This window comes from Microcoleus sp. Pol1C5, from assembly GCF_036701115.1.
In the GTDB taxonomy this organism is placed as follows: domain Bacteria; phylum Cyanobacteriota; class Cyanobacteriia; order Cyanobacteriales; family Microcoleaceae; genus Microcoleus.
This window is the reverse complement of the sequence record NZ_JAUBQE010000029.1, coordinates 1-57,671: the sequence shown is the minus strand read 5'-3', so window position 1 is coordinate 57,671 and position 57,671 is coordinate 1. Positions and strand designations below refer to the sequence as shown.

Genomic DNA, 57,671 nt, shown 5'->3' with positions numbered 1-57,671 from the left:
GATAGCACCGCGACCAGGCAAGGAGACGCGGCAGATATTGAAAAAATCGGCAGATGCTTTGCCGGAGTTGGCGGAAGATTTATCGACTAGCGTGCAGTTGCAGGCCGATCGACTTTCTGAAACTGCCATCCGGAATTGGGACGAAACTTTGATTAGACTCAAAGAGGCGATCGCGGCAGGTTTGGAAGCGACTCAGCGGGAACGCCAAACCCTGTCGGAAGCTGAAGCTGAAGTGAGTCCCCCGTCGCGCCCTCCCATCCGCTAAATGGCATGAAATTCTCAACCCCCAATCCCAGATTCCAGTGAGCGATCCCATATTTTGGCTAGGACTTTCGATTTTGCTAGTGGCAGTTAGCCTGACTGCTGTTTTAGTGACTTTAATACCTGCGGTGCAAGCGCTGGCACGGGCGGCCCGCAGCGTGGAAAAGCTCGCTGACACGCTTTCTCGCGAATTTCCGCCCACTTTGGAGGCGATTCGGTTGACGGGGCTGGAAATTAGCGAGTTGACGGATGATGTCAGCGAGGGAGTACAAAGTGCGGGCGAGGTTGTCAAACAGGTCGATCGAAGTATTGGTACCGCCAAAAAGCAGGCGCAAAACGTGCAGGTAACTACTCGCAGCGTGGTGACTGGGATTAAGGCTGCTTGGAAAACTTTAACTCGGAAGCCGCCGATTTCTGGGACAAATCGCCGGTCAACAGATAGATTGTCGCCGAGTCAAAGAAGTGCGATTTCGCTGAGGGATTCGAGTTTGGAGGAGAGGTATTCTGGGGTTTACGGTGCGGGTGCGAGTAATGGGGAATCGTCCCGGTTGAGGAGTAGCGAGGGTTCGGGTTTGCCGGGGGATGCTGAAGAGTTTGAGGAAGTGTCGAACGATTCTTGATTGCATCCAATTGCTCATCCTTCCTCAACAGCACAGCCATCCCACCAGCAAGGATTCTTATCAATAAAATCCATCAAAGCATCATACTTAGGCGAACCCTTTTGTTCCACATATTCCAAAGCCCCCCAACTTCCCCACTTACTAAATGAACTCACATCCACAAAGTGCATAAAAAGACTGCCTCCAGCTTGTTTCCAACTATTTAGTAATTGGGTGTAGATATCATACATTTCTGGGCGCCTATTTAATTCCATAAAAAACTTGGTCAGTTTTTCGTTATTCTCAACTCCTTCAATACCTACAATATGTTGACCCCCCTCGTAAACAAATAACTTGAGACCTTTTTTTTGAGCCACCTCTAAGAAATACTTAAAATCATTATCCACATCAGACAAACTATCTTTGAACCCCGGCAGTAACCCGCCCTCTTTTAATTGCTTAAAAGCTTTGCCAAACCCGCCATCGGCGTCATTCAACCAAGATTCTACTTTGCTGACACCTTCTTTCCCGCCCAAGTTGCCACTAAAATATCCCCCTATAGCATAGGCATCTATGCCGTGTTGATAACAAGGTTTATTGCCCTCAGCTACCCAATATGGACAATCTAAAGCATAATTTCCTAACTCTCTCCAAGCTCTTTGAGTTCCTAACACGCAGACAACTCGGTTCTTTTGCTCCCCAAAGACGCCTTTCCAGATATCGCACATTTGAGCACTACGCATTCCGTGCCATTGCATAAAAGCATCGCCTTTATCTCCCCACCTCGCTTTACCTTGTTTCAAAGCATAATTCGATTGTGGAAATGACCAATTCCAAACCTCATTAGAATACTCTACATTAACTTTCAGCTTGGGATCTAAACTATTTTTGACCATTTTAGCAAAGTTGGTTATATATTCATCCGTAGCCTGATGTGGCATATTAAACCAGGGTTCTGCTTTGACTTTGTTAGCTAACTTCACCATAACTTCTATGGGAACATTTCCTCTGTAAGCATAGGATATACTTTCAGGTTTAGGTCGGTTAGACCAGTTTTTTTGTCCCGAACCATTTGTCCCCATCCAGTCCATAAAACGCAAGACTCTAAACTTTTTAATCTTGTCTATAAACAGCGGATTAAATATTTCACCCCTTTGATAAAGCTGTTCATCTTGAGACTGAACAACTTTAATATTGCGGATATAGTTCCCCGTTTTCTTTGGATCGGTAGCAGTAATTATAATCATTATGCCTCCACCTTGTGTGGCATCGACATTAATGATATCCCTCCCAGGTTTCGACGCAGCCTCATCTTTTTTGGCATCCAAGCTATATTCGATCGCACCTTCACCTTCATAAGTAACAATATATTGCCCTGAAGGATAGCGATTGGGGATTTCCCTAAGTAATAGGGTACTTACCCTAGTATATTTAGGAGCATCTTCGGGGGATGGAAGAGACTTTACCCACCCATTTTCATCAAGATTTAAAAGATTATACTCATCAGTATCCCATTCACCTTTACAGTTTGGTTGTCCGCTGACGCATTGAGTTATCCATTGTCTAGAAGATTTGAAAGCATCTAAAAAGGGTAATTGTGTTGAGTAGTCAGCAATACCATTAAGCCCAACTCCTAAAGAAGAGCGAGAATTTGATGTATTTTGTACATCTGCACGCACAGCTACTTTGTTATCTACTTGCCGTGCTGCTGTGGGAGAAATATTAGTTGTTAAAGCCCAACATCCGGGAATAAAAATGACAAAAATTAATAAACCCAGGACAAAGCCTAGAGCTTTGTTGTTTGATCTGATACTTAATCGAAACATAAATTTGACTAAAACTTGATTGTTTTAGGTAAAATCGAAGCGGGTGAGGCAGCTTTAATTTTTATATGTTATCAAAAAGCTCCTTCTCAAACTATCAGCTATAAGATTATTAACATTTTTCTCTCTCAGTGGAGGCGCGATCGCCCTTTCTGTCCCCAAGTGCGATCGCCAATCTAATCCTCTTTATCCAAATCTTCTTTTTTCGGAGTTTCTGAAATTGAGGGGAATTCTAGTCGAAGGTTAATATCAATTGATACTGTACCAGGGTAAGAGCATCTCAATTAGGGTGGACATAAGGAATCAGAGGAATCTAATGTAGAGTCTATGAAAAAAGATGTGAGAACTTAAATCATATAATCGTTGTTTATAGATGTCCGTTTCATTTTTTGTCAGAGACTACGTTTATAAGCCTGTTAGCGATTGAGAGCGTTGAGTCCAATACGTTGTAGAATAGTAAAATTGCGCTGACTGTGGAAAGAGCGAATCCGGCAAGCATCTTCAGCAAAAATACAATCGAGAGTCCAATGGGCTTCGTTTTCAATCCCTCAATTTTTACGGATATCTTGACCAATAAGTTGAGGATTACTATCTAAAGAAGTTAAATAAAACTGAACTTCACGAGTAGTTTGGTTCCAAAGATGACGTACACGTACAACCATTACCAGGCTTTGCAATCCTGCCTAGATTTTAGGTTAACAAAGTTGAGGAATAGCACTAACGGGTACAGTTCAAACTTCCCGAATTTCCCTGCGGTAATGTCCTGTTTCAATACGTTTGACATAGCTAACATCAACCAAATGAAAATTCTGCGCTTGCGCGGTTTAAAACCATTGCTGAACTTGATTATATAAAGTTTGGTGATTGGCTTTAAGTGCTAGGACATAATCACCTTTATCCTGGATAATCTTATTGGCAATCTCTGTTTGTGTCCCCATAGCATCAATGGTGATAATCGAGTCTGTGATATTCAGCAACTCTAATAATGCGGGAATGGCTGTAATCTCATTAGATTTATCTTCTACTTTCATCTGTGCTAATACCAGACGTTGCGTACTCGGCTAGGCACTAATTAGATGAAGGGCTGCAAAGCCTTGATTTCGGTCCTATGAACCCCTAATTGTCTTGCCATCTCTAGGTATAATCTCTCCTGCCATATTCGCGACCAAGGTTTCTACCCAATTGAGAAAACACTGATTTAAGGCTTCTGAATCTATGCACTCAAAGACCGACGAAACGTATCATCTGAAGGAATACCGTCTGGTAATGCCAAAAAATATTTTAACCAGGTTTGTTTATTGATGCCGTAGTTCTCGATGTCTTCCTATCCCGCTCGCGCCGCCAATTATGGCTAATCTTGCAATTACTAAAATGTCGGTGAGTTGATGTTTCTTAGTTCGCTCTACTCTGGGGTCTTTTAATCCTCCAAATTGTTTGACTAAACTATTTTGAATAACTCCCATTTCTACCACAGCTTTGGGATTTTTTACAGGGCAAGAACTTTTTTTTGGCATCAACAGATTTAATTTTAAAGCCTTGAGACACAATGATGTTTCTTAGAGATTGTGTTTTTAGAGAGATTTCTCTCCTTTACCATGCTCGGTTCTTGTCTGTCAAGTACAATTCCTACCAAATTTGATGAGCTTACCCTAGCCACGTAAAGTGCGATCACTTATTCAGCAAGCCCTACTTAATATGCTAATTTTTATCAAAAGATGCCCCAAATTCTTGCGGGGCAAGAATTTTTAGCAATATTTAACTTAAATTCATGCGTTTTTTCAGTTAATTAAGACGTAGTTTAGTTTGTGGCTACTTAAACTAATATTTAATCACACTAAGTACGCAAGAGCCTATTTTTTGATTGTTTATCGACACGCAACACTTTGGTGTAAAATATCATCACTTCAAACCCAATAATAAGGCGATTCCGCCGATCGCACCAACTACCCCCAAAACAGCCCGACTGCTCACTTTTTCGCCCGCCAGCACCGCTAAAGGCAGTATAAATAGGGGACTGGTAGAACTGAGTGTTTGAGCGATTGCTGCGGGTGCATATTTCAGCGAAGTCTGTTGCAAAAAAATTCCGAGATAGGTTCCTAAAAAAGCTGCCAGAATTATGGCACCTAATATTTTTGAGGATTTTAATAGGTTGAAACTATCAAGGTTTCTTGGCTTAAAAAAGCACAGCATGACTGCCATACCACCGCTCAAACGCAAGGCCGCCGTCCACAGAGGATCGATATCTATTTGAGTGAAGGCTGCGCGGGATAAAATTGCTCCAGCGGCGTGGCTTGTTTGTCCTAATAAACTAATACCTAATCCCTGCCAAAGATGTTTTGATGATAAGGTTGTTTCGGCTGTTCGTTCGGCAATTACCCAAGCTACGCCGCAGATTGTTAAAAGAATGCCAGTACAAGCAACGGGCGATAACTTTTCTTGCAAAAATATTAAGCCTAATAAAGCCGTTAAAGGAGGAGATAGGGTTTCTAAAAGCAGCGTTCGCCTCGCGCCTAAATATTTTAATACGATAAAGAAAGCGGTGTCTCCGATGCCAATTCCTAGGCCGCCGCTAATCAGCAGCATTGCTAAAATATTAGGGTTGATTGCGGGTAAGGGTTTGCCTAAAATTAGTACAGTGGCAAGGAGCATGAAAAGGGCGATCGCGCCTTTGAGCAAGTTTAGCACCACTGCAGGGATTTGCTGTCCTACTCGCTGCCAGATGGTGGAAGATAGAGCCCAGACAAATGCAGCGCCTAAAGCGGCGATTTCACCCATAAAATTTGTTGACTGTTGACTGTTGACTGTTGTCATTAGTTACCAATTCGCAATTTCCGATGCCCGATTCCCGATGCCATATAAATTAGGGTTCCCGGTGGCCTACCTGGAACCCTATATTTATTAAGCTTTTTTAGCAGTGGGCGGTGAACATAAATCAATACCATTATGTCCGAATAGAGGAACGAAGCAATTCGCTTGCGGTTTGGGATGGCTTCGTTCCTTTCTTCGGACACCCAAGATATGTCTACCTACTGATTAACGTGGTGGTAATTGCGGAGATTGGCTAGGTTGAAATTGTGACCGCATATCTGTTCTTACCCAAGAACCAAAACGATCGGGACGAACGCATTCAGCATTATCTAATTCGTCTTTGAGTTTAGTGGCGAAAGATTCAAACATATCGACTAACGCCTGACGATCTGTTAAGCAACCTTGGAGAGCAATAAGTTGTTCCAGCGTCCAGTTATACAGTTGAGTGTCCCCTTGTTCAATGCGTAAGTAGAACTGATTCTCAAACTGTGCCAGATTAGAGTAGAAGTTCTCAACTTCTGCCTTGATCAAGTTTATATCCAGGTAGAATTGTTGCTGTTTCAATTCTGCAAAAATCGTATTTTTGAGGTTCTGCGTGAAGTTTTGGTTCAGCTCAGTTTGGACGATAGTAGAGACATCATTACGGAAGTTGAGAATCTTGTTATCCAAGCTAACATTAATGCGATTGTCAAGATCGTTGACAATATTATTAGTCACTAACTGCACGTTGCTAGTGCTAGATTGATTAACAACCGTATTGATGCGAGCATCAATGTTAGATTCAATCTGCTGAATGACCAGATTTTTAATGTTTTGGCTTTGGTCAGCAATTTTGAGATTAACTACCGCATTAATCCGCTGATCGATGTCGTGTTGAATTTGCTGAACAATTTGAGTGTTAATATCGTGAGATAGATTAGACACTTTCAGATTCACGACATTATCGATGCGTTGATCGATGTAAGTTTGCATTTGCTGAATCACCAGATTCTTCACATTCTGGGTTTGATCGGAAATCTTGATGCTCACCACATTCTCAACACGCTCATCAATAGTATGTTGAACTTGCTGAATTACCTGATTAGTGATCTCTTGAGATTGATTGGCGATTTGGACATTAACGGAGTTACTAATGCGCTCATCAATATCAGTCGATATTTGATTAATTACCTGGGTATTAATCTCTGTAGACTGATTGGCAATTTTGATGTTAACTACATTCTCAATCCGTTGCTCAAGTTCAGTTTGCATTTGCTGAACTACGAGGTTCTTAACTTCTTGAGTCTGATTAGCCACTTTAAGATTAACGACTGCCTCAACACGCTCATTGAGTTCGGTTTGCATTTGTTGCAGCACTAAGCTTTTAATCTCTTGGGTTTGTTCAGAGATTCTTAAATTCACCTGCTCACTAACAATGCGGGGGATTCGGGAAATAAATAAGTCGTTGAGATTTTTGTTGAAGTATCCCGACCAATTGTGGAAATTCTGATTAAAACTAACTTCCATTTGTTGGGTAAGAGTTTTAAGCATAAACTCCAGCCGTGCTACCTTCATCGCTAAGTCTTTAGCTTGAGTTTGATAGCCTTTAAGCAGCCATTTTTCCAAATTGTCCCAATAAGCTTCTTTTTTCTCGTTCGGGTCACCTGTTACTGTGATGGAAGTATTGATTTGGGCTGCCATTTGCTGCCACATTTGTTCCATCTGATCTTGGTCAAAAGTGAAGTTAAATCCACTGCTACTAATATTGATATTTTCAGTACCAGAGCTAGTTGTACCATCAGTGGTAACTGCTGTATTACTAGAGCTAGTTGTACCAGCAGTGGTAACTGCTGTACTACTAGAGCTAGTTGTGCGACCACCACCCACTACACTAACAGTGCTTTCGCTGCTGCCCCTATTAACAGTGCTTTCGCTGCTGCCCCTATTAACAGTGCTTTCGCTGCTGCCCGTACCAGGTTGTAATGATGACTGTGCCTTTTCTCGGTCTACTTCTTCATCACTGATGTTGTTGATTTCTAAAACAACTTGCCCTTCGTTATCTTCTATGTATGTATCAAAAAAGAAGCCGGAGATGGTGGTTTTTTGTTTGACTTCAAAAATAACGTCATCTTTGAAGCCATTTAAGGAACACCAACTTTCGCTAACTTCATTTCCTGTCAACTTGGAGATAAATTTTCCCCCTTGAATCAAGAGTAACGCCCAAGGTTCTAATTGGAAATTTTTTGCTTCTGCTCCATAAGTGGCATTGCTTTCCCGAATCTTGACGCGATAGTTCCCAGGGGCTAACTCGATAGAATTAGCATTGGCTTTTTTAAGAGTTGAGAGATAATTGCCATCAAGCGGATAGCAGTTTGTCTTGCTATCAACGGTTAAAGTTTGGGAATTCTGTTGATTGCCAGTGATTGAAACAGTTACTTGTCCTTGATTGTCAGCACTATAGGTATCAAAGAATAAAGCACAGACTACAGCTTTTTCTTTGATCTCAAACTGCAATTTGTCGTTATAGCCGTTTAAAGTTGCCCAAGTTCCACCTGTCTCAACACCTGTTTTTGTGTTGATAAAGGTACTGCCCTCAAGTCCATAAATCCAGAGAAAAACAAAAGGCTCACCAACGGTATTGTCGGCACTATAACTGTAGCTACCACTGGTAATTTGGATGTCAAAAGTTCCTTTGTCTAATGTCAGAGACTTAGCAACATTTTGTTGCAAGTTATTCATCTGATCGGTATTGATAACGTAACAGTTTGCTTTGGTATCAATTGTTAACAGTTTCATAGTTGCCTCCCTAGTTGTAGTAGTTGTTTGTACACCTTGTGTAGTTTCAGTCTTAACTTTTGGAGTGATGGTTGCGATCGCTTCTGCTGCTGGTTGATAAACCGCTATTCCTGCCCAACGACCGCTAGGCTTGGTTTGAGCCACTAATGTGCCTTTACCTGTCTGGGTATTAATGCGGATTAATTGACCGTCTTTTCCCAAATTAAAAAATCTGCCGGTAACGCCATAAAGGACATTGCCAACAAATTCCATACTGCCAATACCAGGAAATCCGGTATCACCAATAGTTTTAACTTCGCTAGTATCGAGATTGCATCTAGCAAGTAATTTCTTCTTTTCGTAACCAATTAATGTGATATATGCTATGCCATTGCTATCAAAGGCAATTTCGCCACAGTTGTAGTCTTTATTAGCTACTGTAGCTACTGGTGTACCTTTTCCTGTTTTGATATCAAGGGCAATCAGTTGTTTAGCTGTGGTGGCATAAAGGGTTTGACGTTGGGCATTATAAGCCAAGCCGGCTGTAGCAAAGCCCGTATCCCCAATCACAATCGTATCGCCCGTTTTGATGTCAATTTTTACGAGCTGCGTTGTGCCGCCTTCTTGCTCAATGCCATAGAGTTTTGAATCAACAAAGGCAATATCATAGACTTCTGTAATGAGCTCACCGATGTATGTTGCTTTACCTGTGGCTAAATCAAGAGTATACAGTTTACTTAACTGATTTGAGACACAATCTTGGATATACACTGTCCCTGGAACCATAGCTAAATCCAAAGAAGATATATTGCTTGCCTGATTACTCATCTTTTTCTGTTTTTATTACATAAAAAAGCAGATGAAAGTAATAGTGCGGTTGGTCATCAGTTATTTGAACTGAATTTGGGAAAATACTCGGCTAGCAACGACAGCCACCAGCGAGTGCGAGATAAAGCGAGCAGAAATGCAGTTGGAGCTGCTTGGCTATTGAGCACAGAGCGCTTTATTAAGACATCACTAGCTTTCCTCGCAGTGGGCGGGGAGAGAATCGAACTCTCATACCTTTCGGTGTCAGATTTTGAGTCTGATGCGTCTACCAATTTCGCCACCCGCCCTTTTGGGTTTCACCATCATAACACACCGATCGATTTTGCACAAGAGATTCATAATCTTTTGAACTTGCCCAGCGATCGATCTCTCTGGCGCGCAATACTGGTACAGGATGGGACAACTGCGCCGTCTGAGCTTGTTTGAGCAGTTCTCCCAGTTGAGTGCTGCTGAGGTCGTCGTAGGATCGCGCCTGCGCCAAAAACGCATCGACATTCAGTTTGGGAGCTAAAGTCGGCGAACCTCCGGCCAGTTTCATCAACAGTGATGCTACCACTTTTGGGTTTTGAGTGGCGAGTAAGGCGGCGCGATCGCACGTAAATTCCGCACACCGCAACCATTCCAACATTTGCGCCTGTAAACCCTGCGCCAGCACGGTTCCCACAGGCGAAATTTGGCCGGCGGCCAACACAATTAAATTAGCCAGAGTCAGGTAAACTCCGTGCTCGCACTTCAAATGCCCCAACTCGTGAGCAATTACTGCCTTAACTTCCTCGTCTGTGAGCAAATCAATCAGAGAAGTGTGCATCACCACAAAAGGCTGTTTTCCCCGCATCGCAAAGGTGTAAGCATTCGGCATCGGATGCTGGCGGACATAAAGCTGCGGCACCTCCAAATCCAGAGTTTTGCAGGCATCCACTAGCAATTGATGCAGGTGCGGCAATTGATTTTCGCCGACTTGGACGCTGGAAGCCAGATTTTCCAGCATAAAAAACTGTTCGCCAAGTTGTCCCAGCAACTGCCGCACGATCAAATCCAGGCCGGGCAGTTGTTTGAGAGTGCTGGTAGCTTCCAAGTCTAGCGGGTGGCGAAACTGGTCTGCTTTTAAACCGATGAGGGGTATGTTCGACATTTTAGTCAGTTGGGAATGGGGAATTGGGAATGGGGAATTGGGCATGGGGCATGGGGAATTGGGCATGGGGAATTCTTTTGCTTCTTCCTTCTTCCTTCTTCCTTCTTCCTTCTTCCTTCTGACTACTTTAAACCCGATCGCACGGGATTGACAGGAGCCTCAGCAGTTGCCGGGTCTGTACCCTCTTTGACTCGCCGCAACTTAGCTCCCAATTTTTGCAGTTTCACCTCTAACTGCTCATAGCCGCGGTCTAAGTGCTGCAAGCTGCTGATGGTGGTGACACCATCGGCTGCAAGTCCCGCTAACACTAACGCCGCCGAAGCCCGCAAATCTGTTGCCACGACAGGCGCGCCCGACAGCCGCGACACTCCGCGCACAATCGCTACATTGCCTTTAAGGCGAATGTCTGCGCCCATGCGGTTGAGTTCTGCTACGTGGCGCAAGCGATTCTCAAACACGGTTTCTTTGATCAAGCTGTCGCCTTCGCTCAGCGTCAGCAAAGCCATAAACTGAGCTTGCATATCTGTGGGGAAACCGGGATAAGGCAGAGTTTCGATGTCTGTAGCCGAGTGAGTTTGGCCGGGAACTATCCGCAAAATGTCCGGGGATTCTGCAATAATTTTTGCCCCAATTGTCTTCAATTTGGCGATGACTGCGGTCAGGTGGTCGGGAATGACCGGCGACAAACTGATTTCGGAGTGAGTGATGGCTCCTGCTACTAAAAATGTTCCGGCTTCAATGCGATCGGGAATAATTGAATAGTCTACCGCGTGCAGCTTGGGAACTCCCGAAATGACGATCGTATTCGTGCCAGCGCCTTGAATTTTTGCTCCCATAGCGCGGCAGAAATTGGCCAAATCAGCGACTTCCGGCTCTTGAGCCGCATTTTCAATCACGGTTTCTCCTTCAGCCAGAGTCGCCGCCATCATCAAAGTTTCAGTTGCGCCGACGCTGGGGTAGTCCAAATAAATTTTGGCTCCTTTCAGGCGGCGGTTCGGCCCTTTGACGTAAGCGTGAACCGTGCCGTGGTCGATGTGGACTTCGGCACCGAGGGCTTGCAGACCGCGAACGTGGAGTTCCACGGGTCGGGCGCCGATGGCGCACCCACCGGGCAAGGGCACTTTGGCAAATCCCAAACGCGCTAGCAGCGGGCCGATGATGAAGAAGCTCGCTCGCAGTTGGCTGACTAATTCGTAGGGGGCTTGAGCGTCTATGAGGTTGCTGGCGTTGATGTCTAAAACGTCGCCGTGCGGCTGTAATTTGACTCCTACAGCCGAGAGAATTTGCCCCATGCGGGCGACATCGACTAGACCGGGAACGTTGCGGAGACGGCAATCCTCTGGGCATAGCAGGGCTCCTGCCATGACGACTAAGGCCGAGTTTTTGGCGCCGCTGATTTTAACGTGTCCTTTAAGGGGTTCGCGACCCCAAATTTGTAATACTTGTTGTTCGTCGCTTTCAGGTGAAGCTGGCAGGTTAGATGAGTTCTGAGCTGGTGTAATGGGTTTGCCCTCCATAATGCGCTTCGTTACTTTATACATTATTAATTTTGGTTCGATTTTACCGGAAAGTTTTTATATGTCTAGGGGTAACATTAGGAATTGCGGGAATTATATTTCCTGGAATCCTTTCTGGGCATGGCTTTCATGTTTAATCCCACAAATAATGCCGATCGAGTTTCATGGAGTTATCTGTATCAAAATTTACGTTAATTTGTAGCGCTCGCTCGGATCGGAGATATTGTACTTTTGTCAACGAGCTTTTGAAGTAAAATGCGACTCGGTTGTTGACAAAGGTGTAAGATATCGGTTCGATCGACTATGCCAGAAAGTTTACACATTGTCGATCGCCCCATTGCCTGTGCTACCCTGTGACAACAACCTAGAGCCAAAGCTACTCCTAGCATATGGTTCACATTAAACGGATCGAACTGACTAACTTTAAATCTTTTGGCGGCACGACGGCCATTCCCGTGCTGCCCGGTTTTACTGTGGTTTCCGGGCCCAACGGTTCTGGAAAGTCCAACATCCTCGACGCTTTGCTGTTTTGTCTCGGACTTTCGAGTTCTAAGGGAATGCGGGCTGAACGTTTACCCGATTTGGTGAACAGCGCCCAAAACAAACGCGGTACGATCGAAGCTAGCGTGACTGCGACGTTTGCGCTGGAAGATGTGGGGGAGGAATGGTTCGCCCAGGATGAAGATGAGGATGAAAATGCAGCAGATGAGTTATCTGTTGAAGCAGAGGAAGTTGAAGGGATAGAAACTGCCGAAACTCTAGACAACAACGGCCAATCACTTCCTGTCAATCGAAAATCGCCTCTATCTGTTGAACAAGTCGAAGGGATAGAAACTGCCGAAACTCTAGACAACAACGGCCAATCACTTCCTGTCAATCGAAAATCTAAAATCCAAAATCCAAAATCGGATGAGTTATCTGTTGAAGACGTAGAAGAGATTGAAATCGCAGCGACTCAAGACAACAACGGGCAACTACTCGCTACTAATAAAAAATCCAAAATCCAAAATCCAAAATCGGATGAGTGGAGTGTGACGCGGAAACTTCGGGTAACTCGCCAAGGTACTTACACTTCAACTTATTACATTAACGGCCAACCTTGCACCCTGACTCAACTTCACGAACAACTCAACCGCTTGCGAATTTATCCCGAAGGCTATAACGTCGTGCTGCAAGGAGATGTTACGAGCATTATTTCGATGAATTCTAAGGAACGCAGAGAAATCATTGACGAATTAGCTGGTGTGGCTCAGTTCGATCGCAAAATCTCTTTAGCTAGGCAGAAGTTGGATGAAGTTAAGGAGGTGGAAGAACGCAGCAGGATTGTGGAAAAAGAGCTGATTTCTCAGCGCGATAGGCTGGCTTCCGATCGCACAAAAGCGGAAAAATATCAAAAATTGCGGGCGGAATTTCAAGAAAAGTCGCAGTGGGAAATTGTGCTAAAATTCCGCCAATTGCAGCAGCAAGAATGGAAGCTGCGAGAACAAATCGAAACGGGCGATCGCACTTCGGCATCTCTCACGGAACAACTGCAAGCAATTAGTACCCAAATTCAAGAAGCAACTGCCGAACTTGATGCGCTGAATGCCCGCGTTAAAGCTTTGGGAGAGTCGGAATTGTTGGCTTTGCAAGCGACGATTGCCACTCAGGAAGCGGAACGGCGGCAACTGCAAAACCGCAAACAGGATTTGGAAAAAACTGCTGGGCAAATGGCGGCTAATATAGCACAAACCGAGGAAGAAGTTCGGCAATTCCGGCAAAGTTTGGAGCAAATTGAGATTGAAATATCTTATGTTAAGTCTCAAATAGGAACTTTGCAGGAACAGCGGGATGCAGCCCAGCAAAGTTTAGATGAAAGTCGGGAAGTTGCAAATGCGATCGCCTCGACGGCCGAAGTTTGGGTGCAGCAGCAAACGGAATTGCACCGCCAAATCGAAACAATTCAACAAACTTTGGAACCGCAGCGTACAGAACAAGCTACCATTGGCGAAAGAGCCGATCGCCTGCAAAGTCAAATTCAAGAACAAAACCAATCGCTGCAAGTATTGGAACAGGAAATTGCAGCGAAAAAAGAGCAGCAATCTCGCCTTGGGGAAACCAAAGGCATGGCATCTTTGCAAGTAGAATCGCTGAATCAGATTTTAGTCGAAGCCGAACAAGAATTGCAACTGCAACAGGAAACTCAAACTCGTTTGTTGGAAGAACAGCGCGAAAGACAGCGCAAATTAGACAAACTAGAAGTGCAGTTTCAAGCACTGCAAGAAGCGACGGGAACGTTTACTGCAAAAATTGTCGCGCAAAGCGGAATTGGCGGAGTTTGCGGCTTGGTGGCTCAACTCGGCAGAGTGGAACCGCGCTATCAGTTGGCGCTGGAAATTGCCGCAGGCGGGCGCATGGGAAATATGGTGGTGGAAGATGACAGCGTGGCTGCTGCTGCGATCGAATTGTTGAAACAAAAACGGGCGGGAAGGATGACGTTTTTGCCTTTGAATAAGATTAGAGGCGGCAGGTATTCGGTGAATGAAAATTTGCGGCGCGCCGCTGGATTTGTGGATGCGGCTGTGAATTTGATTGACTGCGATTCCCGGTATCAGGAAATTTTTGCTTACGTTTTTGGCAGTACGGTTGTGTTTAGCAACCTCAGCGACGCCCGCCGCTATTTGGGACAGTACCGGATTGTCACTTTGGACGGGGAAATTTTGGAAACTAGCGGGGCGATGACTGGGGGAAGTTCTACTAATAGATCTACCTTGCATTTTGGCACGGTTGAGGCTAGTGAGGCTGCTAGTGAAGCGCGGACGATCGCATCTCTACAAGAAAGGTTGGAGGAAATTGAGCGGATTTTGGAACGGTGCAAAATTGCGATCGATCGCGCTTCTGTTGCAGTCAAAACTCGCAGCCAAGAATTGATGGAAGCAAAACAGAATTTGCGCGAAAATCAGTTGCGCTTGGAACAGTTGGATTCAGAAATTAAGAATTTGCAAGCGCAACAGGAACAAGTGCGATCGCAAATTGCGAAAAATACACAGGAATTAACTAATTCGCGATCGAGATTGCAGTTGCTGGAGAGAGAATTGCCTGCACAGGAAACTCAATTGCAGCAATACCGCCAAACTTTGGCGCAGTTGGAAGAGTCCAACAGTCACAGCGAATGGCAGCAAATGCAATCGAGTTTGCGCGCTCTGGAAGCGCAACTGCAAGAGCGAGAATTGGCTCTGAGAAACGTCCAGCAGCGCCTTGTAGACTTGGAAAATCAATTCGGGCGTTTGGAAGACAAAATTAAGGAAAGCAGCGAGAAATTGCAGGAATGGCAAGTGCAGCAAAACGCGGGGGCGGATGCACTCGATCGCATTGTTTCGCAGCAGTTAGAACTCGATCGGCAAATTGCGGAAGCTAAGGCGGCTTTGGGGGAAATTGAGGAAAAATTGGGCGTGCAGAAGGGAGAGCGCGATCGGGCGGAATCTCAACTGCGAGAACAGCATTTAGCCAAACAACAGTTACAATGGCAGTTGCAAAAACTCCACGAAACCCAGCAAGAACGCCGGGAACAATTGAGCGCAATCCGCACTCTATTGGAAGCGCAGCGGGCGGAAATGCCAGACCCCGTGCCGTCGATTCCTGAAAATGTCGAGAAAGCCAATTTAACGGAATTGCAGCAGGAAGTAAAGGCGATCGCCAAACGCATTCAAGCTTTAGAACCAGTCAATATGCTAGCCTTGGAAGAGTACAACCGCACTCAAGAACGCCTTCAAGAATTGAGTCAAAAATTGACGACATTGGAAGGAGAACGCACTGAACTGCTGTTGAGAATCGAAAATTTTACCACACTCAGGCGGCGCGCTTTTAAGGAAGCTTTCGACGCGGTTAACGAGAACTTCCAGACTATCTTTGCGGAACTTTCCGAAGGCGACGGCTATCTCCAGCTAGATGACCAGGAAGACCCCTTCAGCAGCGGCTTGAATTTGGTGGCTCACCCGAAGGGCAAACCCGTACAGCGGCTGGCTTCCATGTCTGGAGGCGAAAAGTCCTTGACGGCGCTGAGTTTTATTTTTGCGCTGCAACGCTACCGCCCGTCTACGTTTTACGCTTTTGATGAAGTGGATATGTTTCTGGATGGGGCAAATGTGGAGCGATTGGCTAGAATGATAAAACGACAGTCGGAACAAGCCCAGTTTATTGTTGTGAGTTTGCGGCGACCTATGATTCAATCGGCTGAGCGTACAATTGGTGTTACTCAAGCACGGGGAGCTTATACTCAAGTCATAGGACTGAAGTTGTAGTCCCGGAGTTTATGTTAACGCTCGTGTTGAGTGATATATGTACTTAATAAATCAGGATTAAAGTTAGAATGACATCCGAACAAATCTGCCAACGCTCAGACATTCTAGGCACTCAGGTCATCACCCGCGACAGAGGTAAACGCTTGGGGGTGGTTAGTCAATTGTGGGTGGACATTGACAGACGGGAAGTTGTGGCGATCGGTCTGCGTGATAATATATTTGCGGTCGCTGGAATGCCGAAGTTTATGTTCCTCAGCAATGTCAGCGAAATCGGCGACGTGCTGTTGGTGGAAGATGAGAGCGCGATCGAAGACGATGTTGATGTTGAAGTCTACAGCATTTTGATTAACAGCGAAGTTATTACCGAAACTGGCGAACTTTTAGGTAGGGTGCGAGGCTTTAGGTTCGATCCCGAAGACGGTAAGTTAGTTTCTATAATTATCGCTTCTCTGGGAATCCCCCAAATCCCTGACCAAGTTCTCAGCACTTACGAGTTGGGGATTGAAGAAATTGTCAGCAGTGGCCCGAATCGCTTGATTGTGTTTGAAGGTTCCGAGGAAAGGCTCAGGCAGCTTAGTGTGGGTTTGCTGGAGCGCGTCGGTTTGGGCCAAGCACCTTGGGAACGAGAAGAGGACGAGGCAGGTTATTATCCGAAACCCGTGGCTACGGGAAATCAATTGGGTCCGGGCGTGCGGATACCTGCACCGGAAATGCGGAGCCGCGTAGCTGCGCCTGCGGTGGAGGAAGTTCCTTGGGATGAGGATTTAGAGTGGAATCGGCCTGCGGTTCGCCAGCCGCCGATGCGCGCGGTGCAGGCACAGCAGCAGCCAATCGAGGAGGATTACGAAGATTACGAACAGGATAATTGGGGCGGCGAGGAGGACGATTACGAAGAGGAGGAGTACGAGGAGAAACCCCAATACACTCGCGCTGAGATTTCTCGCCCGAAGCAGCCTGTGGTGGAGTACGAGTACGAGGATGATGTGGAGGCTGATGCTTGGGCTGACGATGAGGCACCGAAGCCTTACCAGGCTCCTCGGGTGAATATCCCTGAGAAAACTAAGACTCCTGAGTATGAGGAGGAGCCTGGTTATTAGAAATTAATCAATTAGGTCAAACCAATATTTTGCACTCTTCTTAAGAACGGGCAAGATGCCCGTTCCACAATCAAGTTTATTTTTTGTGGAACGGGCTTCTAGCCCGTTGCTGATATTGGCGCAATATCTCAGTTTAAACCAATATTTTGTAGGCACGGGTTTTACGAATAATATTTAATTCGGGCAAACAATCCAGTGTGGTAGGTTGGGGGAGGCATTGAAGGCACTCAATCTAATTAAATTAGATCCATGGAGTAGATAATACTGGCATGGCAGTTTACTATACTTTTCCTGACGTTTCATATTATGTTAATGAGCAAAAAAGATTTTGCTAAAAATGTTGCTTTCAGATTAATAACATATCTAATTTTTCCAATCTTTTTATCCACAACCACGGCTGAAATTATCTTGCGAGTTGCGGGATACAAACCCTGGCAAATAGAAAATGTTGATGTTGCGGTCCAACCAAAAGGTAACTTTTTCACCAAAGACTCGGAACTCGGATACAAGCATTTGCCGGGTAAATTCAAGGTGACACTTAACGGCAATTACTCATTTAAGGCCACTCATCTCAATAATAGTTTAAGAATAACTCATCCCCTCAATACTTACAATTTATCGTCAAAAAAGCCAGAAGTTTGGATATTTGGCTGTTCTTTTACCTACGGTTGGTCATTGAATGATAGCGAAACTTATTCTTGGTTGCTGCAAGAGAAATTACCCAAGTATGAAATAGTAAATTTTGGCGTTAACGGTTACGGCACGCTGCACTCGTTGATTCAATTCAAAGAAGCACTCAAACAAGGAAATAAACCAAAAATTGCGGTGATTGCTTATGCGGGATTTCACGACCGTCGCAATACTTTGTTAAGGGCGAGAAGAAAGCAAATGGTTGCTTGGAATAAACTGGGTATTTTATTCCAGCCCGATGCTAGGCTGAATGGAGAAAATAATTTTACCTACAAAATGGCAAAACTTGAATATCACGACTTCCCGCTGATGCGGATTTCTGCATTAAGCCATTTTTTGGAGGTTAATTACAATCAATTTGAAGAGGGATTGTACAAAAGTTACGAGGTTTCTAAGGCAATTATTGAAGAGTTTAACCGTGTGGCTGAGGCTAATGGTGTTAAGTTAGTTGTGGCGGGAATTAATAGCGGTTCTGCTAAGATGTTGCAGGAGTTAAGTCAGGAGGGAATTGCTACGGCGGATATTTCGGTTGATTTGAAAATACCTGCCAATAATAATTTACCTCATGACCTTCATCCAAGTGCGATCGCGAATCGGCAATATGCAGAAAAGTTGGAAGGCTTTTTGCAACGTACTGTTTTAAAGTAAGTTAACGAACCGCGAAGGCGCAAAGGGCGCGAAGGAATAGAGAAAGAGGAAGTTTAGAAGTTATTTAGGGTTGCTAGAGTGATGGGAGTATTTGATTTTGTTTCTTTTAAATTGCCTCGAAAATTTCTAATTGATGGGTTTATCCTGTTTTTACTTGTTCTCGTAACAGTTGCAGTAACATCAATCTATGTATCCAGCGAATATATTTTTTATTGGTGGGATTACGCGGGCTACAACACTGCTACAGTCAACACGGCAAATTTATTTCGAGACTCGCCAGATAAAGCATGGCGCGGAGTTATAGAATCGCTATCTAAGGAAAAAAATCTATTAATCTCTCTGCCGTTAGTGCCGTTTATTCTCTTATTTGGCGAGTCTCGGCTGAGTTACATTCTCAGCGTATCCCTGATTTATGTGCTGCCGTTTCGCCTGTTGCTGGGGGCAATTTCTGCAACGCTAATTCCAGTTTATCCCCGCGGGGTGTTTTGGTCAACGGTGCTGCTGAGTTTATTAATTCCGATGAGTTGGATACCGACTCTGCGGGGATATCTGGATACTGGTGGCTGTGTGTTTCTAGCCTTGGCAATTTGGGTTTATTTGCAGGATGTTAAGCTGAAATCTTGGTGGAAAATCCCGTTGATTGGGTTTTTGCTGGCGGCGGCGATTCTGTTGAGACGCCATTTTGCTTATAGTGCGATCGCATTTTTGGGTGCAGCGACTTTACAGGTTCTCATCGAGTTTATTGTACTAATATACCGTAAAAAAACGTCGTTGTCGTCTCCAAAAGACAAGGACGCCACAGTGCCGTTTGCCTACAGAAGCTTGTTTGAATCCGCTGTCAAATTGGGATTGATAGCTGCAACTAGCTTGACTATTTTAATGTTGGTAGCGGGAGATTTTACTCGCAGTGCTCTGACGGTTGACTACCGCAATTTGTATGTCGCTTGGAGTTTGCCGATAAATGATATTTTAACTCGTTATGCGGATTTTTACGGTTTGGGAACTTGGCTGCTGGTACTGATTGGTTTTTCGGCGGGAATTCTCACCCGAAAGCTGGTTCCAGCGGCGGCTATTTTTGTTTCGTTGTTTGGGGTTTTGTCGCTGATTGAATGGCTGTTAGTGTTGCGTTACGGCTACTTGCACTATACAATTCATATTACACCGATCGCACTTTTAGGACTATCCACATTTTTCTGGACAACTTGGCTGACACTCAAGGGAAAAGTCCGGTATTTGATGCTGGGCGCGGCGGGTTTGTACCTGGTTTTGAATGCCGCAGTCGGGTTAATTCCTCTCAAAATAGATTTGTCAAGACTGTTTGTGGGTAATTTTCCGCCGTTAGTGCGATCGGACTACGACGAAGTTGTAAAATTAGTAGAGTTTCTGCGAAAATTAGCACCGAATGAAGAACCGATTTATATTGCCGGTGCTTCTAACAGTTTTAATGCTAATATCCTCAGACAAGCCAACCGCAAATTAAACCCGCCGGAGGGTTGGTGGAAATTAAATACAATCGGTAGACCGCAAATTGACTCGCGCGATACTTACCCGCTACCGGAGTTGTTGCAGTCACAATATGCGGCGGTTGCTGTGCCTTTTCAGCAGGTGTTACCGAGTGACGAACAAGTTTTGCGATCGCAGGAACAAGATGTTGTTAAAGTTGTGTACGATGCCTTTACTCAAAACTGGGAAATTGCCCGCGATTTCCAATTGCTACCGGAACAGTTTAAGCTAGAAAACGGCGTGACTGTAAGCGTTTACCGGAGGGTGCGGCCGACTGATACAGCAACGGCAGTTAGGACTCTGGAGGCGATGCAGCGGCAAATAGTCGATCGACCAGGCACGCAGTTAGATTGGATTAGTTTGCATCAATCAATCTACACAAGTGCCAATTATTCAGTCAGTCAAGAATCCGATAACCTATATAATATTGTAACTCATCCAATTAAAAACAGCAAGAAACTCGATACATCTTTCCTGTATTTAGGTTCCATTTCAGACAAAGTAAAAGTTACCGGCAAACTCAATTTACTTAACAAGCAATGTCCGGGAGTTGCCCTGCGCTTGACTTTGTGGGACAAGCAAGGTAAATTAATAGACTCAGCAGAGATGGCTTATAGTCAAAAAAGTGCGATCGACTTAAATCTATTAGTTGAGGGCAAAAATCCCATTTATCTGCTGCTTGAGGTATTGAGTAGCAGCAAACAGGATTTAACAAACCAATGCCGACTGGAGATTAACAATTTGGCTGTCAGTAGGTAAGTTAAACCGTCAATGCAAAAACATCAAAAATCCCACTGGTATTTTAATCTATCTCTGTATACTTTTGTCATCATCGGTTCCCTGATGGCTACAGGCTATCTTTTCCCGATTGGAGGCAACTTCCCAGAAGTGCCGCCCATTCAATTTATGTTAAATCCTGAACTGTACAAAAATGACTATTACGTTCAGGAAATGGTGAAATTTAATCCCAGGTACTACTATTATTATATTATCTATTTGCTCGCCAACTTAGGAACCAGCATTCCCCTAGCGCACTTTATTTATCAATTCCTAGCCTTTGGTTCATTTATCCTAGCTTGCTACGCAATTATCAATATCTATACTAATTCCAAACTGCCTGCCGCAGCGATGGCTTTTTTATGTATAGCCGCTTCATTTACAGATGTTGGTAACACCCTGATATTTTCTACCAAATCAGTACCCAGTACCTTCGCAATGGGTTTCGCAATCTGGGGAATTTACTTTAGTTTGCGCCAGAAATGGCTGACCGGATATTTCTGTTTTGGACTGGCTTGTCTGTTGCAATTTTTAGTTGGTTTATTGCCGGGATTGATGATGGTTCCCGTTTTAGTTATTGAATCTGTAAGACAGCGGAAGTTTAAAACATTGATTGTGGCGATCGCACTTTTAGCAGCAATGGCAAGTATCGTTTACGTACCGATGTTATTAACAGGTACTACCAGCACTCACACTATCGACAACGCCGAGTTTGTCTACATTCACGCAAAAGTCCGCAACCCCCACCACATCCTCCCGTCAAATTGGGATGTCGGGAATTGGTTCAACTTTATATGTTTTATAATGGGTGGCTTGCTGTGCATCAAAAATTCTAATTTATTGCCAAAAGAAGACAAAGTTAATTTTTATATAATTGTTGGTACATCCATTTTTGGACTATTTATAAATTACATATTTGTAGAAATTTACCCGGTGGCTTTTATCGCCAAACTACAGTTAGCTAGAACCGTACCTTTTGCTCAATTAATTATATTTATTGCTGTTGCTTTGACGGTAGATCGAATTTACAGAGAAAAACAAATAGCTGTTAGCTTGTTGCTGTTAGCTATTCTAACTTTGCCTTTTCGGGGTATCATGTTCCTAGGATTATCAGTGTGGGAAAGAAAAAATTACGTATTTCCCAAACGATATAATATATTGTTGTGGATTTTAGCAGCAGGAACGGTAATTTTTAGCTTGATATATCCCCTGGCTGATTCATGGGAAATAATAGGCGATCGAATAATTAGCATCCCCGTCCTTTTCTCAATCCTCGCCTTCCCATTCATTTTAGAAGAAACATCCCTAGCTACATCTATAAAACAGACTCTAACTCACACCTTAGCCTTAATAACTACCGCCACCTTAGTTTTTGGAATAGCAGGAATTCTGCCCAAACCTATATTAAATGTATTTCAAACAAGAGTTAATATCAATGCCGTTCCCAGGGACGACTTAAGCAGATTAGCTGTGCGTTTTTCGCAAATTAGCAGCCACGATGTACTCGTATTAGTTCCCCCCTCAGTTACCAGCTTTCAGTTTTTCTCCGAAAGAGCAATTGTCGTGAACTTCAAGAACTTTCCATTTACCGAAAAAGGCATTAAAGAATGGCAAAATCGCATGGAAACCGTTTTAGGGGTTCCCTTAAACCCGCAAATGATTTGGGGAGGAAATGACTTTTTTATCCGACGCAGCAGTGCGGATTTAGTCAAAGTAGCCAGAAACTATCATGCCGATTATATCCTGACTCGTACTGACTGGCATCCAAATATTCCAGGGGAAATCGCCGACAAACAAGGCAAATGGATACTGTATAAAATTAGGTAATAAGTAATTGCTAATAGATAATTGGTAAAACTTGTTAAAGCCAAATATGACTTTTATCTTAGTCTGCAGAGACAGACTTTGCTTGTCTGTAAGCAATTTCAAGATTCGCTTTATCTGCGTTAATCAGTGTTAATCCGCCTTAATCTGCGGTTAAATATCAAAACCCGAATCATCAATAATTTCGCTAATTTGCTTATCCACATAATCAGCATCAACATTCCGCGCCATCAACTCAGCTAAAATCCCCAAAGAAATCAACTGCACCGACAGAATTGTACACAAAATTCCAAAAAATAACAAAGGTCGATTCCCGATCGGCCCAAAATTCATCCCCGCCAAATTCAGAAACCAAATAACTATCAAATAACTCAGCGAAACAGTTCCCACCAAGCCAAAACACAATCCCAAACCCCCAAACAAATGACCCGGTTTGTGCAAATACTGCGTCGTGGCTAACACCGTCAACAAATCTATAAAACCCCGCGCATAACGTTCCCAGCCGTAATTAGATTTTCCGTGCTTTCGCGGATGATGTTCCACAACTACTTCCCCAATTCTAAACCCTAAATTGTTGGCTAAAGCCGGAATGTAGCGGTGCAATTCCCCGTACAATTTAATCGACTGCAAAACTTCTCTACGGTAAGCTTTAAAACCGCAATTCATATCGTGCATTTGCACCCCAGTCAGCAAACACGCAACGGCATTAAACAGCTTGGAAGGTAAAGTTTTAGAAAGCGGGTCGTTCCGCTGTTTTCGCCAACCAGAAACTAAATCAAATCCAGATTCTAAATGATGTAAAAACTTGGGAATTTCAGCGGGGTCATCCTGAAGGTCAGCATCGAGAGTAAAGATAATTATCCCTGCTGCATTGCGAAATCCTGCTGAAAGTGCGGCGGATTTGCCAAAGTTGCGGCGCATTTTAATCGCTTTAATTAGTTTGGGATGTTTGCTGGCTAAATCTGTGATTTCTTGCCAGGAATAATCGCGGCTACCGTCATCTATGAAAATGACTTCGTAACTGTCAATTTCTGTTTGAAACATGACAAGTTTTATCTTTTCAAACAGAAATTTTAGGGTGGCTTCTTCGTTGTGAACGGGGATTACGAAGCTGAGATGTTTTGGCATAGGGCTATTCTATTTCATTTGTGTTGTCAATGAGATTTTTTTATTAACCGCAGAGGGCGCAGAGGGCGCAGAGGAGGAGAAAGAGAGGTTTTTTAGTTTTTATTGATAACTTGGGAATTCCGCAAAGCTACCCAACCTTCGCGGTTTTTAAAGGAGGCATAGGCTGTCAATAATTTATCTGTTGGTGATGTTTGAATGTATCCTCTCCAAGCGGCGAATTCGTAGGAAGGGCCAAACAATTTAACTAAATCTGGGCGCGGAAATCCTGACATGGCGAAACCTCGAACGACATTTTCTTGGTTGAGAATGGCAATACATTTTACATTGTTTTCGGGGTCTCCTACCCAGCCAATTACTCTGGAGGCGGCGGGCGCGAGTTTAGTTACTGTATCAAAAAATCCTGGTACTCCGTCTTTGGGCGCTGACAGTAAATTTGGGTCGATTTTTGTGTCTAATGGTGCACAGAAATTGTGTTTTTTGATGTCTCGGTTAAATGGCACTAAGTTGTTAGTTTTTAATGCGTCGATTAAGCCGATAAAAGCGGCGGGTTTGTTGCCTACGCGGTCTTTAATTAGCGTTACGTCGGTGATGCCTAATTGCAGTGATAATGGTACTAACGGTTGATAGGTGGCTCTGCGGGCGATCGCCATTGCAGTTTCGCCTCCCACCCCGTACATTAAAATAATCGCAACTGTCGCGACTGCAAACAGCGGTGTCAGCCAACGCCCTTGAATTCTTGGTGTTGGCTGCAACTCGCGCACCCACAATACTGTCAGCACAATTGTGCTCATCCAAAACAAAGCTGGGAGTGTGGCGTAGCGGGAAGCGGTGGCCTGTTCGACGCCAAATCCCGATCGACTAACCGCAGCCATTAACGCCGTTTGCAGCGTGTAAAGTTGGATTGATAGCCAAGGCAGCCAATCCAGGCGAGTGACCTTTTTTACAAATAGCCAATAACCTACAAAACCAGTCGCAGCAATCAAACCAATTATACCAATAATTGAAGCAACAATAATATTTTCGCTAAAAATTCCGCCGAGATAAGTGGGAATATATTCGAGAGTTTTGAGGGGGTTAATTTTAGTTAAAGAAGGGTGATGAGATGGAGTTTTATAAGTTAAAAAATAAATGCCAATCACTGCAATCGAAGCAATGAAATACAAATAAGTTATTCGCCGAGGAAACCGCAGCACAACAGCAGCAGCACACAATATCGGCCACAAAGCTAAAGGAGTGCTGTAACTAATACAGCCTAAAACGCCAAAAACAATGCTGCCAATTACCCACTTATTTTGTTTCCATCCTTCGTTACCAGGCTCTGCCTGGGAATGAATATCCAGAGGCTCCGCCTCCCTCTTTCTTGACAAAAGCGTCACATAGGATTGCAAACAAAATATCGAACAAATCACAAATAAATTAGCAATTATCCAGTGAACACCGCTGAATCCCCGCATCCAATTGTGAGCAGCCGCCGGAGTAAAATTAAAAATAGAAATACAAAGCAGTAGCGAGATAAATTGCAGCGGAAAATGCCTCAATTTTAACGGCAGCAGAGCAATTAATACGTGGCACTGAATCCAAGCCAAGAACCAGGCAACTAAACATAAACCAATATTTGAACCTTGGGTGAAAGCTATATTCAAGCCATAAATAATTGCCGGAATCAAGACAAAATGCTCGTTCGCCCGAAATATCCAATTAAAAAGATTTGTAGAGAAACCGTCTACTGAATAAAAATTCCAGGTCATCCACCAATAATCAAAATTAGACAATTCTCCCGCTTGCGATATCAAGTACAAAATATATGACGCTGGTATTAGAATGCCGAGAACGGATGCGGCAATTAAAATATATTGTTGCTTGACTTTCATGGATTCAGACAGGGGGATATTTTTATTAATTGGTAGGGGCGAGTTTAGGTGAGAAACTTTGGATATAACAGGTAACTCATTAACAAAACTCGCCCTCGCGATTTGAGTTTTCCTCGATTTTTTATTTCACTTCTCTGGCCAGCATCTGTCTGAGCCCTTGCCGCCAGTGGGGGGGATACGTGCCTAGAAGTGCTGATATTTTTACCGTAGATAGGACAGAAAAAGCCGGACGTTTTGCGGGTGTCGGATATTCGGCGGTGGTGATGGGAATTACGCGCTGAACTTTTAGGGGAAGGCCGAGTTGTGCTGCTTCCTCAAAAATTGCGATCGCAAAATCGTACCAACTGCAAACTCCGCTGTTAGTGTACTGGTAAGTCCCAAAACTTTCTGACCCAAGCAGAGGAATAATTTGCGAAACTGCCTCCGCTAAATCCCCCGTCCAAGTAGGACTTCCGATCTGATCTGCTACTACTCGAATTTCTTCCCTTTCCTTTCCCAACCTCAGCATGGTTTTGACAAAATTACCTTTGCCGCCGTTGCCGTAAACCCACGCGGTTCTAATAATAATATGTCGGTTCCCCGCTTTCCGAATAGCTTCCTCGCCTGCTAATTTAGACTTGCCGTAAGTTCCCAGCGGGTTCGTAGAATCTGTTTCCTGATAAGCAGAACCGTGGCTACCGTCAAATACATAATCAGTAGAAAAGTGAATCAAACTTGCTCCCAGTTTTTCGCATTCCTCTGCGAGAATTCCGGGTGCAATGCCGTTGATGGCGTTTGCTAATTCCGGTTCGCTTTCCGCTTTGTCTACGGCAGTATAAGCACCCGCATTGACGACTAAATCCGGTTGAATTTCAGCCATTGCCTGACGGATGCTTTCCGCTTGGGATAAGTCGAGGCGAGTGCGAGCGACCGCAATTACCTCTCCCGAAGATAATAAAATCGGCTGCAATTCTTGAGCTAGCTGTCCGCTGCCACCTGCGAGTAAAATTTTCATAATCAAAAAACTTGAGCTGTTTTCAACGTTTGTCCAGCTTGGTCTTTAGCTGATAAGATTGGTTGGTCACCATCTAGCGGCCAGTCGATCGCCAAATCGGGGTCATTCCACAGGATACACCGCTCGTGTGCTGGTGCGTAATAATCTGTCGTTTTGTACAAAACTTCAGCCGTCTCCGAAACCACTAAAAAACCATGAGCAAATCCCGCCGGAACCCAAAATTGCCGTTTATTTTCTGAACTCAGCAAACACCCAACCCACTGCCCAAAAGTCGGCGAACTTTTTCTAATATCCACCGCTACATCAAAGATTTCGCCAGCAACTACCCGCAGCAGTTTGCCTTGAGGCTGCTGCAGTTGGTAGTGCAAACCGCGCAACACATTTTTAGAGGATTTGGAATGATTGTCTTGAACAAATTCTGCCGTCACACCCGTTTTTTCGAGAAAAGCTTTGTGATTGAAACTCTCAAAAAAGAAACCGCGATCGTCTCCGAAAATTTTCGGCTCAATGATCAGAACTTCCGGTATTTCAGTAGATATAACATTCATAGTTGGCTGTATCGCGTGATAAACTCATACTCAGTCTAGGATATTTTACTATGAAAACTGACACATATCTCAAAAAGTTGTATGCCAACCGCTTTGATTCGCGACAAATGCAAGCGAAGGTGGCACTATGGAAAGTTTTAATTGACGACTTCTTACAAAATTATGTTCCTCCCGAATCAGCGGTCTTAGATATTGGCGGCGGTTACTGCGAGTTTATCAATCAAATTAGGGCTGAACAAAAATGTTTGATTGACCTCAATCCCGATTCAAAGTTATTTGCAAATCCTGATGTGAATGTGCTTAACATTGACGTGTTGAATTTTGGCAATAAACCTGCTTTTAGCGAAGAATATGACCGAATATTTATATCTAACTTTTTTGAACATCTCCGCAATAAAGAAGAACTCATCCAAATTATCTCATTTTGCTTTGAGGCGCTTAAACCAGGGGGTTCTCTCTTAGTTGTTCAACCAAATTTTAAATATTCTTTCAAAGAGTATTACGATTTTATCGATCATCAATTACCGATTACCCACTTATCGCTGCAAGAACTTTTACAAACCGTCGGCTTTGAAATCGACCTAATTATACCCAGATTTTTGCCATTTTCGACCAAAGGCAGACCGGCCTCGCCCTGGCTTTTAAAAGTTTACTTAAAATTGCCTTTTTTGTGGCTGTTTTTGGGAGGCCAAATGTTTGTTAAAGCATCAAAAAAAAACAATAGAGGCAGCTTCTCATGACAGGCATTCCCAGTCATATCCAGGCAGAGAGATAAATCTGCGTTTATTCGCGTTTATCCCCCTGCATCTGCGGTTAAAAAATCCCTACAAAATCGAACTTAAAACCACCTCATTAGCAGCAATCCAATCATAAATATCCTGCAAAGCAGCTTCCGGCCCAATAACAGGCCGCCATCCTGTTTTCTCCATCACCCTAGAAGAATCAGTAATAAAAATCGGAATATCCCCGGCGCGTTCCTCCAAAACAGGATGAATCGGAATCGACTTACCCGCAATTTTTTGGCACAAATCAGTTGTCTCAACCAAAGAAAGACTGTTGCTCAAACCGCCGCCAACATTAAAAACTTCGCCGTCAAATTCAGCAAAATGTTCTAACTGATAATTAACTAACCTCAACAAATCTTCAACGTGCAGTAAGTCCCTAACCTGCTTGCCACTGCCGCCAAAACCGATATAATTCAGCGACTTTTGAAAATAGTGAGCCGCCACCCACAAACCGCAAACTCCCTGATCGACTTTACCCATTTGCCAAGCACCAGTAATTAACCCGCAGCGGTTAATAATTGCGGGTACATTGTATGCTTCCCTGTATTCCTCAATCAGCAATTCTGAAGCTAATTTAGTTGCTCCGTAAAGCGAACGGTGTCCTTTTAATGGGAAGTCTTCTGATATGCCCAACTCGGATATACCGGGTAAAATTTGCTCAGGGGCGATCGCAAATCTATTCGGCAACTCTAACAGTTTAACAGACTTGACACTGGCGATCGGATAAACCCGACTCGTAGACAAAAACAGCAAACTCGCACCCGTTTGTCTCGCCAACTCCAAAACATTCACAGTGCCCAGTAAATTCGTCTGCAAAACATACTGAGGCGAACTAAAACCTGCCAGTACAGAAGGCTCCGCAGCACAATCTATAATGCAGTCAGCATTCAGTGCAACTGGATCTAAATCCGCCGCTGTACGAATGTCCCCGTAAACAAACTGAATCCCGCAACTTTTAAGCCGAGGCAGATTCAATTCTGAACCCCGGCGACGCAGGTTATCCAAACAAATTATTTGCCATTCCGGGTGCAGTTTCTTCAGACCAATTGCCAAACAACTACCGATAAAACCCGCACCGCCCACAATTAAAATTCTCTCAGGCATTCACTTTTATTTTTGCTATCTTTCTAGTCCGGTGGTAGTCGCCGCGAGAGAGATGTTTTTCCAGCCAGACATACAAGACAATAAACAAATATCGACTGCCCATCTCTTTGATTTTAAGCTTAGAAATACCCGCAGTCCGATTGTACCACCTCAGAGGAATCACCGTATAGGAGAAACCCCGGACAATTGCTTTTAAAGGCAGTTCCACTGTCAAATTAAAATGATGGCTCAAAATCGGTTGTACGCCTTCAATCACTTCTCTGCGGTAAATTTTAAAAGCATTGGTGACATCGCTGTACCGCAAGCCGAAAATACTTTTGACAAACCAGTTTGCTAAGCGGTTAATTGCTAACTTGTGAATTGGATAATCAACTATAAAGCCGCCTTTGATAAAGCGGGAACCGAAAACGCAATCATATCCTTCTTGCAACTTGCGGTATCCTGCTACCAAATCCATCGGATCGTCGGAAGCATCCGCCATCACAATTGCCGCAGCATCTCCGTCAAATTCTGCCAATCCCCGGCGCACAGCAAATCCGAAACCGTTGGGAGGTTGATTGTTGATGTATCTAACTGTGGCAAAAGTCTCTGACAACTCCTGGCAAATATCAATTGTTCGATCGACACTGTTGTCATTCACAATCAAAATTTCGTGCGGAATGCCTTCTAAATCGAGCGTCTGGGCGATCGCCCGCACAGTACCGTACAAACAGCCCTCCTCATTGTGGGCTGGTATAATCACAGAAATTTTCACTCCTCATCCTCCACGCAACTGGACAAACTGGTTGTCAACAGGATTATACACCCAAGCTTTAATTTCTGTTTGGGCGATCGGCAAATTATTATCCGACAAATCAACAGCCCACCTTGCATTGTTGTACAACTCAGATTTTAAACTCTTAGCAATGTCGGGACTGTCCAAATTTACATAAGCGTTAGCCAAAAAAGATTGTTTATCGCCGACTGATAGCAGTACAATATTTGGTTGTTTCAAATTTCCTGGCAAAACCGCCCAACCGGCAGCCTTGACAGCAGCATTTTTCTTGACAGTCACCGATTTCTCGCTGGTTTGAGGTTTGTCTAAATACCCGTAAACTTTCTCAGTATTAGAAATAAACTCTACATTTTTCGCGAACTTGATCCAACCTATTTTATCGATAATTGCAGCGCCTTCTCTCACCAGCCACGTTTTTTTACTCAGCACCCTCAAACAGCTTTCGGGCGAATTATCAAAAAAATATGAGGGTTCCAGATAGTTAATTAACTGCAAACAATCTTGAGCGCCTTGTTTGTAAAAAAGTGCCGAGCGAGATTGGGTGATCGCCTGTTGAGAGTTAACAATAATTGTAGCAATTAACAGCCCTGCTACTACCTGATAAATAAATTTATAATTACTCTTTAACCTTGCTTTTGTTTCTTGATAATTACCTCGGACAAACAATTGCCCTAGCTGAACCAAAGCAATTAACAGCAAAATCGAATTAGTCGTATATCTCGACGATTCGATCGCGTGAATCGCCCCAAATTCTGCCCTACCAGCCGTAATAAACAGAGCCGATAAAACAGAAAAAAAACCTATTGACAGCCAAGGTAAAGCCTCACGATGCTCGCTAATCTTTCGGCCAAAGTGGAATCCAAAAAATAAAAAAGTTGCAAATATTAGTCCCCCTACCAATGCCGAAATTCCCGACAAGCGAACAATTGGCGAACCCAGCAAACTCAAAAAGTAATCAATTACCACAAGGGGCTTATTCAACAATGAAATAATACTTGTTTTCCGACTGGGATGATAATCAATTGAATAAACAGCACAAGTTGCCACGAATAGCAGCATCCATACAATAAGCCTTTTTCTTTTCTGCGCTGCATTTCCCTGCAAAGCCACCACAGCAGGAATCGCTGCCACCCAAGAAAGCAAGCCTTGAGCCAGCGAAAAACTAGCAATAAAGCAGAATACAGCAGCAAGAGAGATTCTAAGATTAGGCAATAATTTGTGAGTTGAAATCAGCGCATAAACCGCAGCTACTAAACACAAATTGACTAAAAACCAAGCGATTTGAAATCCCCAAAGCCAGTTTTCATGCTGAACCAGGGAGAAAAGCAAAATACAAGTGAAAATATTAGCTAGATGGAACAAATTATCCCCAACATTTTTAACCTGCATCGAGGATAACTTGTACATAGCGATAAAAGTTATCGCCGCCAAACCTATGCTGAGACACAACTGATAATTAATATTCCATTGGGAAACAAAAGCCAAAATAGCAATAATTAATTTCGGAAAAAGTATCCGGTGATTGCTGTGCAAAGCCCAAAAATCGTTAAAAGTTACATTTCCCGCAGCTATTTTTTCAAAAAGACTCGCTAACCTCCACTCGTCATCAACGGGAACGTTAACGCTAAAATTCGCTACAAATCCGATTAACAGGACAACAGGAATTAGGTATAAAGTAAATAAGATGATTTTTTTCATGAAAGTGCGATCGCACCGATTGCCATCACCATTTTATATCAAACCCGGTTAAATAATTTTTATCAAGTTTGTAGTGAAGACTTCTCTCCTCATAGTTTGAGCCGGGACTTGCATTCCTTACTACAAACAAGTTGAAAAACATAACACATAGAAACCCGGTTTCTTCAAAAAACCGGGTTTCCGAACAGCCTAAAAGCCACGCGTTCAATTCGGTTAACCGAATTACTTAATAGTCTTGAACGTATCCATTTTCCCAGTAAATCGGTTGATAAACATCTGCAAAACACTCCGCTTGCCGATATTGATATTAGAACTCACGGACATTCCCGACTGCAAGTTAACCTCAACTTGATTTGCCTTGCCCTTGTTCAAAACAAACTTCTGATTCTTGAGCTTAATTTTGGTTTTGAAAGCGTAGTATTTCCGCAGTTCAGTAGGAGGCTCAGCATCGCTGCTAATCTCTATCACTTCACCCTCAGCAGTACCAAACTCCATCGCCGGGAAAGCTTCTACATTCACTTCCACAGGCACGCATTGGTATTTCGTCAAACCCAGTTTCTCTCTGTTAACTTCCTTCTCTGGACAAACGCAAATTTTACCTGTTTCGCAGTCAATCTTTTCTCCGTCTAATTGCTTGCCGTGATACGGCTCCAATTTTGCCCGCTTCTGTCTCAAAGCATCCAATACCAGAGCCACATTGCTGTTTTCCAGGTAAACTACTGCTTCCAGACCGTTATCGTCATCCAAAACTTTGAGTAGCTTTTCAGTTTGCTGCGCTTCGTAATAAGCTTCTTCGCAGCGTGCTGGGCGCGGTTCGCCCGGTTTGACCACCGAATTAATAATGGATTGGCATATCGGATCTTTGGCCATATCCAACTCAGCTTTCTCCTTCGTAGAAGGCTTCAAATCAAAGATTACCCCCGATACCGGAGCCTTCATCACTTGAGTGTCGCGGTTTTGTTGAGCCTTTTCTAGCTGAGCGTTCACCTCGGACAACTTTTTCAGGTTTTCCACTTTTAAGCGGCTTAGCTGAGAATCGCTGCTGGCAATTTGTTTCTCGTTTTCAGCAATTTTGGTATAAAGTTCTTTTGCCCAGGAATCCTTGGTGTTTTTCAACTGTTCTTCGGCGCGGCTGATGGACTCCTGAATGCGCGCTTGCTCTCCTTGGTGACGCTGTATTTCAGCAGTAATTTTTTGGATGTCACCTTGACGCGCGTTAATTTCGCCTCGGCGCGTATTGATTTCACCGAGGCGCGTGTTAATTTCGCCCCTGCGAGAGTTGATTTCACCTTCGCGCTGCTTGATTTGATCTTGCTGTTTGAGAACGTCGCTTTGGCCTCTGAAAACATCTTGCTCTTGACGTTCTTTTTGCAGTTCAGCGATGGCTCCTTCCTCTACCAGGGGGGCGAGTCTGCCTAGGATGTTTTGATTCGACTTCAATACTTGTTGCGATTTCGCTAACTGTTCTTGGGCCAAATCTCTCTGAGCCAGGGCGGATTTTACTTGCTCTTGCGAAGAAGCTAACTGCTGCTGAGCATAATTTAATTGGTTCTGGGCAAAACCCAATTGTTGCTGTGCCACTGTCATTTGATCGCCGGCGGCTTTCTCAGCATCCTGAGCTTGCTTCAGTTGTTTTTCCAACTCCTGAACTTGGCCTTGAGCAGCAGCAACGCGAGACAGAAATTCCGATCGATAATTAACATAAAGTCCTTGCTGGGCTGCATCAAAATTTCCGCTAGCTCCCCGATTGAGGTACAGTTCGTCAATCAAAGCTTGCAGCACTTGATTTTGTGCCGTGAGGCTCTGTCTGTCCTTGATTGTTGATTCTAGGTTAGAAGGAACAGGGCCTTGAATTTTGCCGTTGACAACATCTTCGTAAAATTTATTTTCCTTTTCCAGAGCTTCTTTAGTTTTCTGTATCGATGTTAAATCGGCACTGGGTGCAAGGGGGTTGAAAGTGAGCAGAGGCTGATTTTTTTCCACACGGTCGCCATTTTCAACGTGAAGTCTCACGACAGCGCCCGTAGCAGGTGCTTGAATGTCTCTAGCACCATCTTTGAGTTCCAATTGGCCGACAGCAGGGACAGCTTGCTCTACGCTAGCAAAATAAGCCCAAACTACAGCAGAAGTGGTCATCAGCATGATCATCCACAAAAACAAGTGCGACCAAATCGCTGGTTTTTCGAGAATGACTGGTTGCTCAGAAAGTATTAACGATTTCATAGCCATTTGTTAGTTCTCAGTTGTTAAGCGTTAGCGATCGGTTGTGAGTTGTTAGATATCAGGTATTCGATGATTCTTGTTGTTGGAAGAGGCAGTAGTAACGCCCTTTGAGAGCCATTAATTCTTTATGAGTTCCCCGCTCGACTACAGAACCTTGATCCATCATAATAATTACATCAGCGTTTTGGATGGTAGTCAGGCGGTGAGTAATGAAAAACACCGTGCGGCCGGCGAAAGCTTCTGCTAAGTTATTGCAAACTTGGCGTTCCGAATGGTAGTCAAGCGCGCTTGTAGCTTCGTCCAAAATCAGCAGTTTCGGGTTTTGCAAAATCGTGCGGGCGATCGCCAAACGCTGCCTTTGACCCCCAGAAAGCGACGAACCCCGCTCTCCGACTATCGTATTGTAGCCAGCAGGCAAGCCCATAATAAAATCATGAGCCACCGCTAATTTTGCTGCTCGCACAATCTCATCCGTACTCGCATCGGGATTGCTCAGAGCAATATTTTCCTGTACCGAGCAGTTAAACAGCAAAGTATCTTGCAATACCACCCCAAGTTGGCTGCGAAGCGAGTACAGTTCCACCTTAGAAATGTCATACCCGTCAATAAAAATCCGACCCGACAGTGGCGGATAAAGACGCTGCAACAGCTTCATCGCCGTACTCTTACCGGAACCGCTTCCCCCCACAATTCCCACAAAACTGCCAGCGGGAAATTCCAAATTTACATTAGCCAATTGCAGTGGGCCGCTCTCCAAGAATCGGAAGGAAACCTCCTCATAGGTAACCTGCCCTTGAATTGCGGGCAGCGGGATATTGCTGCGGTCTTCCTCGCTGGTTTCCGTCGGCGTATCTACCACATCCTTGAGCATATCGATCGACATCGAGACTTCTTGGAAACTCTGCCACACGCTCACAAAACGCAGCAGCGAACCAGTCACGTTGCCGGAAATAATTCGGAAAGCAATCAACTGACCCAAAGTAATCTCATTTCCCAGTACCAAATAAGCTCCTACCCACAACTGAGCTAAGTTACCCACCTGGTTTAAAAAGCCGCTAACCGTACCGGCCGTAGTCCCCGTGATAATTGTTTTAAAACTGGCTGTAATGTATTTTGCATAGCGGCTCGACCACTCCCATCGGGATTTCAATTCAATATTTTGAGCCTTAACAGTTTGAATCCCGCTGACTACTTCCACTAGATAAGATTGAGAGTCAGCAAAACGGTTGTTTCTTTGTTTTATCAGGCGCAGCACCAGCGGATTGATTAGAACAATCATCAGCCCCAGTATCGGTACCACTGCCAAAGATACAAACGTTAGCTGCACGCTGTAGGAGAGCATAACGGCGACGTAAACGACCGAAAATACTGCATCGAGAACCACTGTCAGAGCTGTGCTCGTCATGAATTCCCGAATCTGGCCCATCATGCTGAATTTGTAAACCAGATCTCCCACGCGCCGATTGTCAAAGTAATTTTGGGGGAGCCGCAGCAAGTGGTCGATGACTTCTGCACTCAATTTGACATCAATGCGGTTTGAGGTATCTATAAACAAAAAGGTACGCAATCCGTTGAGCAGCCCTTCAAACAGAGCAACACCTAACAGAAACGCCCCCAAAATATCCAAGGTGTCAATGCTGCGCTGACCTAAGACTTTATCAATAATTATTTGGCTGATTAATGGGTTTGCAAGACCAAATAACTGTACAAAAAACGAAGCGAGTAACACCTCAAAAAACACTGTCTTGTGTTCCATCAGCGCCGGCACAAACCACCAGAAGCTGAACTGCTCTTTTTGTTCGACTTGCGGAGCTTGCAGCAGCAGGACTTCTCCTGATTCTCCCCAGATTTCTTTAAACTGAGGTATCCGCTTCCGCATCAGCCCCTGTTCGGGCGTGGCGAGCACCAATTCTTGCTCGGTGATGCTGTAAATAATGGCAAAGCTATCTTGCCATTTAATCATTACGGGGGCTTTGATGCGGTTGATGGCTTCTGCTGGCACTTGCGCCAATTGGGGCGTGAGGCCGATGCTTTGGGCGATCGCCCCGCAGGCTTGCAGACTGATAGAACCAGCGGTTTTTAACTGATTTTCTAGAACTTTGCGGATGATATCTCGACGAAATTTAAGGCCGAAATACTTGCTCAACATCTGGAAGCAAGCTAGCGGACTGTCAATCTGCCCTTTGGCGCGGAAAACTGGGTATTTCGCCGCCGCATCCTTTGTTTGGCCACTTACTGGTTCTGGGGGACGGTCAGGGCCGGGTAGAACCTCGATCAATTTTCCGGGCGGATTCTGCCCAGGGCCTACTATCTCTGTCGTGCCATTTAATGAGTCTGTTTCGGGTTGGGGTTCTGGGGGTTCCCGGAAGCCGACCAATCGCGCGCCGAGGCGGCCTTCTACTTTTAAGGATTTGGCTGCGTTTTCCACAGAGAATCGGCTGCCGGTGGGAAAGTCGCCCAAGACGCCACTGCTGACGAGCCAAACTCGATCGCCATCTAGCTCTTTGGCGAGGTCTTGAGTTTTTTTGTTGCCGTTTGGCACGTTGACAACTGCCGCATCTTGCCAAGCTTGCAGTGTGAGTTCCTTGAGATTGGAAGTGCCGTCGGCTTGGCGCTGCAATTCCAGGCTCAACAGTTCAAATACTTCGCTCAAGGAACAGTGTTCGCGAAAGGCTTCTCCAAAGGTCGGCTGTTTTTCCACTACGCTCAGGAAATCTTCGGCAGGTAGGACGATCGCGATCACATCTGTAGAAGCGATCGCCGTTTCGCAGGGAACTCCCCTGAGCAAGCCAGCCCAGCCGAGAATTTCCTTCGACTGCACCAAGCGCAAACTTACGTGGCGCTGCGAGCGCTGGTCAAAGCCCAGCAGCCGGGCCTGGCCTTGATAGATAATTGCCACCTGAGTCGGCATTTTTTCCCGTTCAAACAGGGGTTGCCCCGTCCGGTAGCCGAGGAGTTGGCATTTAGCCACCAAGGCTGTCAGAGCCGTCTCTGACAGTCGGTCAAAGGGAGGTGTTTGAGCTAGGAAATCCTGAATTTGGGAGAGGGAAACAGCGGAAGAAGTCATCCAATTTTAGATTTTAGATTTTAGATTTTAGATTGAATCCACACATGAATCCAGGGGGTTTTTGTCAGGATGCTACGCTTTTTAAAGTCTCCACGGATAAATCCGGGGGCCCCAGACGAAAGTGCTTTCGGTCATGATATTGAAGACACGGAAGAGAGGGGCTGTAGCGGGCCTATTTGCGAGATCTGTTCGGTGAGCCAGCTTTCAAAGAGTTCGTTAATCAAGTGCAGCCGCATCGATTCATCGAGCTGGGCTGGCATGAACTTTTCTAGTCGAATAATTACCATCCATTCTGCCAGAGGACGCGGCGTCCAGAGTTGATTTGGCTGGCTGACGGACAAAAGTTTGCTGATTGCCGGGTGGGGCTGGCTGAGGGGTACTGGGCCCAACAACCCGCCTGACTTGGACTCTGGTCCTTCGGAATAGTCCCGGGCCACTTCAGCAAAGGTTTGTTCCCCTTCGAGGATGCGAAAGTAAAGTTCGTTTGCTAGTGCTGGATTTTTGGTGCGTACCAGGGAATAGACTACATGGTCTAGGCTGGCTTTGCGGGTTAAAAAATAATTATCTACTTTAGGTCTCCAAGTGGCTTGCTTAAATTTTTCGATCAGCAAGGGCCTGACGGCCATCTCTTGAAGTTCTTCTTCCGTCATGTTTTGACCGCGCAGCCAAGCTTCTTTGGCTTCGGGGGCTGTCAGTTGGTGTTGTGCCAGAAAGTTCTCGACGGCGGATTTGCGTTCTTCGTCGCTGCAACTAAAGGATGCGATCGCTTGGTCTACTATTACACCGCGCAAGAATTGCGGCATTAACTGATACCGCTTCAGGAGCGATGGCATATCCTGAGCTTGCAGTAATTTATCGCCTATTTGAAAAAGTCCTGTCATTTTTTTATCTCCAACTGACTTGCGCTTCCCCTTTTAATTTAGCTGTGGCAGGAAAAGAGCGACAACCACTAACCCCTCGATTCCCCGATGATAGCAGACCGTCAGTGGGCTAGCGCTATTGCTGTCTATTTCTTGACGCTCTGCCTAGCGAGGGGTTCCCCGCGGGTCTCCTAATGGTAACGGGATGCGAGAGTGGGAGAGTGGGAAAATCTTTACTTCTGCCATCTTCCTTTTTCCCTCAACATCCATCCGCTAAACCCCGTACACTGCTTAGTTGCTGAACTTCCTTCTTCCTTCACTCTCGGAATAGTCTTTCAAAGAGTGTTCCGAGTTGGGTCGAGCAAGCGCGACTGTCGAGATATTTCGGGTTTGCCGCCATTTTTTGCTGAATTCGATCGCGGTAGTGCCGCCGCAGTTCTGGGTCGGTTCCCAGTGCTGTACTCAGATCTAAATAAGAGTTCTCGCTGTTTGCTACCAGTTCCGGAATTAGCAGTTCTTCGATCACTGCGGCTGATTGTCGCGATCGAGTTGTTTGCCCTTTTCTTACCACTACTGGCAACCCGGCCAACAGGGGTTCTGCTAAGGAGCAGGCACTGCTGTATGGATAGGAGTCTAAATATATATCAGCCAATTCCAGACATTTTATGTAATCTGCGCGAGATGGCAGCGCTTTAATCACAACTAAGCGCTTTTTCTCAACCCCAAATTCGGCAAAGAGCGATCGAATTTGGTTGTAAAAAGGCACTGTCGGATAGTTTTCTGAGCGGGAACTAAAGGGATACAAAACTAAAATAGAATTTGGTACAGCCGCAATAATTTTTGCCCAAGTTTCTCTCAATTCTGGGATAATTGTCCAAGCTTGAGCGCCGGACATGAACACTACAGATTCGTCTGTAGCTCCCCAACTGCTGCGAGTCGGTTCAACTATGGCAGGTGCCGATCCTACACTATAGCTTAAACAAACTCCCGATCCTTTTAAAGTAATTAATTTTTCGCGATACTCTGCTGCTGCACCTGGAGGCAATGCCAAATCTCCGGCCATGAAATAATCGATATTTCGGGCGCCCGTGGTGGCGGGGGTTGATGCACCGGTAGCTATTTGCACTCGCGCTAGTCGGTGCAGGCACAGCAGCGCGCTTGGTTGAGAAGTGTCGGTAGTATTGGTGCAGATTAGCAGAATATCTAAATCGTGCGATCGCATTTCTCGGACTTGATTGGGCAAATCTTCTGACAGTTGCACCAGTTTATCGGCGCAATTTTCGCAATATTTCCCTAGTCGCTCGTCTTGTACCTGGAAATAGTACACGATAATTTCAAATTTGCTTCTGTCTAAATATTCAAAACTCGGAAGTGCAGCACGAGTCTCGCATTCATCACTAATTTTATCAAGCAAAAAGCCAACTCGAATTTTAGTTGTTTCTGGTTCTTTTGGAGGAAAATTCCATTCTATTTGACAGCCGATATTTTTCAAATAAAATTCCAGAATATCAGCTCGATGACTCAATACATTAAGCTGATTTGCTTCGCTCAAATACAAAGCTTGGAAGCTAACTGTTTTCGCAATAAAAGCCACCAAATAACGCCACACTTCTGAATCGGGAAAACTGGCGATATTAGCAGCGACATACTTGATTAACTGCTGGAAATATTCAGAGTACCTTTCAATTTCCCAGTTTTGTTTAAAATAACCGGGAAACTGAAATATAAATTTCAAAAACTCCTCAAAAAACCACTGGGGAATTGCTGCATTTTTATACTCAAGTGGCAACTGATAAGCGTCGCGGTACAGCATCGCTGCGAGGAGATATTGCATCTTCTCGGCAATTTCCCCTCCTTCAGCAAGTTTCGAGGATAACTGCTGGACAAAACTTTGTTCTTCCTCAGTTAAAATTTCATTTTTTAGGGCGCTATTTAGGAGCAATTTATGAGCTTTGCCCATGTCTTTCAAGTAAGAATTTTCTAATTTTCTCGCTGGCAAATTCAGCCAATATTCAGCTAGCTGTTGGCGGTATTGGCGCAGCACGAGAAGATGCTGTTTTGAGGGGAATTTATTGTATTGCTCAAGCATTGCTGACAATTCCGATAAACTCGGCTGGGTTCTCAATGCCAACTTTTGGCGAATTTTCTGTTGGATTTGTTGATCCAGGAAACTGTAATCAGGACTATTTAGTAGTTTTTTGTAAAATCTGACTACATCTTTATGATTTTCCCCAGCAGCGAAGTTTTTCCAAGTTTGTTGTTCGGGATGAATCCGCAGTGACGACAGTTTTTCGTCTACAAATCCGATATGATAGTTCCCCATGATTCGCCACCACATATCTAAGTCTACATACTGAGATAATCCCGAATCAAATAATCCTATTTCTTCAAAGACTCTGGTGGCAATTAAGACGGTACTCGGTTCGCCAATTTTGTTTATGGGGTTGCTCAAGCAGTTAGTATCTGCCAATAATTCTTTTCCTGGCTGAATAGATTTTAAATTAGACCAACTTTTATGCAAATCTTTAATTGATTGGGAAGCTTTCCGCAAAATCGGGTTAGATTCATTTTCAGCTATGGTGATGCCTCGCGGGGAGAAAACCATACCTATTTCTGGGTTTTGTTGGGCGACGGCGACCATTTTTTCAATACATTCTGGTGCGAGCAAGTCGTCTTGAAACAAAAACTTGATGTATTGACCTTTTGCTTGGGATATGCAAAAGTTCCAGTTTTGTGATAAGCCGTAGTTGCGGTGCAGTACGATGCGGAAATCGACTGAGGTTTGGGATTGGAAGGATTGGGCGATCGCAACTGTTTCGTCTGTGGAACCGTCGTCGGATATAATCAGTTCTATGTTAGGGTAAGTTTGGGCCAAAGCACTTTGAATCGCTTCGCCAATAAATGCCGTACCGTTGTATGTCGGAATACAAATACTAACTAAAGGTCGTGCATTTTTTACTGTCGCCCCCTGAGAGGACTTTTTCCGTATTCCGCCCTCCAAGCTTTTGTAATTATCTGTAATTCCGGCAATATATTCGAGACGGTTTTGAATTTTTCTCCCGACATTTGACGGATTCAGTAAACTCTTAATTTCATCAGCAGCTATTCTTCCAACTTGCTGAGCTTCCCGGTAATTGTTGAAGACATGACGCATTAAATCAGCAGCGTGTTCGACATCCGCTTGCGCCCAAACATTGCCTTTTTTGTAAGGTCCGAAATCTTTCTCAATTGGGATTAACTTATACTTGACTAAATAGCTGTTGCCGACATTCATAAATTCTGTATTTGATGAATAGCCGGTGGCAATTACGGGTTTGCCGTAAAACATGGCTTCAGCCATTGTTAAGCCGAATCCTTCACAGCGGTGCAGCGATACATAACAGTCGCAATTATAGAGCAAGCCGTTAAGTTTATTTTTGGACAAATATCCGTCTAGATGTTTGATATTTGAATTATTTGCTATGGCTGAGTTTAAGGATGCTTGCGCTGCTGAAAATTTCTGGGAATTAGAAGATTTGATGACCAATAATACGCTGTTATCTTCGCCAAAAGCTTGCTTAAATGCTTGAATTGTCGCTAAAGTATTTTTGCGCTCGATGCGGCTAGAAAAGTCGAATACAAACAAGAAAATAAATTTATTTTTCGGTAAATTCAGTGCTTCTCTGTTCAGGGAAGGTGCGGGGAGAGCAATACTAGGCATGATTTTGATAACCGGAATAGGCGCTACTGCTGCAATTGCTTCGGCGCAATAGTTGCTGTAAGTCCATATTTCGTGAAAGTGATTAAATGCTGGCTGCCATTCTGGGGGGAATGCCGGAAGTTCCCAAGCCCAAAAGCCGATATTGTATTTGTTTTCAAAATAGGTGGAACCTGTATGTTTGATAAAGGTTGCAACTTCATCGGCGTTGACTTGAATTAAGTTTACAGGATAGGGATTATCTTGGCTAAAATTTTGATAGGTGGTGTCTTTCTTGCGGTGGGGACTGTGGGTAAAATTGTTTATGGCGAAGGGAATCCCGGCGGCTTCTGCAGCCCTAATATTTGCTCTGACACCTTCTCCTATGCCAAATTCGCCGTTGATGTAGCCGGCGATGTTCATTCCTCGAATAGGGTTCATAGTTTCTAATGTATTTAGCACAGTGTAGTGTGGTTTTTTTGAGAAAAAGCAGAATTAATCAGCTCAAGTGCGCTCAAAAAGGTAGGCTAGAGAAGAAATTATAATTTTGCAGAATATTTGCTAACATATAGCAATCCTGGAGGATTTGTGAGTAAGATTTAAAGGAAACGCTCTTAACGTAGACCAAGAGAAGAGAAAAGAAAAAAAGTTCGCAACTGAGATTTTAGTGCTTGACAAAGATAGCGATCGCCATTGTATACTGGCATCGCAATGCTAACCTTCGGCTGGTTGTCTGTCGGCATGGGTGGCTCTGTTTTATTTTACGATAAACTAATCAGGAATTTTAGACAAAGTGAGCGATCGCGCCAACCACGACTTCTTGAAGCTGCTACCGCCGGATGCTAAAGTCATTGTTGAAATTGGCTGCGGTACGGGTTCGACGGGCGAACAGTACAAACTGATCAATCCCCATTGTCAGTATATTGGCATTGAATGCGATCGAGAAAAAGCTAAAATTGCCGTCGATCGGCTAAACTGGGTGACGGTAGCCGATATTGAAGAAATTGCCCTCGAAAGTCTCGAAATCGCTCCAGGAACCGTCGATTGTTTGGTTTTTGGCGACTTGCTACCCTATCTGAAAAATCCCTGGGAAGTCCTCAAGCAATACAGTGCTTTGCTGAATCCAGAGGGGCAAATTCTCGCTAGAATCCCTAATGTTCAATACTGGCGGCGAATTGTCAATCTGCTGCGGGGGCAGTGGGAGAATCCCGACAGCAAGATGCAGCACTGGTTTACCCTAGAAAGTATTAAATCACTATTTGCTCAAGCCGGATTGCAGGTTTATGAATTTCAAGGAAAGGGACACAAAACCGAAAATTTTGTCCACTTTCAGGAATTACTGAATCCAATGGTCAAGGCTTTAGAGCTCACATCGAGCAGCTTTGCTACGGAAACAGGTGCTGAACATTATATCGTGCGATCGACCAAATCGACCGTACCTGCGCGCAGACTGCTGATTCAGACTATCATTATGGCTCCTACAGGGTGCGATCGCGTGCGAGTTTTGGAACCGGACAAATTTAGCGCCACAATTCCCGGTGTCCGCACCGTATCCGGCGTGAAAACAGCAGGATTAATTCCCCCTCTGCCGGAAGAAGAAAAAGTCTTCATTTGGCAGCGGACAATTATGCAATATCCCGGCTATATTCCCCAGCTCAAAGAACTGTTGCAACAAGGCTATTTAATAGTAGCTGAAATTGACGACAATCCCATCCGCCGCCGCGAATATGCAGATAATAATTACCTCAGCTATCGCGGCTGTCACTGCGTGCAAACTTCTACAGAACCCCTCGCAAAAATTTTGCGCCAATACAATCCAAATGTGGCTGTATTTCCCAATCAATTAGCTTATCTACCTCCGCCGCGAGTTTATCCGGCAGAAGATACAGTCACAATATTTTTTGGTGCACTCAACCGCGAAAAAGATTGGCAGCCGATTATGGCAGCACTCAATCGAGTTTTAGTCGCCCACAAGCACCGGATTCGAGTTAAAGTAATCCACGACCGAAAATTTTTTGAATCCTTGAAAATACAGCAAAAAGAATTTGAACCGTTTTGCAGTTACGAACGGTATCAAGAAATCATGTACAGTTGCGATATAGCTTTGCTCCCGCTTGTTTCCAACCCGGTTAACGAAACGAAATCCGACTTAAAATTTATTGAATGTGCAGCGCGGGGAGTAGCGGTGCTGGCAAGTCCCACCGTGTACGAACATTCGATTGTCGAAGGTGAAACAGGATTGATTTATAGATATGAAAAAGAGTTTGAAACCAAACTAAATTCGCTGATTTCAGACACTCCTCGGCGCCGGGAAATAGCCGCGAATGCTTACGAATGGGTGCGCGACAACCGCTTGCTGTGCCGACACTACCGACAGCGGCGAGATTGGTACTTACAGATGCGGGACGAGTTGCCACGTTTAAATGCTGAGTTGCGCGATCGCCTGCCGGAGTTATTTGGTGACTAAATGCGGTAAGATTTATAGGGTTATTGTGCGATCTTACTGTTTTATTGTTTAATTTCTAATTGTTACTCCACACCAATGCGAATTCTATTCACTATTGCTCACTTTTACAATCCCAGCGGCGAGGGCAAACACGCTTCCCAGCGAAATGATCCGCAACCGCGACTGAATGCTTTAACCGCTTGCGTGACAGCGCTGCAAGCTTTGTACGGCAAATCTCAGTCCATGATTGACATTAGCGAATGTGCAACTATCCCAGCAAATCAATCTCAACAGCACGAAATTGACATTGTTATTTGCACTACTCAAGGTTATCATCTGTTGCCTCAACTGCCCGTGCAGCCCAGATGTTTTATGCACCACGCTACCAAATGCGAACCGCTGCTTTTGGGGTTTGAGTGTCAAGCAGTTTTGCGAGCGTGTCTTAACAAATACGATTATTTCTGTTATTTGGAAGATGATTTAGTTCTGCACGATCCGTGGTTTTTTAGTAAATTAAAGTGGTTTACGCATCACGGGGGAAATGGGAATTTGCTGCAACCTAATCGCTATGAAATAGCGCCTAAAGGCGCGGTTTTTAAAGCATATGTTGATGGTGATTTAGCCGACTCAGCGACTTCTCCGTTTCAAAATGTAGAGGAGCAGCGGCAGTTAATGGGAAAAATCATGGAACAAACAGTCGCTTTTGAGCGGGCGTTGAATCCTCATTCCGGCTGCTATTTTTTGAATTCTGAACAGATGGCACATTGGGCGAAGCAGTCTCATTTTTTGGACAGGGATACTAGCTTTATCGGCCCGCTGGAAAGTGCGGCGACTTTAGGGATTATGCGGACTTTTAGAGTTTACAAGTCAACTCCTGCTTATGCTAATTTTTTGGAGATTCAACATTTTGGCACGAGTTTTCTGAACTTGATTGGTAATAAGGTGAGGGTGGCGGAAGCAGGATGAGTTAAGATATTCAGGTAAGTTGCAATACTTGAGAGGTAGCATGACCCCGGCAACCGAAAAGATTGTCCTTCCCTCTCCCTTCCCCGACCACACTCAACTGCCAGAGGAAGATGGCACTTTTGTGAAGAATTTTCAGGAGCATCCCCAGAGTATTATTTTGACTGATTCGATCGGGTCGGTGTTGCAAGAGCTTCATCCCGATGGACAATATGCTATAGGGCAAGACTGTGGCATTTACTGGCGAGAAACTGACCCGCTTGAAAAGGGAGCAGAAGCTCCAGACTGGTTCTACGTGCCGAATGTGCCACCAACATTAGGAAATCAGATTCGTCGCTCTTACGTGCTGTGGCGGGAATTCATGGCTCCGATGATTGCTTTGGAGTTCGCATCAGGAGATGGTTCAGAAGAGCGGGACACAACCCCACTATCGTACTCGGAAGTTGGAGCGGCGCAAAGACCTGGGAAGTTTTGGGTATATGAGCGGATCATGCGGATTCCGTTTTATGGCATCTATGAGATCAATAGTGGCAGACTGGAGGTTTACAACCTGAACAACGGGTTTTACCAGCAGTTGCTTCCGAACGATCGCGGTCATTATCCGATCGCGCCAATGGGCGTAGAATTAGGACTGTGGGAAGGCAGGTATCAAAACCAGACAATGCTGTGGCTGCGGTGGTGGGACAGCGAGGGCAATTTGCTGCTGACAGGTACAGAACGAGCTGCTGTCGAACAGCAACGAGCTTCCTTAGCAGAGCAGGCTTTGAGTGCAGAAGCCCAAGCACGGCGGGATGCCATCCCTCGGTTGTTGGCAATGGGATTGAATACAGAGCAAGTGGCAGAAGCACTCGGTTTATCAGTAGAGGAAGTTAGGCAGAATTCACAATCTTAATGTTGGTTTTTATTAATAAGAAGTCAAAACATCGCCGATTTTAACTGTGCCGCTGTTGATAATTTTGGCTAAAACTCCAGTTTGTGCGTGACCGAATTCCTTTTGGAGTAAACTGAGTAGGGAAATATCCCGATCGCCTGTTTCTGGATTCACTTCTATATTGACACAGCGACCGATTCGTGCTGTAACTTCTATGCGCGCCGTGCCTAATTGAAACTGTTTTCCGATCAACTCAAATTCTGACCAAGCGGCCATACCTTCTAGCACAATGTTCGGGCGAAATCGGCCCACGTCAATGTTTTGAAGAGCAATTTCTGTTAATTGGTCTAATGTGGCTTGACTGAGTAAAGAAATGTGTACGGGTTCTCGATCGGGATAGCGAGTTTCGCCGCTGGTGTCGCCCACTAATTGCAAAGGTGCAAACTGCGGGTGTCTCGCTTCTTTTGTTGGTTCAATAGCCGCCAGATATTCGGTGAAAAAAGCGCCGATGCGATCGCGCCCCGCTGCTGTGTTCGTTTCTGCGGATAACACTTCAACTCCTTGACGCTTGACTGTTAAAAGCGTCGTTTCCGGTTGATAATCGCATTCCAAAGCTGCTAACAGAGGCCAATCATTTTGAACGGCAAAATGTTTTTTGCTCATCCAAGGCACATTATCTGCGGGCATCTTTGCAGCTTCAATATTATCTGCAAACATGAGGGCAAAAGCTCGATCGCCCTTAATTCCGTGTCCTGCTGTTAAAGCAAACTCCGACATTTCTTGCGGTGTCAGTCCTTTAATTGGATAAATAAATAACTGTTTTATTGTTGCTACTGTCATAATTTTTTTAGCTGTGCTTCAATTTAAACTGAACTCTTGTTTCCCCCTTAGTAAGGGGGGCTAGGGGGGCGAAGCTATTTTATAAACATTAATAAAATTGCTCTACAAACCGGATTAAGCTAGCAATTCATAGCGACGGATATCTGGAGGCCCAACGGCCAAACCGTCTAATTTCTGCACGGCGTCTTGAATGTGAGTTGAACCGAGGTGTAGTTCGAGCAAATCTGCACTTTCCCACTCTTCAACGAAGGTAAAATCTGTGGGATCGGCTTGATTTTGCAGGAGTTCGTATTTGATGCAGCCTTTTTCTTTGCGAGTGGGCTCCATAATGCTCAGCAGCAGAGATTTAAGTTCTGCTACTTTGTCGGGAAAGGCAGCGAGGCGGGCGACTACTCGCAAGGTTGTTTTGGACATAGGAGAAAAAAGTCACAGATAGGACGATCGAATTTACCGATTTTTATTTGGCAAACTCAACAATAGAGCATTTTACTTAAAATAACCTAAAGAGGTCGATCGGTCAACGGCAGTAAAATCAATGCTGGGCGCGCTTAAGTCTCAGAAACCCGGTTTCTTGCCAAATTCTTCGTTACTAAGCGCAGAGCCTCGTATAAACCGGGTTTCTTGAGATATTTTGGCGAATACCGGAGGAAATCAATCTTTGGGATAAAATCGCTTGTTTTCTGTAGAATATTCCCAGGCGAGATCCTCCGGGTCTTTTTCGCGGCTCCACTGAGCAAACTCCGGCTTAAGTTTCCACTTGCCGATCGTAGTTGCATGAACTTTGAATCTGCGGGAGAGTTCCGTCTGGGTAAAAGAGATTTTGGGCTTTTCAGGAGTCTTGGTTTGAGCAATGGGGAATAAATTTGGTTTTTTATCTTGTGCTTTTTCCCGATTTGTGGGAGGCTCTTGAACAGCTATTCCCGCATTAGCTGTTTCGCTTTGATTGACAGGTGGAGCTATTTGAAAATAATACAAAATTCCGCCTTGTTCCGTCACTTCAAAATCTGCGGCAAACTCAGAGGCTCGTTCGTCGAGATACTCTTGAACCTTTTCTCCCGGGAGTTTCGCATTCATCGCCAAATCCAAAGCCGTAACTCGCCCTTGATTTTCCTTGATCAACTTATAGAAAACCGAGTCTAAATGAGCGAGTTTATGTTTTTGCTGCTGCTGGTAGAGCCTGCAAGCCCAAGCAATGCCCGCTGTGGTGGCGATCGCCCAAAACATCCTTCCCGACTCGAAACTGGCAACCGCCGTCAAGGAAATAGGCAAAAGCAGGGTAAGATATCCCCAAATGCTTCCCTTCTTTAGGTTATTGCTGTTTTTGACCATAGTTCCTAAACAGGTACGTAGTTTAGCTTAGTAGAGCGTGTCGGAATGCCGCGAAAGTTTTTCGACAGTCGATATATCGGCTAATCGCTGACGCACTCTACGACAAAATCCCAGAATCTACTTTTTTTTGCAACCGAGGGTTCATGTACTTTTTTCGCAAACAGATTGCCATCCTGCTGATAGTTGTTGCTTGCTGTACGCTGACGATTAGTTGCAGCGATAGCCGAGCTGTCCAGTGTACTAAATTTACTGAAATTGTCAACAAAGGCAACGCTCTCATGGATGTTGATAAAGACAGCAACGATGCTGCAACAACCGACAATTTAGCTAAAAATTTGAACCTGATAGCGAATGAACTTGAAGATCTGCGAATAACAGATCCAACCCTCAAAGAAATTCAGGAGCCATTGGTTAAATCCTTCCAGGAAATTAGTCAAGCACTCGGCGACATAAGCAAAAGTCTTCAGGCTGGCAATCTCGCTTCTACAAGTATAGAAGGTCGAGAGCAAATCCAAACAGCTCAAGCAGATATTATTAGAGCCGGCCAACAGGCGAATCAAGCAGCCGCAAATCAAGACGCTTTGACTAGCAAACTGATTAATTATTGTAAGAGCGAGCGCTAAAGGCTAAAAGTTTTGAGTTTTGAGATGGCCACGCAAACCCCAACAACGCACAGCGGCTGAAGGAATTTGAGGAATGCGTCGCCTTCACCTACTATCTACCCCTTTGCAATTACCCAACTTAGTGATGAATTTCTAGATTCAAAATATAGCGACCGAGTTGCACTTTCTCCGACCACAACTCGTATTCTAACTGCAAGTGATCCGGTTCCGGCTTTCCTGTCAGCGTCAAGTTGCGAGTGAAGTTGCGGAGTCGCAACTGTTCGGGAGTCGCCAGCGATTCACCCTGAAGCCAATAACGGCTCAGGCCGTACATTCCTCGTTCCCAGCAGTGGCGGTAACTGTATTTGCCGTTTCCTTGCATCGTCATAATGACTCGATAGGGCGAAACTTCTAGCCAGAGCAACCGGGGTTTTGTAGTTGGGGGTAAGATTGCAACTTGCTCGGCCGATTCGTCGGAGCCGTCGGAAAATTCGCGATCGATTATTGCTGGTTCGTGCAACAACAAGTGAAAGCGCTCTTGGTCTTTTTGATAAAGCGTAGCAGCGGTTTCAACAACTGACCACAAAGGTAAATCTGTGGATACGAGCGATAAACTTACAGGCTTGCGGTGATGGGTCAGCATAAATAAAAGTTTAGGAGTTGTTGTGGATCGGGCGGTTTGAGATTGGAGATTTTAGACTTTAGATTTTAGATTGGCTGGGTTCCAAATTCCGGAGCTTTTGCTTAAAAAAATGAAAAATCTACAACTCGCAATCGAAAATCTAAAATTGTTTAGTCAAACTTCAATCATCTGGTCGATAACTGAGAGCTGGACATGAAATCTAAGCAGATACACGGATAATATTTGTGAAATTAATGTGAATTAAAGTGAAATCCGTGCCGTTGCGTCCGCACTCCCGTGTCATCGAGAACTGACAGCGGAGTCTCCGGGCGAGTTTAATCAGCCTTTAAGTTAACCGGACACATTGGGAAAAAACCCGCAGGCCGTACAAAAGACAACTGACTTAGGACTGGGAAAAAGGTAGGATAGCTAACGCCATCCAATCCTAGTTTATCTCAATGCAAGCTGACATTATAACTACTACGCTTCTTGACAAAAGCCAAACTTTAAGCATTCAAAAACCGGCCTCGGGCTTGTCACTGGTGGGGAGGATTCGAGTTCCGGGCGATAAGTCGATTTCTCACCGAGCTTTGATGTTGGGTGCGATCGCCCAAGGTGAAACTACTATTGAGGGACTACTCCTAGGGGAAGACCCCCGCAGCACGGCTAAATGTTTCTCGCTCCTGGGAGCCAAAGTTTCTGAACTCAACGCGGAACGGGTGACAGTCACGGGCGTCGGAATTGGCGAGTTAGAGGAGCCTGTAGAAGTCTTGGACGCTGGCAATTCCGGCACGACGATGCGGCTGATGTTGGGAATTTTAGCTTCTCATCCGGGGCGTTTTTATGCAGTAACAGGTGACAGTTCTTTGCGATCGCGCCCGATGTCGCGCGTCATTAAACCGCTGCAACAAATGGGAGCGCAAATTTGGGGTCGAAAAAGCAATTCTTTAGCTCCTTTAGGGATACTCGGACAGCAGTTAAAACCGATTCACTACCATTCTCCGATCGCCTCGGCTCAAGTTAAATCTTGCATTTTGCTCGCCGGTTTGATGGCAAGCGGAGAAACTACAGTCACAGAACCTGCTCTGTCGCGGGATCACAGCGAGCGGATGCTGCGAGCGTTTGGAGCCCAATTGAGCGTCGATCCAGAAACTTGTAGCGTGACAGTCACTGGGCCGACACAACTGCAAGGGCAGAATGTGATTGTACCGGGGGATATTAGTTCGGCGGCTTTTTGGCTAGTTGCTGGGGCGATCGTCCCGGGTTCGGAACTCGTAGTCGAAAATGTCGGCGTCAACCCAACTCGTACAGGCATTTTAGAAGCTTTGGAAATGATGGGCGCCGACATTGAACTGCAAAATCAGCGAGAGGCGGCTGGGGAACCAGTAGCGGATATTTTGGTTCGCAGTTCCGGCCAATTGCGGGGATGCACCATTGCTGGCGACTTAATTCCCCGACTGATTGACGAAATCCCGATTTTGGCCGTAGCGGCGGTCTTTGCATCGGGTACTACAATAATTCGAGATGCGGCCGAGTTGCGGGTCAAAGAGAGCGATCGGCTGGCCGTGACTGCTGCAGAACTCAACCGCATGGGAGCCCAAATTTCCGAGTTACCCGACGGTTTAGAAATTACCGGGGGAACTCCTTTAACCGGCGCGGATGTTGACAGCTACACCGACCACCGAATAGCGATGAGTTTGGCGATCGCAGCGCTCAACGCCACAGGTATTACTAACATTCACCGGGCAGAAGCTGCTGCCATTTCCTACCCCGACTTTACCGCCACTTTACAACAAGTTTTCCATCCAAATTGAGAGCGGGAGAGTGGGAGAGGGGGAGAGGGAGGAGTCCGAGATTTGGAGAGGGGAGAGCGGGAAAAATCCTCTTTCTTCCTTCTTCCTTCTTCCTTCTTCCTTCTTCCCTCTTCCTTCAACATCCGTTTAAGAATCTTTACCTACAACTTGTTCTTTTAAAGAATCAATTTCCGTTAACAACTCTTGGCGATCAGAAGCCTTGAGCAGATAGCGGTAAACAAACCAACCCGTATATCCCATGCCAATCAACTCAAAAATTGGAGCTACCAAAGGGACATCATTAAGAGCACCTAAAACTCCCAGCATTACCTTAATACTAATACCGCCTGCCAGGATTAAACCAACTGTTATGAGGGGCTTTTGGTAGTCAGCAAAAAAATTAGAGAGATAGGCTGGAAGTTCCGACAAAATTGTAATAACTTGGTCTTTAATATCTTGGAACTGGCTGGCCGTTGTTTCTGTGGTTGTCACTGTAGTCATGACCCCCGGTTTGTCCTCAACCAGATCTACTGTCACGACTTCAGTGATTGTTTGTGTCTCGTCCGAAAAGTTAGCTTGTGTCATTGAATACTTCCTCCGTTGTCAGGTAAAATTGCAGGCTGTGAATTGCTGCCAGTATAATTCTCCGGCAATTAGCACAGCATCCGCGCTGCAGGGACTAATTGATGAGACTAAGGCAGAGTTTCACAAATTGCAAGCAAAAATAACGATATGACTTGATTTTAAACAATTGCCTTCGCTGCCAAATCGGTCTTTTGACTCATTTTTTCACTTGATCGAGGTCGATTTGATTCGGGCAAGGGCGTCCTTGTTCAAAGTCGGTGATATTGCCGATCGTGGTTTCGGCGATATTTTTCAAAGCTTCCTCGGTGAAAAAAGCTTGGTGTCCGGTAATCAGGACGTTGGGGAAAGTCAGCAAACGCTGAAATACGTCGTCTTGAATGACGTGATTTGACAAATCCTCAAAAAACAGATCCGTCTCTTGTTCGTAAACATCTAAACCGAGGTAGCCAATTATACCAGACTTCAGTCCTTTGGTAACAGCTTCAGTGTCAATCAACTGACCGCGGCTGGTATTGATCAGCATCATCCCCGGTTTCATTTGGTCGATCGCCTCTGCACCTATCAAATGGTAAGTTTCCGGTATCAGCGGACAGTGGAGGCTGACAATATCAGAGGCGGCGAATAGTTCCGGGAGTGCGACGTATTCCATGCCTAGGGCGAGGCAATCTGGGTTTTGGTAAACATCGTATGCCAGCAGGCGACACCCGAATCCGTGCAGAATTTGGGCAGTAATTGCGCCAATTCTCCCTGTTCCGACGATTCCCACCGTTTTGCCATGAAGGTCAAAACCCAACAGGCCATCTAGGGCGAAATTGCCTTCGCGGACGCGGTTGTAAGCCCGATGGATTCTGCGGTTGAGGGACAAAATCAGAGCAACTGCGTGTTCGGCGACTGCGTAGGGAGAATAAGCAGGAACTCGGAGGAGAGTTAGATCTAAATCCTTCGCTGCTGCTAAATCGACGTGATTGAATCCCGCCGATCTCAGGGCCAGCAAGCGGACGCCTTTTTCGGCAATGCTGAGCAGCGTTTTCGCGTCCAAGGAGTCGTTCACGAACGCGCAGACTGCCGGAAATCCAGCAGCCAAAACGCTGGTTTCCAGGTTCAGACGCGGTTCAAAAAAAACTAAATCGTGTTTGCCGCCGACATTCGCTGCTTCCAGAAATGTGCGATCGTAGGATTTGGTGCTGAATACGGCTACCTTCATGATTTTTGCCTGCAAACCCAGTAATAGTTTGAAATTCTTTCCAGATTAACTCTAAATTTTACTAGAACGCCGTTGCCCCAAACAACCCACTTTCCCTGAGAAATATTGAATTTCTTAACAAGAGCCTCTCTGAAGAAGCCCATTTTTTAGCTTTAGGGCCACTCCTGCTTAATTTTTTGAATTTAATTGCTTATACTGTAGTCAACCGCGAGCGTTAATTGCTAAGTTTTTAGGACCAACTCAGATGCGTAAAAAAATCAAAGCTATAATTTATGAAATTTTAGAAACCTCAGAATCAAGCAATTTATACAGTTTAGCCGATGATGTTTTCATAACTTCTTTAATCCTGATAGATGTCGCAGCTTTTATTGCTTCTACTTCCCCCACATTGTCGCCAGAGTACACATCGATTTTGGCAAATATAGAAATTTTTTCCTCCTTAGTATTTACAATAGAATATATTTTAAGGCTGTGGGTGTCTACAGTCGATCGCAGATACAGCCACCCACTTTGGGGAAGATTGAGATATGCTCTTACACCGCTAAGTTTGATAGATTTAATTTCCATCTTACCTTTTTGCTTATTGCTGTTATTTCCTACTTTAAACTTCGTTAATTTAATTCGTGTCCTGCGCTTGTTACGCTTGCTAAAAATGAGCCGTTATTCAGAGTCAGTCCGAACTCTGGGAGCAGTATTGTACGCTAAAAAAGAGGAATTAATTGCCACTGCATTTGCAGTTTTTATTTTGTTAATATTTGCCTCTAGCGTCATGTATTTTGTTGAAAACGAGGCGCATCCAGAGACTTTTGGGAGCATCCCCGATGCAATGTGGTGGGGAGTTGTGACATTAACTACTGTCGGTTACGGTGATATTTATCCAATCACTGCTTTAGGGAAATTGTTAGGAGCAATGTTAGCCTTTTTGGGAATCGGAATTTTTGCGTTACCTGCGGGGATAATTGCTGGAGGTTTTTCCGAGGAACTACAAAAGAAAAAGCAGGAAAAAAGAGCTGAAAATTTAGAGGAATTTGCAAATTGTCAATCGGTCAAAATGCTGGGGGAAATCGCGCCCGGTTTTGAAGAAAAGCAAAGGGCGATCGCACTTCACATCGAAAGTTCGTCCGAGTTGATGAAAATGTGTGTTCAAACGGCGAAACAGAAGTTAGGGAGTGATTTTCAAAATGAACAAATTCTTCGTGATTTAGCTATTCATCTGTACAACGAGACTGTTCGCAAATTCCAGCTTTAATTACAGCCATAGCAGAATGAAGAAGAAAGAAGCCTATAAAGAAAGGGAAAGGAAGGGCGATCGCATCATCGACGGCCCGAGGATGCCGGGAGTAACTCAGTCCTCGATTGCCTCAATACCAAGTTGCCTAAGTCGCTCAATGTGGTCCTTCATGGCCTTGAGCGCTTCGGGGGAGTGCCCCTGCCAATCCGTGACCTCGCCCGTGACGCGCAGCGGCTCCCGGGATCGGTATGACTTCGTTGGATTACCCGGGTATTTCTTGTCCGTCAGATTGGGGTCATCCATAATCGGGCCGGTCGGTTCCACCATATAGATTCTGCCGGGTCCTTCGCCGAGTGCCAGCTCGGCCCCCCAAGTAGCCGCATCCAAGGTGGCAGTCAGATAGACGTAGACTGCCTTATTCCTCTTACCGTAGTTAGAGTTGTAGCCGGGCACGATTAGGTCTCCCGGCTTCAGGTCAGCCCGTGTGCCATGGTAGAACTGCTGCGGAATCATATCGTCAGTGGCTGTCATCGGCTCGCTCCTGATACTGTTTGTCTTCCGCTCGCAAATCTCGCGCCGGTCTAGACAGGGAGTAGGTTGGCCTGAGACTAGGGCGAACGCATCTAAATTTCATGTTAACAGAATATGGTAGATTGCAATACGGTTGACTTAAAAACAATCTGACTTTCAAGAAATGCCTGTATTGCCTATAAAATGCTGAGATTACATTCGTCAAAAAGCGTTAAGTTAACCGTATTGACTTATGAACATCGTTCAATAAGATGCGTTCTCCCTGGCTATAAAGGCTTCGCGAGTGGCTAAAAAGAAGGAAGAAGGAAGAAGGAAGTTGAGTTTGTAGGGTATGGAGTGTCCCACCAACTCCAATATAGTTGACTTAAGAACAATCTGATTTGGGAAAAATACCTGTATTGCCTATAAAATCGCGATCTTAAATTCGTCAAAAAGCGTTAAGTCAACCGTATTGCTACAAACTCAACCTGTGCTTACAGCACACCGTACAAACTGGACTAATGACTAATGACTAATTACCAATCGGGCGGCAAATTGTAATATTCAAGAGTCGATTTATCTTTCAGCAAATCTTCAGTTTGCCGATCGACCTGAATCTGCCCATCAGCCAAAATTAACGCCCTTTGAGTCGTTTTCCCGATCCAATTCAAATTGTGGGACGCGATCAAAATTACCTCGATCGGCAATTGTGACAAAACCTTAGCCAAGTGACGCCGCCACGAGGGATCGAGCCCGTTAGTCGGCTCGTCTAAGATTAAAATTGCTGGGTCTAATGCTAAAATGGCTGCCAAGGCTGCTAATCTTCTTTGACCTCCCGAAAGTTCGTGGGCCGAACGGTTGGCAAATTCTACTAAACCAAATTCGTCTAATAGGGCTAAAGCTCGATCGCGCGCTAGTCCCGGTGGCACTCCGTAATTGCGCGGCCCGAACATAACATCCTCTAAAATAGTGGGCATAAATAGCTGGTCGTTAGCATCTTGAAAGCAAAATCCAATCTGCCGACGCGCCTGCGATAAAGTCGCCTCTTCCAACTTTTTTCCCTGCACTCTAATCTCGCCCGCTTGAGGCATTTTTAATCCGATCAAGTTTTCGAGCAAAGTGCTTTTACCAGCACCTGTCAGGCCGAGTAGAGCAACTCTTTCTCCCGGTTGCAAAGTAAAAGAAATTCCCCGCAATACTGGCTTTTGATCGGGATAGCCAAATACTAAGTCTTTCACTTCGATTGTTGGTGCGGATTTGAGATTAGTCATCCGATTTTAGATTTTAGATTTTAGATTGAATAATTTCCACTCGTTCCCAGGCAGAGCCTGGTAACGCAGATCCGGAGGCTCTGCCTCCACTTTTCCTCCGCAAGAAGCGAGGCAGAGCCTCTGGATCTCGATTCCCAGACAGAGCCGGGGAACCAGTTAAATGCCCAATGCCCAATTACCAATTACCATAAGAAGCGATTGTTAACCCGGCTGCTATTAAAATTGCTAGTGTCAGCCAGAAGCGCTCTTTTGGTGTCGATTTTGAGTCGGCGGGCAAACTTCCTTTATAGCCGCGAATTAGCATGGCTGCGTGTACTCTTTCTGCCCGATCGAGACTTCGCAAATAAAGCGCTCCGATCATGGAAGCACTGGCGTAGCGCAGCCATCCTCCGGTACCCGATAAGCCCCGGAGTTGGGCAGATATTTTCATGCGGTTGACTTCTGCCAGCAGGATTTCTAAGTATTGTCCTGTTAAAAGTACAATCTCTTGCAAACCTGCTGGTAGCGGTAATCCTTTGAGGGCGATTCCGAAACTGTGGGGTGGCAAAGTTAGCAGAAAGCTGTTCATAATTAGCAGGCAAATTAGGGAACGCAGCAACAGAAAACTGGCGCGTTCCCAACCTTGGGGCAGCACTAATAAGGAGAGAAAAAGTAATTCTGCTCCCAACAGTTGCGCTAGGGTTCGCACTGGCGCCCTGAGCGAAAACGACCAAAAAAGTGCGATCGCCCCATAAATTCCCAGCCACAGCCAAGCGCCTGTCTTCAGAAAACCCATGCCAATCACAATTGTGAGAGACACTCGCAATCGAAAAGGTATGGAGAGTTTAGACATCTTTAGGTTTTACCACCAACTGAGCAATTCCAAAAGCCGCGCCGAAGCTGAAGGCAGACCCTAAAAGTCCAGCAATGCTAGTACCAATAGGCTGTTCTTCTAATCCTTTAACTGTGTAATCTGCTAAAGGAGTGGGATTTTCGATCGCCACAGCTTCTTTCTCTTTAAAGCCGTATTTTTCGGCTACCGATTCTAACCCGTCAGGCCAACTTGAAGCAAACAGTGAAAGCACCCCGGAAATTAATAAAACTCCGATTACTGGCACTACCCATTTCTGCAATTGTGGCTGTTGTCCCGGCAGTAAATCCGGCCGCACTTTGACGAGATAAGTTAAAACGCCGCCTGTAATTACCCCTTCGCCAATCCCAATTAAAATATGCACGCCTACCATTGCTGGCAATGCGATATTGAGTCCTACTGTTCCAGAAATTGCCAATTGGATCGCCACAGAAATCGAAGCAGCCACGACGCTAAGGGCGGCTGCAATCCCTGCAGCTAGCGGCAAACGATTTCTGGAACCTCCCAAAAGTTGCTGCAATGGCTGCAACAGCCACCAGCCCACCCAAATGCCAACTAGCCCCATGTTAAAAATATTGGCTCCCAGGGCGGTGATGCCCCCGTCGGCAAACAAGACGCTCTGAATTATAAAAACTGTACTCATCGCTAAAGTTGCCGCCCAAGGGTTCCCCAAAACCACGGAAGCTAGCGCTCCTCCTAACAAGTGCCCGCTGGTGCCTCCGGCTACGGGAAAGTTGATCATCTGGGCTGCAAACACGAAAGCTGTAGTTAAGCCCATGATTGGGGCTTGTCGGAGTCCAAGACTGGCGCGGGTTCGATTTAGGGCAACTGCAATTGCTGCTGCGCTTGCTATGCCGGTGGCAATGGCTACTGGCGGTGAAAGAAAACCATCAGGTATGTGCATTGATGTATCCAAACGAGAGAACTTCCAAGTCTTTAGTCAACTATTTTTTACAAAAATTTAAAACCCCCTCTGGGGGCATTAATGCGATCGAGCGATCGGGGGATTTGTGGCGGGGGATCGCTTACTCGATATAGATTCGGGGTTCACAGCCAGAGTTTTGAGGATGAGAAATGTAACATTAAATAATCCTGAAGAATTATTCGGATATTTTACCGCCCCCCCACATTCAAGCTTTTTGATAATAATTATCAATGTTTGTTTACAGATTTAACTGCAAAATATATTTACCATCACGCTCAAGCAATACAGCACTTTGCTTAACGATTAGGTACAATATTAGAGGTGGTAAGAAAGAGAACAATGAAACCCTACTCCCTAGA

40 protein-coding genes, 1 tRNA gene and 1 pseudogene (1 of these 42 running past the window's edge) are annotated in these 57,671 nt (G+C 44.9%); 14 read left to right on the top strand and 28 right to left on the bottom strand.

Going from position 1 to position 57,671, the window contains the following annotated elements; genetic code table 11:
• Both QUA23_RS17345 and QUA23_RS17340 read left to right on the top strand, forming a co-directional pair.
• Window positions 1-265, top strand: partial view of a YtxH domain-containing protein gene (locus tag QUA23_RS17345; RefSeq protein ID WP_006632275.1) — the 3' portion only. Its footprint begins 77 nt before the window's first position; 265 of the gene's 342 nt are visible here — the last part of the coding sequence; its start codon lies off the left edge, out of view; its stop codon occupies window positions 263-265.
• A 37-nt stretch (window positions 266-302) separates the two neighbouring features.
• Window positions 303-881 carry a DUF948 domain-containing protein gene (locus tag QUA23_RS17340; protein ID WP_333077381.1) on the top strand — a complete coding sequence of 193 codons (579 nt, stop codon included), beginning with the start codon at window positions 303-305 and terminating at the stop codon, window positions 879-881.
• Between the two features lie 14 nt (window positions 882-895).
• Here the strand turns inward: QUA23_RS17340 and QUA23_RS17335 are convergent, their stop codons facing one another.
• From QUA23_RS17335 to murA, 7 genes and pseudogenes are all read right to left on the bottom strand, one after another.
• Window positions 896-2,686, bottom strand: coding sequence for a cellulose-binding protein (locus tag QUA23_RS17335; protein ID WP_333077383.1), 1,791 nt, complete (start codon window positions 2,684-2,686; stop codon window positions 896-898).
• A 392-nt stretch (window positions 2,687-3,078) separates the two neighbouring features.
• A pseudogene (locus tag QUA23_RS31075) lies at window positions 3,079-4,197 on the bottom strand (ISAs1 family transposase); the annotation flags it as partial.
• A 385-nt stretch (window positions 4,198-4,582) separates the two neighbouring features.
• A complete protein-coding gene (locus tag QUA23_RS17315; protein WP_333077433.1) occupies window positions 4,583-5,458 on the bottom strand; it encodes a DMT family transporter in 876 nt (291 codons plus the stop codon).
• Window positions 5,459-5,716: 258 nt separating this feature from the next.
• A complete protein-coding gene (locus tag QUA23_RS17310) occupies window positions 5,717-9,073 on the bottom strand; it encodes a hypothetical protein (protein ID WP_333077386.1) in 3,357 nt (1,118 codons plus the stop codon).
• A 205-nt stretch (window positions 9,074-9,278) separates the two neighbouring features.
• Window positions 9,279-9,360: transfer RNA gene (locus QUA23_RS17305), tRNA-Leu, on the bottom strand.
• On the bottom strand, window positions 9,339-10,205 hold the full coding sequence (locus QUA23_RS17300) for a M48 family metallopeptidase (RefSeq protein ID WP_333110438.1): 867 nt from the start codon (window positions 10,203-10,205) through the stop codon (window positions 9,339-9,341). The genes QUA23_RS17305 and QUA23_RS17300 overlap by 22 nt, the downstream gene beginning before the upstream one ends.
• 122 nt (window positions 10,206-10,327) lie before the next feature.
• The gene (murA, locus tag QUA23_RS17295) at window positions 10,328-11,746 is read right to left on the bottom strand and encodes a UDP-N-acetylglucosamine 1-carboxyvinyltransferase (protein WP_333077389.1); all 1,419 of its coding nucleotides are present in this window, start codon (window positions 11,744-11,746) and stop codon (window positions 10,328-10,330) included.
• Between the two features lie 365 nt (window positions 11,747-12,111).
• On the opposite strand from murA, the gene smc reads away from it, so the two are divergent.
• From smc to QUA23_RS17270, 5 genes are all read left to right on the top strand, one after another.
• The gene (gene smc, locus QUA23_RS17290; RefSeq protein ID WP_333077390.1) at window positions 12,112-16,002 is read left to right on the top strand and encodes a chromosome segregation protein SMC; all 3,891 of its coding nucleotides are present in this window, start codon (window positions 12,112-12,114) and stop codon (window positions 16,000-16,002) included.
• Window positions 16,003-16,070: 68 nt separating this feature from the next.
• Entirely contained in the window at window positions 16,071-17,099 is a 1,029-nt protein-coding gene (locus tag QUA23_RS17285) for a PRC-barrel domain-containing protein (protein WP_333077391.1), read from the top strand.
• Window positions 17,100-17,405: 306 nt separating this feature from the next.
• Window positions 17,406-18,437, top strand: coding sequence for an SGNH/GDSL hydrolase family protein (locus tag QUA23_RS17280; protein ID WP_333110435.1), 1,032 nt, complete (start codon window positions 17,406-17,408; stop codon window positions 18,435-18,437).
• Window positions 18,438-18,518: 81 nt separating this feature from the next.
• On the top strand, window positions 18,519-20,699 hold the full coding sequence (locus tag QUA23_RS17275; protein ID WP_333077395.1) for a hypothetical protein: 2,181 nt from the start codon (window positions 18,519-18,521) through the stop codon (window positions 20,697-20,699).
• Between the two features lie 12 nt (window positions 20,700-20,711).
• Window positions 20,712-22,544, top strand: coding sequence for a DUF6798 domain-containing protein (locus tag QUA23_RS17270; protein ID WP_333077396.1), 1,833 nt, complete (start codon window positions 20,712-20,714; stop codon window positions 22,542-22,544).
• A 150-nt stretch (window positions 22,545-22,694) separates the two neighbouring features.
• On the opposite strand, the gene QUA23_RS17265 is transcribed toward QUA23_RS17270, so the two are convergent.
• The 4 genes from QUA23_RS17265 to rfbC all read right to left on the bottom strand — a co-directional run bounded on the left by QUA23_RS17265 (window position 22,695) and on the right by rfbC (window position 27,082).
• Window positions 22,695-23,669: a glycosyltransferase family 2 protein gene (locus QUA23_RS17265; protein WP_333077397.1), complete on the bottom strand. Its 975-nt coding sequence runs from the start codon at window positions 23,667-23,669 to the stop codon at window positions 22,695-22,697.
• A 92-nt stretch (window positions 23,670-23,761) separates the two neighbouring features.
• Window positions 23,762-25,540 carry a hypothetical protein gene (locus tag QUA23_RS17260; RefSeq protein WP_333077398.1) on the bottom strand — a complete coding sequence of 593 codons (1,779 nt, stop codon included), beginning with the start codon at window positions 25,538-25,540 and terminating at the stop codon, window positions 23,762-23,764.
• A 121-nt stretch (window positions 25,541-25,661) separates the two neighbouring features.
• The gene (gene rfbD / locus QUA23_RS17255) at window positions 25,662-26,534 is read right to left on the bottom strand and encodes a dTDP-4-dehydrorhamnose reductase (RefSeq protein ID WP_333077399.1); all 873 of its coding nucleotides are present in this window, start codon (window positions 26,532-26,534) and stop codon (window positions 25,662-25,664) included.
• A 2-nt stretch (window positions 26,535-26,536) separates the two neighbouring features.
• Window positions 26,537-27,082, bottom strand: a complete 546-nt coding sequence (rfbC, locus tag QUA23_RS17250; RefSeq protein WP_333077400.1) for a dTDP-4-dehydrorhamnose 3,5-epimerase — start codon at window positions 27,080-27,082, stop codon at window positions 26,537-26,539.
• A 50-nt stretch (window positions 27,083-27,132) separates the two neighbouring features.
• Here rfbC and QUA23_RS17245 point away from each other — a divergent pair, with 50 nt between their 5' ends.
• Complete coding sequence (locus QUA23_RS17245) at window positions 27,133-27,822, top strand: methyltransferase domain-containing protein (protein ID WP_333077401.1); 690 nt, start codon at window positions 27,133-27,135, stop codon at window positions 27,820-27,822.
• 84 nt (window positions 27,823-27,906) lie between these two features.
• Here QUA23_RS17245 and QUA23_RS17240 read toward each other — a convergent pair whose 3' ends face one another.
• The 7 genes from QUA23_RS17240 to QUA23_RS17210 all read right to left on the bottom strand — a co-directional run bounded on the left by QUA23_RS17240 (window position 27,907) and on the right by QUA23_RS17210 (window position 41,711).
• On the bottom strand, window positions 27,907-28,971 hold the full coding sequence (locus QUA23_RS17240; RefSeq protein ID WP_333077403.1) for an NAD-dependent epimerase/dehydratase family protein: 1,065 nt from the start codon (window positions 28,969-28,971) through the stop codon (window positions 27,907-27,909).
• A complete protein-coding gene (locus QUA23_RS17235) occupies window positions 28,964-29,725 on the bottom strand; it encodes a glycosyltransferase family 2 protein (protein ID WP_333077404.1) in 762 nt (253 codons plus the stop codon). The genes QUA23_RS17240 and QUA23_RS17235 overlap by 8 nt, the downstream gene beginning before the upstream one ends.
• Before the next feature lie 3 nt (window positions 29,726-29,728).
• A complete protein-coding gene (locus QUA23_RS17230) occupies window positions 29,729-31,444 on the bottom strand; it encodes a hypothetical protein (RefSeq protein ID WP_333077405.1) in 1,716 nt (571 codons plus the stop codon).
• A 222-nt stretch (window positions 31,445-31,666) separates the two neighbouring features.
• The gene (locus QUA23_RS17225) at window positions 31,667-33,667 is read right to left on the bottom strand and encodes a chromosome partitioning protein ParA (RefSeq protein ID WP_333077406.1); all 2,001 of its coding nucleotides are present in this window, start codon (window positions 33,665-33,667) and stop codon (window positions 31,667-31,669) included.
• 58 nt (window positions 33,668-33,725) lie between these two features.
• A complete protein-coding gene (locus QUA23_RS17220) occupies window positions 33,726-36,734 on the bottom strand; it encodes a peptidase domain-containing ABC transporter (RefSeq protein ID WP_333077407.1) in 3,009 nt (1,002 codons plus the stop codon).
• Between the two features lie 131 nt (window positions 36,735-36,865).
• Window positions 36,866-37,615 carry a peptidylprolyl isomerase gene (locus QUA23_RS17215; protein ID WP_333077408.1) on the bottom strand — a complete coding sequence of 250 codons (750 nt, stop codon included), beginning with the start codon at window positions 37,613-37,615 and terminating at the stop codon, window positions 36,866-36,868.
• Between the two features lie 295 nt (window positions 37,616-37,910).
• Window positions 37,911-41,711, bottom strand: a complete 3,801-nt coding sequence (locus QUA23_RS17210; protein ID WP_333077409.1) for a glycosyltransferase — start codon at window positions 41,709-41,711, stop codon at window positions 37,911-37,913.
• A 352-nt stretch (window positions 41,712-42,063) separates the two neighbouring features.
• Between QUA23_RS17210 and QUA23_RS17205 the strand changes: the two genes are divergently transcribed.
• The 3 genes from QUA23_RS17205 to QUA23_RS17195 all read left to right on the top strand — a co-directional run bounded on the left by QUA23_RS17205 (window position 42,064) and on the right by QUA23_RS17195 (window position 45,571).
• Window positions 42,064-43,737: a methyltransferase domain-containing protein gene (locus QUA23_RS17205; protein ID WP_333077410.1), complete on the top strand. Its 1,674-nt coding sequence runs from the start codon at window positions 42,064-42,066 to the stop codon at window positions 43,735-43,737.
• A 75-nt stretch (window positions 43,738-43,812) separates the two neighbouring features.
• A complete protein-coding gene (locus QUA23_RS17200; protein WP_333077412.1) occupies window positions 43,813-44,682 on the top strand; it encodes a calcium-binding protein in 870 nt (289 codons plus the stop codon).
• Between the two features lie 40 nt (window positions 44,683-44,722).
• Window positions 44,723-45,571: a Uma2 family endonuclease gene (locus tag QUA23_RS17195; RefSeq protein ID WP_333077414.1), complete on the top strand. Its 849-nt coding sequence runs from the start codon at window positions 44,723-44,725 to the stop codon at window positions 45,569-45,571.
• A gap of 12 nt (window positions 45,572-45,583) precedes the next feature.
• Here QUA23_RS17195 and QUA23_RS17190 read toward each other — a convergent pair whose 3' ends face one another.
• The 3 genes from QUA23_RS17190 to QUA23_RS17180 all read right to left on the bottom strand — a co-directional run bounded on the left by QUA23_RS17190 (window position 45,584) and on the right by QUA23_RS17180 (window position 47,719).
• A complete protein-coding gene (locus tag QUA23_RS17190) occupies window positions 45,584-46,390 on the bottom strand; it encodes an MOSC domain-containing protein (RefSeq protein ID WP_333077415.1) in 807 nt (268 codons plus the stop codon).
• Between the two features lie 114 nt (window positions 46,391-46,504).
• On the bottom strand, window positions 46,505-46,804 hold the full coding sequence (locus QUA23_RS17185; RefSeq protein ID WP_190656699.1) for a putative quinol monooxygenase: 300 nt from the start codon (window positions 46,802-46,804) through the stop codon (window positions 46,505-46,507).
• Window positions 46,805-47,041: 237 nt separating this feature from the next.
• Entirely contained in the window at window positions 47,042-47,719 is a 678-nt protein-coding gene (locus tag QUA23_RS17180) for a hypothetical protein (protein WP_333077417.1), read from the bottom strand.
• 143 nt (window positions 47,720-47,862) lie between these two features.
• On the opposite strand from QUA23_RS17180, the gene QUA23_RS17175 reads away from it, so the two are divergent.
• Window positions 47,863-48,342: a hypothetical protein gene (locus QUA23_RS17175; protein WP_333077418.1), complete on the top strand. Its 480-nt coding sequence runs from the start codon at window positions 47,863-47,865 to the stop codon at window positions 48,340-48,342.
• Between the two features lie 118 nt (window positions 48,343-48,460).
• Here QUA23_RS17175 and QUA23_RS17170 read toward each other — a convergent pair whose 3' ends face one another.
• Window positions 48,461-48,964, bottom strand: coding sequence for a hypothetical protein (locus tag QUA23_RS17170; RefSeq protein ID WP_333077420.1), 504 nt, complete (start codon window positions 48,962-48,964; stop codon window positions 48,461-48,463).
• Between the two features lie 437 nt (window positions 48,965-49,401).
• Here QUA23_RS17170 and aroA point away from each other — a divergent pair, with 437 nt between their 5' ends.
• On the top strand, window positions 49,402-50,757 hold the full coding sequence (gene aroA / locus QUA23_RS17165; RefSeq protein ID WP_333077421.1) for a 3-phosphoshikimate 1-carboxyvinyltransferase: 1,356 nt from the start codon (window positions 49,402-49,404) through the stop codon (window positions 50,755-50,757).
• 126 nt (window positions 50,758-50,883) lie between these two features.
• On the opposite strand, the gene QUA23_RS17160 is transcribed toward aroA, so the two are convergent.
• The gene (locus QUA23_RS17160) at window positions 50,884-51,321 is read right to left on the bottom strand and encodes a CAAD domain-containing protein (protein ID WP_333077422.1); all 438 of its coding nucleotides are present in this window, start codon (window positions 51,319-51,321) and stop codon (window positions 50,884-50,886) included.
• A 196-nt stretch (window positions 51,322-51,517) separates the two neighbouring features.
• A complete protein-coding gene (locus QUA23_RS17155; protein WP_333077423.1) occupies window positions 51,518-52,525 on the bottom strand; it encodes a 2-hydroxyacid dehydrogenase in 1,008 nt (335 codons plus the stop codon).
• Between the two features lie 244 nt (window positions 52,526-52,769).
• Here QUA23_RS17155 and QUA23_RS17150 point away from each other — a divergent pair, with 244 nt between their 5' ends.
• Window positions 52,770-53,774 carry an ion transporter gene (locus QUA23_RS17150; protein ID WP_333077425.1) on the top strand — a complete coding sequence of 335 codons (1,005 nt, stop codon included), beginning with the start codon at window positions 52,770-52,772 and terminating at the stop codon, window positions 53,772-53,774.
• Between the two features lie 96 nt (window positions 53,775-53,870).
• Here the strand turns inward: QUA23_RS17150 and arr are convergent, their stop codons facing one another.
• From arr to QUA23_RS17130, 4 genes are all read right to left on the bottom strand, one after another.
• On the bottom strand, window positions 53,871-54,287 hold the full coding sequence (gene arr, locus QUA23_RS17145; protein ID WP_190738102.1) for an NAD(+)--rifampin ADP-ribosyltransferase: 417 nt from the start codon (window positions 54,285-54,287) through the stop codon (window positions 53,871-53,873).
• Between the two features lie 515 nt (window positions 54,288-54,802).
• A complete protein-coding gene (locus QUA23_RS17140; RefSeq protein ID WP_333077426.1) occupies window positions 54,803-55,537 on the bottom strand; it encodes an ABC transporter ATP-binding protein in 735 nt (244 codons plus the stop codon).
• Between the two features lie 175 nt (window positions 55,538-55,712).
• A complete protein-coding gene (locus QUA23_RS17135; RefSeq protein WP_333077428.1) occupies window positions 55,713-56,369 on the bottom strand; it encodes an energy-coupling factor transporter transmembrane component T in 657 nt (218 codons plus the stop codon).
• Window positions 56,362-57,291: an energy-coupling factor ABC transporter permease gene (locus QUA23_RS17130; protein ID WP_333077429.1), complete on the bottom strand. Its 930-nt coding sequence runs from the start codon at window positions 57,289-57,291 to the stop codon at window positions 56,362-56,364. Before QUA23_RS17130 ends, QUA23_RS17135 begins: the two co-directional genes overlap by 8 nt.
• Window positions 57,292-57,671: the final 380 nt, after the last annotated feature.

Coding starts and splice junctions, on each gene's coding strand:
- QUA23_RS17335 (WP_333077383.1), bottom strand. CDS start 2,686: ATGTTTCGATTAAGTATCAGATCAAACAACAAAGCTCTAGGCTTTGTC.
- QUA23_RS17315 (WP_333077433.1), bottom strand. CDS start 5,458: ATGGGTGAAATCGCCGCTTTAGGCGCTGCATTTGTCTGGGCTCTATCT.
- QUA23_RS17310 (WP_333077386.1), bottom strand. CDS start 9,073: ATGAGTAATCAGGCAAGCAATATATCTTCTTTGGATTTAGCTATGGTT.
- QUA23_RS17300 (WP_333110438.1), bottom strand. CDS start 10,205: ATGTCGAACATACCCCTCATCGGTTTAAAAGCAGACCAGTTTCGCCAC.
- murA (WP_333077389.1), bottom strand. CDS start 11,746: ATGTATAAAGTAACGAAGCGCATTATGGAGGGCAAACCCATTACACCA.
- smc (WP_333077390.1), top strand. CDS start 12,112: ATGGTTCACATTAAACGGATCGAACTGACTAACTTTAAATCTTTTGGC.
- QUA23_RS17285 (WP_333077391.1), top strand. CDS start 16,071: ATGACATCCGAACAAATCTGCCAACGCTCAGACATTCTAGGCACTCAG.
- QUA23_RS17280 (WP_333110435.1), top strand. CDS start 17,406: ATGTTAATGAGCAAAAAAGATTTTGCTAAAAATGTTGCTTTCAGATTA.
- QUA23_RS17275 (WP_333077395.1), top strand. CDS start 18,519: ATGGGAGTATTTGATTTTGTTTCTTTTAAATTGCCTCGAAAATTTCTA.
- QUA23_RS17270 (WP_333077396.1), top strand. CDS start 20,712: ATGCAAAAACATCAAAAATCCCACTGGTATTTTAATCTATCTCTGTAT.
- QUA23_RS17265 (WP_333077397.1), bottom strand. CDS start 23,669: ATGCCAAAACATCTCAGCTTCGTAATCCCCGTTCACAACGAAGAAGCC.
- QUA23_RS17260 (WP_333077398.1), bottom strand. CDS start 25,540: ATGAAAGTCAAGCAACAATATATTTTAATTGCCGCATCCGTTCTCGGC.
- rfbD (WP_333077399.1), bottom strand. CDS start 26,534: ATGAAAATTTTACTCGCAGGTGGCAGCGGACAGCTAGCTCAAGAATTG.
- rfbC (WP_333077400.1), bottom strand. CDS start 27,082: ATGAATGTTATATCTACTGAAATACCGGAAGTTCTGATCATTGAGCCG.
- QUA23_RS17245 (WP_333077401.1), top strand. CDS start 27,133: ATGAAAACTGACACATATCTCAAAAAGTTGTATGCCAACCGCTTTGAT.
- QUA23_RS17240 (WP_333077403.1), bottom strand. CDS start 28,971: ATGCCTGAGAGAATTTTAATTGTGGGCGGTGCGGGTTTTATCGGTAGT.
- QUA23_RS17230 (WP_333077405.1), bottom strand. CDS start 31,444: ATGAAAAAAATCATCTTATTTACTTTATACCTAATTCCTGTTGTCCTG.
- QUA23_RS17225 (WP_333077406.1), bottom strand. CDS start 33,667: ATGAAATCGTTAATACTTTCTGAGCAACCAGTCATTCTCGAAAAACCA.
- QUA23_RS17220 (WP_333077407.1), bottom strand. CDS start 36,734: ATGACTTCTTCCGCTGTTTCCCTCTCCCAAATTCAGGATTTCCTAGCT.
- QUA23_RS17215 (WP_333077408.1), bottom strand. CDS start 37,615: ATGACAGGACTTTTTCAAATAGGCGATAAATTACTGCAAGCTCAGGAT.
- QUA23_RS17210 (WP_333077409.1), bottom strand. CDS start 41,711: ATGAACCCTATTCGAGGAATGAACATCGCCGGCTACATCAACGGCGAA.
- QUA23_RS17200 (WP_333077412.1), top strand. CDS start 43,813: ATGCGAATTCTATTCACTATTGCTCACTTTTACAATCCCAGCGGCGAG.
- QUA23_RS17195 (WP_333077414.1), top strand. CDS start 44,723: ATGACCCCGGCAACCGAAAAGATTGTCCTTCCCTCTCCCTTCCCCGAC.
- QUA23_RS17190 (WP_333077415.1), bottom strand. CDS start 46,390: ATGACAGTAGCAACAATAAAACAGTTATTTATTTATCCAATTAAAGGA.
- QUA23_RS17185 (WP_190656699.1), bottom strand. CDS start 46,804: ATGTCCAAAACAACCTTGCGAGTAGTCGCCCGCCTCGCTGCCTTTCCC.
- QUA23_RS17180 (WP_333077417.1), bottom strand. CDS start 47,719: ATGGTCAAAAACAGCAATAACCTAAAGAAGGGAAGCATTTGGGGATAT.
- QUA23_RS17175 (WP_333077418.1), top strand. CDS start 47,863: ATGTACTTTTTTCGCAAACAGATTGCCATCCTGCTGATAGTTGTTGCT.
- QUA23_RS17170 (WP_333077420.1), bottom strand. CDS start 48,964: ATGCTGACCCATCACCGCAAGCCTGTAAGTTTATCGCTCGTATCCACA.
- aroA (WP_333077421.1), top strand. CDS start 49,402: ATGCAAGCTGACATTATAACTACTACGCTTCTTGACAAAAGCCAAACT.
- QUA23_RS17160 (WP_333077422.1), bottom strand. CDS start 51,321: ATGACACAAGCTAACTTTTCGGACGAGACACAAACAATCACTGAAGTC.
- QUA23_RS17155 (WP_333077423.1), bottom strand. CDS start 52,525: ATGAAGGTAGCCGTATTCAGCACCAAATCCTACGATCGCACATTTCTG.
- QUA23_RS17150 (WP_333077425.1), top strand. CDS start 52,770: ATGCGTAAAAAAATCAAAGCTATAATTTATGAAATTTTAGAAACCTCA.
- arr (WP_190738102.1), bottom strand. CDS start 54,287: ATGACAGCCACTGACGATATGATTCCGCAGCAGTTCTACCATGGCACA.
- QUA23_RS17140 (WP_333077426.1), bottom strand. CDS start 55,537: ATGACTAATCTCAAATCCGCACCAACAATCGAAGTGAAAGACTTAGTA.
- QUA23_RS17135 (WP_333077428.1), bottom strand. CDS start 56,369: ATGTCTAAACTCTCCATACCTTTTCGATTGCGAGTGTCTCTCACAATT.
- QUA23_RS17130 (WP_333077429.1), bottom strand. CDS start 57,291: ATGCACATACCTGATGGTTTTCTTTCACCGCCAGTAGCCATTGCCACC.